This window comes from Alteromonas sp. BMJM2, assembly GCF_027257845.1.
Lineage (GTDB): Bacteria > Pseudomonadota > Gammaproteobacteria > Enterobacterales > Alteromonadaceae > Alteromonas.
In genome coordinates this window covers 1-57,671 of sequence record NZ_JAPVOT010000021.1, presented here as the reverse complement: position 1 = coordinate 57,671, position 57,671 = coordinate 1, and the positions used below count along the sequence as shown (strand labels likewise).

52 protein-coding genes (1 of these 52 running past the window's edge) are annotated in these 57,671 nt (G+C 44.8%); 30 read left to right on the top strand and 22 right to left on the bottom strand.

Translation table 11 applies throughout. The annotated features are described in order from the left end of the window. The 4 genes from O9X84_RS16835 to O9X84_RS16820 all read right to left on the bottom strand — a co-directional run. Positions 1-288, bottom strand: the 5' portion of a protein-coding gene (locus tag O9X84_RS16835) for a DUF4426 domain-containing protein (RefSeq protein ID WP_269520843.1). It extends 102 nt beyond the left edge of the window; 288 of the gene's 390 nt are visible here — the first part of the coding sequence; its start codon is at positions 286-288; its stop codon lies beyond the left edge, outside the window. Between the two features lie 177 nt (positions 289-465). Beyond that, positions 466-1,005, bottom strand: a complete 540-nt coding sequence (locus O9X84_RS16830; RefSeq protein ID WP_269520839.1) for a YggT family protein — start codon at positions 1,003-1,005, stop codon at positions 466-468. Between the two features lie 21 nt (positions 1,006-1,026). Continuing rightward, a complete protein-coding gene (proC, locus tag O9X84_RS16825) occupies positions 1,027-1,848 on the bottom strand; it encodes a pyrroline-5-carboxylate reductase (protein WP_032097431.1) in 822 nt (273 codons plus the stop codon). Positions 1,849-2,077: 229 nt separating this feature from the next. Further along, the gene (locus O9X84_RS16820) at positions 2,078-2,764 is read right to left on the bottom strand and encodes a YggS family pyridoxal phosphate-dependent enzyme (RefSeq protein WP_269520838.1); all 687 of its coding nucleotides are present in this window, start codon (positions 2,762-2,764) and stop codon (positions 2,078-2,080) included. Positions 2,765-2,791: 27 nt separating this feature from the next. On the opposite strand from O9X84_RS16820, the gene O9X84_RS16815 reads away from it, so the two are divergent. The 3 genes from O9X84_RS16815 to O9X84_RS16805 all read left to right on the top strand — a co-directional run bounded on the left by O9X84_RS16815 (position 2,792) and on the right by O9X84_RS16805 (position 5,378). Continuing rightward, positions 2,792-3,835: a type IV pilus twitching motility protein PilT gene (locus tag O9X84_RS16815; protein WP_269520837.1), complete on the top strand. Its 1,044-nt coding sequence runs from the start codon at positions 2,792-2,794 to the stop codon at positions 3,833-3,835. A 61-nt stretch (positions 3,836-3,896) separates the two neighbouring features. Continuing rightward, entirely contained in the window at positions 3,897-5,009 is a 1,113-nt protein-coding gene (locus O9X84_RS16810; RefSeq protein ID WP_269520836.1) for a PilT/PilU family type 4a pilus ATPase, read from the top strand. A gap of 33 nt (positions 5,010-5,042) precedes the next feature. Next, positions 5,043-5,378, top strand: coding sequence for a putative signal transducing protein (locus O9X84_RS16805; protein ID WP_269520835.1), 336 nt, complete (start codon positions 5,043-5,045; stop codon positions 5,376-5,378). 127 nt (positions 5,379-5,505) lie between these two features. On the opposite strand, the gene ruvX is transcribed toward O9X84_RS16805, so the two are convergent. The 5 genes from ruvX to O9X84_RS16780 form a co-directional block, all read right to left on the bottom strand. Next, positions 5,506-5,949 (bottom strand): Holliday junction resolvase RuvX, encoded by a 444-nt coding sequence (gene ruvX, locus O9X84_RS16800; RefSeq protein ID WP_269520834.1) that lies wholly within the window; start codon positions 5,947-5,949, stop codon positions 5,506-5,508. After that, the gene (locus O9X84_RS16795) at positions 5,942-6,508 is read right to left on the bottom strand and encodes a YqgE/AlgH family protein (protein WP_269520833.1); all 567 of its coding nucleotides are present in this window, start codon (positions 6,506-6,508) and stop codon (positions 5,942-5,944) included. Before O9X84_RS16795 ends, ruvX begins: the two co-directional genes overlap by 8 nt. A 96-nt stretch (positions 6,509-6,604) precedes the next feature. Next, positions 6,605-7,561, bottom strand: coding sequence for a glutathione synthase (gshB, locus tag O9X84_RS16790; RefSeq protein WP_269520832.1), 957 nt, complete (start codon positions 7,559-7,561; stop codon positions 6,605-6,607). A 122-nt stretch (positions 7,562-7,683) separates the two neighbouring features. Next, complete coding sequence (locus tag O9X84_RS16785; protein ID WP_269520831.1) at positions 7,684-8,412, bottom strand: 16S rRNA (uracil(1498)-N(3))-methyltransferase; 729 nt, start codon at positions 8,410-8,412, stop codon at positions 7,684-7,686. Between the two features lie 173 nt (positions 8,413-8,585). Further along, positions 8,586-8,777 carry a hypothetical protein gene (locus O9X84_RS16780; protein ID WP_269520830.1) on the bottom strand — a complete coding sequence of 64 codons (192 nt, stop codon included), beginning with the start codon at positions 8,775-8,777 and terminating at the stop codon, positions 8,586-8,588. 546 nt (positions 8,778-9,323) lie between these two features. On the opposite strand from O9X84_RS16780, the gene O9X84_RS16775 reads away from it, so the two are divergent. Next, the gene (locus tag O9X84_RS16775) at positions 9,324-10,166 is read left to right on the top strand and encodes a mechanosensitive ion channel family protein (protein WP_269520829.1); all 843 of its coding nucleotides are present in this window, start codon (positions 9,324-9,326) and stop codon (positions 10,164-10,166) included. 344 nt (positions 10,167-10,510) lie between these two features. Here the strand turns inward: O9X84_RS16775 and O9X84_RS16770 are convergent, their stop codons facing one another. Then, positions 10,511-11,311 carry a M48 family metallopeptidase gene (locus O9X84_RS16770; protein ID WP_269520828.1) on the bottom strand — a complete coding sequence of 267 codons (801 nt, stop codon included), beginning with the start codon at positions 11,309-11,311 and terminating at the stop codon, positions 10,511-10,513. A 440-nt stretch (positions 11,312-11,751) separates the two neighbouring features. Between O9X84_RS16770 and O9X84_RS16765 the strand changes: the two genes are divergently transcribed. The 4 genes from O9X84_RS16765 (at position 11,752) to prsR (ending at position 18,762) form a co-directional block, all read left to right on the top strand. Further along, positions 11,752-13,554 (top strand): choice-of-anchor I family protein, encoded by a 1,803-nt coding sequence (locus tag O9X84_RS16765; RefSeq protein ID WP_269520827.1) that lies wholly within the window; start codon positions 11,752-11,754, stop codon positions 13,552-13,554. Positions 13,555-13,960: 406 nt separating this feature from the next. Beyond that, the gene (locus tag O9X84_RS16760; RefSeq protein ID WP_269520826.1) at positions 13,961-15,085 is read left to right on the top strand and encodes a beta-ketoacyl-ACP synthase III; all 1,125 of its coding nucleotides are present in this window, start codon (positions 13,961-13,963) and stop codon (positions 15,083-15,085) included. 169 nt (positions 15,086-15,254) lie between these two features. Beyond that, positions 15,255-17,291: an XrtA/PEP-CTERM system histidine kinase PrsK gene (gene prsK, locus O9X84_RS16755; RefSeq protein ID WP_269520825.1), complete on the top strand. Its 2,037-nt coding sequence runs from the start codon at positions 15,255-15,257 to the stop codon at positions 17,289-17,291. A gap of 109 nt (positions 17,292-17,400) precedes the next feature. Beyond that, positions 17,401-18,762: a PEP-CTERM-box response regulator transcription factor gene (gene prsR / locus O9X84_RS16750; RefSeq protein ID WP_269520824.1), complete on the top strand. Its 1,362-nt coding sequence runs from the start codon at positions 17,401-17,403 to the stop codon at positions 18,760-18,762. A gap of 212 nt (positions 18,763-18,974) precedes the next feature. On the opposite strand, the gene O9X84_RS16745 is transcribed toward prsR, so the two are convergent. From O9X84_RS16745 to O9X84_RS16730, 4 genes are all read right to left on the bottom strand, one after another. Continuing rightward, positions 18,975-19,400 (bottom strand): hypothetical protein, encoded by a 426-nt coding sequence (locus tag O9X84_RS16745; RefSeq protein ID WP_269520823.1) that lies wholly within the window; start codon positions 19,398-19,400, stop codon positions 18,975-18,977. Between the two features lie 238 nt (positions 19,401-19,638). Next, the gene (locus O9X84_RS16740) at positions 19,639-21,768 is read right to left on the bottom strand and encodes a diguanylate cyclase (protein ID WP_269520822.1); all 2,130 of its coding nucleotides are present in this window, start codon (positions 21,766-21,768) and stop codon (positions 19,639-19,641) included. Between the two features lie 225 nt (positions 21,769-21,993). Next, a complete protein-coding gene (locus tag O9X84_RS16735) occupies positions 21,994-22,380 on the bottom strand; it encodes a replication protein RepA (protein ID WP_269520821.1) in 387 nt (128 codons plus the stop codon). Continuing rightward, the gene (locus O9X84_RS16730; protein WP_269520820.1) at positions 22,340-23,035 is read right to left on the bottom strand and encodes an AAA family ATPase; all 696 of its coding nucleotides are present in this window, start codon (positions 23,033-23,035) and stop codon (positions 22,340-22,342) included. Before O9X84_RS16730 ends, O9X84_RS16735 begins: the two co-directional genes overlap by 41 nt. Positions 23,036-23,368: 333 nt before the next feature. On the opposite strand from O9X84_RS16730, the gene O9X84_RS16725 reads away from it, so the two are divergent. Together O9X84_RS16725 and O9X84_RS16720 are read left to right on the top strand one after the other, a co-directional pair. After that, positions 23,369-24,109: a glutathione peroxidase gene (locus O9X84_RS16725; protein WP_269520819.1), complete on the top strand. Its 741-nt coding sequence runs from the start codon at positions 23,369-23,371 to the stop codon at positions 24,107-24,109. A gap of 175 nt (positions 24,110-24,284) precedes the next feature. Continuing rightward, complete coding sequence (locus tag O9X84_RS16720; protein ID WP_442864552.1) at positions 24,285-25,334, top strand: alpha/beta hydrolase; 1,050 nt, start codon at positions 24,285-24,287, stop codon at positions 25,332-25,334. A 292-nt stretch (positions 25,335-25,626) separates the two neighbouring features. Here the strand turns inward: O9X84_RS16720 and O9X84_RS16715 are convergent, their stop codons facing one another. Further along, a complete protein-coding gene (locus O9X84_RS16715) occupies positions 25,627-26,913 on the bottom strand; it encodes a dipeptidase (protein WP_442864551.1) in 1,287 nt (428 codons plus the stop codon). A gap of 497 nt (positions 26,914-27,410) precedes the next feature. Between O9X84_RS16715 and O9X84_RS16710 the strand changes: the two genes are divergently transcribed. From O9X84_RS16710 to mutT, 20 genes are all read left to right on the top strand, one after another. Continuing rightward, entirely contained in the window at positions 27,411-28,187 is a 777-nt protein-coding gene (locus tag O9X84_RS16710; protein ID WP_269520818.1) for a SapC family protein, read from the top strand. A 389-nt stretch (positions 28,188-28,576) separates the two neighbouring features. Beyond that, positions 28,577-29,035 (top strand): division/cell wall cluster transcriptional repressor MraZ, encoded by a 459-nt coding sequence (gene mraZ / locus O9X84_RS16705; RefSeq protein WP_032097455.1) that lies wholly within the window; start codon positions 28,577-28,579, stop codon positions 29,033-29,035. Then, on the top strand, positions 29,032-29,988 hold the full coding sequence (gene rsmH, locus O9X84_RS16700) for a 16S rRNA (cytosine(1402)-N(4))-methyltransferase RsmH (protein WP_269520817.1): 957 nt from the start codon (positions 29,032-29,034) through the stop codon (positions 29,986-29,988). The genes mraZ and rsmH overlap by 4 nt, the downstream gene beginning before the upstream one ends. Further along, a complete protein-coding gene (gene ftsL, locus O9X84_RS16695) occupies positions 29,985-30,314 on the top strand; it encodes a cell division protein FtsL (RefSeq protein ID WP_269520816.1) in 330 nt (109 codons plus the stop codon). Before rsmH ends, ftsL begins: the two co-directional genes overlap by 4 nt. After that, entirely contained in the window at positions 30,311-32,086 is a 1,776-nt protein-coding gene (locus O9X84_RS16690; protein ID WP_269520815.1) for a peptidoglycan D,D-transpeptidase FtsI family protein, read from the top strand. The genes ftsL and O9X84_RS16690 overlap by 4 nt, the downstream gene beginning before the upstream one ends. Then, positions 32,076-33,653 (top strand): UDP-N-acetylmuramoyl-L-alanyl-D-glutamate--2,6-diaminopimelate ligase, encoded by a 1,578-nt coding sequence (locus O9X84_RS16685; RefSeq protein ID WP_269520814.1) that lies wholly within the window; start codon positions 32,076-32,078, stop codon positions 33,651-33,653. Before O9X84_RS16690 ends, O9X84_RS16685 begins: the two co-directional genes overlap by 11 nt. Continuing rightward, positions 33,650-35,047, top strand: a complete 1,398-nt coding sequence (locus O9X84_RS16680; protein ID WP_269520813.1) for a UDP-N-acetylmuramoyl-tripeptide--D-alanyl-D-alanine ligase — start codon at positions 33,650-33,652, stop codon at positions 35,045-35,047. The genes O9X84_RS16685 and O9X84_RS16680 overlap by 4 nt, the downstream gene beginning before the upstream one ends. Further along, positions 35,041-36,123, top strand: coding sequence for a phospho-N-acetylmuramoyl-pentapeptide-transferase (gene mraY / locus O9X84_RS16675; protein WP_269520812.1), 1,083 nt, complete (start codon positions 35,041-35,043; stop codon positions 36,121-36,123). Before O9X84_RS16680 ends, mraY begins: the two co-directional genes overlap by 7 nt. A 7-nt stretch (positions 36,124-36,130) precedes the next feature. Then, a complete protein-coding gene (gene murD, locus O9X84_RS16670; RefSeq protein WP_269520811.1) occupies positions 36,131-37,525 on the top strand; it encodes a UDP-N-acetylmuramoyl-L-alanine--D-glutamate ligase in 1,395 nt (464 codons plus the stop codon). Continuing rightward, the gene (gene ftsW / locus O9X84_RS16665; RefSeq protein WP_269520810.1) at positions 37,522-38,916 is read left to right on the top strand and encodes a cell division protein FtsW; all 1,395 of its coding nucleotides are present in this window, start codon (positions 37,522-37,524) and stop codon (positions 38,914-38,916) included. Before murD ends, ftsW begins: the two co-directional genes overlap by 4 nt. Beyond that, positions 38,909-40,111 (top strand): undecaprenyldiphospho-muramoylpentapeptide beta-N-acetylglucosaminyltransferase, encoded by a 1,203-nt coding sequence (gene murG / locus O9X84_RS16660; protein WP_269520809.1) that lies wholly within the window; start codon positions 38,909-38,911, stop codon positions 40,109-40,111. Before ftsW ends, murG begins: the two co-directional genes overlap by 8 nt. Further along, positions 40,111-41,565 carry a UDP-N-acetylmuramate--L-alanine ligase gene (gene murC / locus O9X84_RS16655; RefSeq protein ID WP_269520808.1) on the top strand — a complete coding sequence of 485 codons (1,455 nt, stop codon included), beginning with the start codon at positions 40,111-40,113 and terminating at the stop codon, positions 41,563-41,565. The genes murG and murC overlap by 1 nt, the downstream gene beginning before the upstream one ends. Next, the gene (locus O9X84_RS16650; protein ID WP_269520807.1) at positions 41,558-42,532 is read left to right on the top strand and encodes a D-alanine--D-alanine ligase; all 975 of its coding nucleotides are present in this window, start codon (positions 41,558-41,560) and stop codon (positions 42,530-42,532) included. Before murC ends, O9X84_RS16650 begins: the two co-directional genes overlap by 8 nt. A gap of 61 nt (positions 42,533-42,593) precedes the next feature. Beyond that, the gene (locus O9X84_RS16645; protein WP_269520840.1) at positions 42,594-43,304 is read left to right on the top strand and encodes a cell division protein FtsQ/DivIB; all 711 of its coding nucleotides are present in this window, start codon (positions 42,594-42,596) and stop codon (positions 43,302-43,304) included. A 7-nt stretch (positions 43,305-43,311) separates the two neighbouring features. Next, positions 43,312-44,541: a cell division protein FtsA gene (gene ftsA, locus O9X84_RS16640; RefSeq protein ID WP_269520806.1), complete on the top strand. Its 1,230-nt coding sequence runs from the start codon at positions 43,312-43,314 to the stop codon at positions 44,539-44,541. Between the two features lie 105 nt (positions 44,542-44,646). Next, on the top strand, positions 44,647-45,816 hold the full coding sequence (gene ftsZ, locus O9X84_RS16635; RefSeq protein WP_269520805.1) for a cell division protein FtsZ: 1,170 nt from the start codon (positions 44,647-44,649) through the stop codon (positions 45,814-45,816). A 356-nt stretch (positions 45,817-46,172) separates the two neighbouring features. Next, on the top strand, positions 46,173-47,084 hold the full coding sequence (lpxC, locus tag O9X84_RS16630) for a UDP-3-O-acyl-N-acetylglucosamine deacetylase (RefSeq protein ID WP_269520804.1): 912 nt from the start codon (positions 46,173-46,175) through the stop codon (positions 47,082-47,084). Positions 47,085-47,260: 176 nt separating this feature from the next. Then, positions 47,261-48,139, top strand: coding sequence for a M23 family metallopeptidase (locus tag O9X84_RS16625; RefSeq protein ID WP_269520803.1), 879 nt, complete (start codon positions 47,261-47,263; stop codon positions 48,137-48,139). Positions 48,140-48,299: 160 nt separating this feature from the next. Then, on the top strand, positions 48,300-51,011 hold the full coding sequence (gene secA / locus O9X84_RS16620; RefSeq protein WP_269520802.1) for a preprotein translocase subunit SecA: 2,712 nt from the start codon (positions 48,300-48,302) through the stop codon (positions 51,009-51,011). Continuing rightward, positions 51,011-51,403 (top strand): 8-oxo-dGTP diphosphatase MutT, encoded by a 393-nt coding sequence (gene mutT / locus O9X84_RS16615; protein WP_269520801.1) that lies wholly within the window; start codon positions 51,011-51,013, stop codon positions 51,401-51,403. Before secA ends, mutT begins: the two co-directional genes overlap by 1 nt. Positions 51,404-51,625: 222 nt before the next feature. Here mutT and O9X84_RS16610 read toward each other — a convergent pair whose 3' ends face one another. The 7 genes from O9X84_RS16610 to O9X84_RS16580 all read right to left on the bottom strand — a co-directional run bounded on the left by O9X84_RS16610 (position 51,626) and on the right by O9X84_RS16580 (position 57,518). Then, positions 51,626-52,507, bottom strand: coding sequence for an aspartoacylase (locus O9X84_RS16610; protein WP_269520800.1), 882 nt, complete (start codon positions 52,505-52,507; stop codon positions 51,626-51,628). A 21-nt stretch (positions 52,508-52,528) separates the two neighbouring features. After that, positions 52,529-52,756, bottom strand: a complete 228-nt coding sequence (gene yacG, locus O9X84_RS16605) for a DNA gyrase inhibitor YacG (RefSeq protein WP_269520799.1) — start codon at positions 52,754-52,756, stop codon at positions 52,529-52,531. A gap of 320 nt (positions 52,757-53,076) precedes the next feature. After that, the gene (gene zapD, locus O9X84_RS16600; protein ID WP_269520798.1) at positions 53,077-53,829 is read right to left on the bottom strand and encodes a cell division protein ZapD; all 753 of its coding nucleotides are present in this window, start codon (positions 53,827-53,829) and stop codon (positions 53,077-53,079) included. A 255-nt stretch (positions 53,830-54,084) separates the two neighbouring features. Next, a complete protein-coding gene (gene coaE, locus O9X84_RS16595) occupies positions 54,085-54,702 on the bottom strand; it encodes a dephospho-CoA kinase (protein WP_269520797.1) in 618 nt (205 codons plus the stop codon). Between the two features lie 70 nt (positions 54,703-54,772). Then, on the bottom strand, positions 54,773-55,687 hold the full coding sequence (locus O9X84_RS16590) for a prepilin peptidase (RefSeq protein ID WP_269520796.1): 915 nt from the start codon (positions 55,685-55,687) through the stop codon (positions 54,773-54,775). Between the two features lie 186 nt (positions 55,688-55,873). Further along, a complete protein-coding gene (locus O9X84_RS16585) occupies positions 55,874-57,082 on the bottom strand; it encodes a type II secretion system F family protein (protein WP_269520795.1) in 1,209 nt (402 codons plus the stop codon). 70 nt (positions 57,083-57,152) lie between these two features. After that, a complete protein-coding gene (locus O9X84_RS16580; RefSeq protein ID WP_442864550.1) occupies positions 57,153-57,518 on the bottom strand; it encodes a pilin in 366 nt (121 codons plus the stop codon). Between the last annotated feature and the right edge of the window lie 153 nt (positions 57,519-57,671).

Here is a 57,671-nt window from a genome sequence, read left to right as displayed (position 1 = left end):
TACTGCCAAATAATAAATAGCATCACCGTCTTCCACCTTTTTAAAGGTCAGCTGCTTTTTACTACCAAGCAAGTTCGTTGCGTTGCCAGTCACTGATACTCGCTGAGCTTCGCCAGAATCCTTATCTAACACTGAAATATTCACTAGCGCATTGTATTTACTGCGAACGATACCGTAGCTAGCTGCCACCTCAGGTGTTAAAAACGGCGTATTCACTACCATGTAGTGCACATCCCATTCACCAAGCGTTTCTTTTTGCTCCGCATGAGCCTGTACGCTTAGGCACATGAGTAGTGCACCTATAAACACTGATGACACTTTTTTAACTATATTCACCGCTGTTCCTCGCATTGACATTATTGGCACCGTTTTCTTTCGATTTGGTGGACGGCGTTAGCGTTAATCCTCACCTACGTAAATCTTCGCCTACAAAGAGAGAGGATTGCCCATTCATCATTTATAAACTCATAGCACTCTGAGCGCGTCTTGGATCAGCAGCTGTAAAAACTGTAATGCAATAATGGCGATGAGCACGGACAAATCAAGGCCGCCTAAGGGAGGGATAATTCTGCGAATAGGCGCTAAAAAAGGTTCGGTAAGCTGATGAAGCACATAGTCTACAGGAGACTGACCTTGGGATACCCAGCTTAGTATTGCCCGCAGTAGCAGCACCCAGAACATAAGCGACAAGGTTTCTTTTATCACGCCCATGACTGACATAATGGCAATCCCGATAGGGTTTAGATTGCCGCCGGTTATCAATATTAAGGTAATGATTTTAAGCGCACACACGGCAAGCGCTAACACAAAGGTGGCCGTATCGAATCGACCTATGGACGGGATAATGCGTCGCAACGGTCCTACAATCGGATGTGTGGCCTTAACGATAAATTGGCTCATGGGATTGTAAAAATCTGCCTGTACCAACTGCAGCCACAACCTCAAGATGACAATCATCAGGTAAAGGTTAAATAATGTATCGACTAAAAATACCGTTGCGTTCATCTACTGTTTTTCCTAAAAACGTTAAAGCTGTTTTGCCATTTCTTCGGCTCGAGCGACGGCAGCGCGCATAGACTTGCTGACAATATCTTTTAAGCCTTCGTCAATGAACGTATTTACCGCCTGTGCGGTAGTACCGCCTTTAGAGGTAACTTGGGCACGAAGCTCACTTAATTCAAGGTCTGGGTTATTGCACACCATTTCGGCTGCACCAAGCATAGCTTGCTGTACCATAAGCCGAGACTGGTCTTTATCAAACCCCATATTCATGGCTTCTTCTTGCATGTTCTGAAGGAATAAGAAAAAGTACGCAGGACTACTGCCGGCAGCGGCAATGACACCGTTGATACCATCTTCTTCATTAACCCAAACAGTTTCACCTACGCTGTTCATTACATCGTCTACATAGGTTCTGTCTTCTTGCGTCACTGTGTCATCGGCATACATACCCGACATGCCTTTACCCAATAAACTTGGCGTATTCGGCATAATACGAACAACGGGGTAGTCACCACCTAACATTTCTTGTAAGCGAGACACCGGAAGGCCTGCTGCTATGCTCAAAAAGAGCTTACCCGCAAGGTCATTGTTTTTCTGTAAGTCGGCGCACATGTCGCCCATAATCTGTGGTTTTACTGCAAGTACAATGGCATCGGCAAACTGGCAGGCTTCATCGTTCGATTGTGTGGTCTGTATGCCAAATTCTTCTTTCAGCTTGTCTAATTTCGGTGTGGACGGGTTTGCTGCAAGTATATTTTCTTTTGCATAGCCAGACTGAATTAACCCACTAATGATGCTGCGGCTCATGTTGCCTGCGCCAATAAATGCCAATTTTTTCTGTTGCATGTAAATCCTATTCGTTGTCTATGTAATTCGTGATCCAGTACGCATAACTATAAGTGATTGAACTCACTATTGCGTATTGCGTAATAAGTCGTCATGTTGCTCTTTGATACATACATTGTTGTAGAAAGCTAACGCCTTAATGTAAACGGGACTTTTTATTTATAAACGCTGACGCGCGATGTCAAACCGCTAACGCCCAATTTTAAAACGCTAACGCTTAGGACACGACTCATCCACGCTTACCAAAAATAGCAGTGCCTATACGCACCATGGTAGAGCCATTTTTAATTGCGGCGTTCATGTCACTACTCATTCCTACGGATAGGGTATCAAAATTGGTCAGGGATTTGTGGTAATGGTCATATAATTCTTTCAGTTTACCGAGGGTATGGTGTTGCTCTTCTTCGCTTGGGTTAGCTTTTGGAATGGCCATGATCCCGCGAAGACATAACTTTTCTTGTGATTCAATAAACTGAATTAAGTCGTCAAGTTCGTTAGGTTTAACACCAGATTTACTGTCTTCATCATCGATATTGAGTTGAATACATACATTTAGAGCAGGTAAGTTATCGGGGCGTTGATCATTTAATCTTCGCGCAATCTTTTCTCTGTCTACCGACTGTACCCAGTGGAAGTGCTCGGCTACGACCTTGGTTTTATTCGATTGAATCGGGCCTATCATGTGCCATTCTATATCAGTGAGGTGTTCAAGTTCCTGAACTTTTTCAATACCTTCCTGAACATAGTTCTCCGCAAACATTCGTTGTCCTGCTTCATACGCTTCAACAATATCCGATACGGGTTTAGTTTTGCTTACTGCTAGCAATTTGACTGAATTTGGTGGACGATGTACTGAAGTAGCGGCTTGTGTAATTCCCTCTAGTGCGGAATTTATTCTTTCTGCTATTGTTTGCATTATTCACCTTGTTATGGAGAAGTGGTTGTGGATATTACCGAACTTTTAGCGTTTAGTGTTAAGAATAACGCCTCAGACTTACATTTATCAGCAGGACTACCGCCGCTTATTCGCGTAGATGGCGAAATGCGTAAACTCAATGTTCCAGCCTTGGATCACAAGCAGGTTCATAGTCTCGTTTATGAGATTATGAACGACATGCAGCGAAAGGAATACGAGGAAAACTTAGAAACCGATTTTTCTTTTGAAGTAAAAGGGCTATCGCGATTTCGTGTAAACGCCTTTGTGCAAAATAGAGGCGCCGCGGCGGTACTTCGAACCATACCAAGCGAAGTGCTTACCCTTGACGATTTAGGTGCACCAGAGATTTTTAAAGAAATCATCAACCAGCCAACTGGAATAGTATTGGTAACTGGCGCAACAGGCTCTGGTAAAAGTACAACATTGGCCGCAATGGTGGACCACATCAACACCCATAAACGAGAGCATATTCTTACTATTGAAGATCCTATAGAATTTGTGCACGAAAATAAGCTCAGCCTGATTAACCAGCGTGAAGTGCATAGAGACACACACTCGTTCAATAATGCCCTGCGCTCTGCGTTGCGTGAAGATCCCGATGTTATTCTAGTGGGTGAGTTACGTGATTTAGAAACTATACGCCTCGCTATTTCAGCAGCAGAAACGGGTCACTTAGTATTTGGTACATTGCACACCAACTCTGCACCTAAAACCATCGACCGTATCATTGACGTGTTCCCGGCAGAGGAAAAATCCATGGTGCGTTCCATGTTGTCCGAATCTTTACGAGCGGTAATATCGCAAACTCTTTTGAAAAAAATAGAAGGCGGCCGTGTTGCTGCTCATGAAATCATGGTAGGTATTCCGGCCATAAGAAATCTTATCCGAGAAGACAAAGTACCACAAATGTACTCGGTTATTCAGACTGGTCAGGCCCATGGTATGCAAACGATGGATCAGTGCTTACAGCGCTTAGTTGCAATGGGAACAATAACTAAGCAAGACGCTGCGTCCAAGTCTGTTGATAAACAGTCTATGAATAACTTCTAGACGGTTTACTGAACATTCGTGTTCAGGGCCAACTTATCAGGTTTAATATCCAGGAACCATAATGCTAGATTCGCTTTTACAAAAAATGATCGACGGCAATGCCTCCGATTTATTCGTTACAGCCAATTTTCCAATTAGTGCAAAAATTAATGGCAAACTTACGCCCATTACCGATTCAATAACCTCTGAAGAGTCGGCGTTGTCATTGGTTCATGAAGCCATGACAGAAAAGCAGCAACACGAATTTCATACGTCTAAAGAATGTAACTTTGCTATTGTTAGAGAAGGAATAGGGCGTTTTCGTTGTTCTGCTTTTTGGCAGCGGGACCAAGCAGGCATGGTTATCAGGCGCATCGTTACGCAAATTCCGAAAGCTGATGATCTAGGGCTGCCAAGAGTCTTGAAAGAAATCATTATGGCAAAGCGTGGACTCGTGCTGTTTGTTGGCGGAACAGGTACTGGTAAATCAACATCATTAGCCGCATTAATTGGCCACAGAAATGAAAACTCCCATGGTCATATTCTCACCATTGAAGATCCTATCGAATTTGTTCACGAGCATAAAAACTGCGTTATTACACAGCGTGAAGTAGGCATTGATACTCAGTCTTTCGATGATGCGCTGAAAAGTTCTCTGCGCCAAGCACCAGATGTTATCCTCATTGGTGAAATTCGCTCCATGGAGACAATGGAATATGCGATGTCATTTGCTGATACGGGGCACTTATGCGTAGCCACGTTGCACGCGAATAATGCTAACCAAGCTATTGAGCGAATAATGCACCTTGCCCCTAAAGACATGCACGACAAGCTGCGTTTCGATTTGAGCCTTAATATTCGCGCTATCGTTGCTCAGCAATTGGTGCCTACACCAGATGGGAAAGGTCGGGTTGCGGCTATAGAAGTGCTGCTGAATACACCATTTGTAAGCGACTTAATTCAAAGAAATGAGATTGGCAGTCTGAAAGAAGCAATGAAAAAAGGCAAAGAGCAGGGCATGCAAAGCTTCGATATGGCACTTTACGACCTGTATAAACAAGGGCGTATAGAGATGGATCAAGCATTACACCATGCTGATTCGCCAAACGATCTTCGCTTAATGATTAAGCTTGATGCGAGTGACAACTCAAGTTTGGGAACGTTATCGAATGTTTCCTTCGATATGGATGAATAACATCTTGATGTGGTGCGCGGCGGGAGTCACTGCTTGAAAAAACTGTTTTCCTCTGAAGATGCGTTTGAACTTCAAGCGGTGCGCAGCGAGCTCGATGCGCTTAGTATTCCTTACATGGTAAAGAATGAATTTGCTAGCGGCGCTCTTGGGGAGTTGCCATGGCAAGAAGCGCAGCAAGAGCTATGGTTGGTCGACGATACGTGGTTTAATCGTGCTTCAAAAGTGGTAGACGGAATCAAAGCTAATTTTATTTCTAGCCAGGCTGGCGAAGGTACTGAAGGGCAGGAATGGGTTTGCAAAGGTTGCGGTGAAGAAAATGGCGGTGCGTTTGAAGTCTGTTGGCAATGTGGCGAAAATTTACAGCACTAGATTTTCTATAGAAGTTGGTTAGGCGTGACTATGTTAGGCGTTACTGTGTTAGACGCTACGATTTAATGGCTGACTCTTAGCAACTAGCAACTAGCAACTAGTGCCCTAGTCTCTAGAAATGATTAGGTTATTCGTAAGCGCTTTCTATCCAACTGGTGAAGATAACGCACGCAGACACGCTATCTACTTTGTCTTTTGTCAGTTTTTTATACCCACCTAGTTCGAATAACATGGCTTTGGCGTCGGTAGTGGTGAGTCGTTCGTCGCACACTTCAACTTTAATTTTAAAGCGATTGTGCAAGCGGTTAGCAAATTTACGAGCCCGATGGGTCATCTGCTGTTCAGTACCATCCATATTGAGCGGTAGCCCAACAACAACCACATCAGGAAGCCAATCTTTATATAAGGTTTCAATAAGGTCCCAATCGGGAATACCGTCTCTGGCCTTTAAGGCGGGCAGAGGCGATGCGGTACCTGTTATTTCTTGGCCTACGGCAACGCCGATACTTTTAGTACCAAAATCGAAGGACAGTATTGTTCTGTTTCCAATTTGATTTCCCACTTTAGGCATGACCAGAGCCTGGTGCTAACTGCCACACATCTACCCCAAGCTTATTCACGGTTGCTTGCCATTTCTTATGGATGGGTGTGTGAAATAATATCTCCTCGTCAGCCTCTATAGTTAGCCATGCGTTGTCTTGCATTTCCTGCTCTAACTGCCCTTTAGACCAACCTGCAAACCCCAGAGCGATAATGGCATCATCAGGGCCTTCATCGTTACCGATAGCGGTTAAAATGTCTTTTGACGTTGTTACCATTACCCCTGGTGCTAGGGCTAAACTCGAGGCCCAGCCTTGTTGCGTCGAGTGCAATACAAATCCTCGTTCCTGACTTACTGGGCCGCCTGCGAGTACGATTTCTTCGGCTTTATCGTCTGACACCGTGAGTTCTTTATCGGTTTGTTCTAGAAGTTGCTTCACATTCATTGTAGAAGGCTGGTTCACCACAATTCCCATGGCGCCTTCTGAATCATGCTCGCAAACATAAATCAAAGAGCGAGAAAAATAGGGATCCTCTAAGCTTGGCATTGCTACCAAAAAGTGATTTTTTAAACTCGTTAACTCTGTCATATTTTTTTCACTTTAGTGTATCGCCCTCAAAATTCATTGCGTCGATTTTTCATCAAACCCGAGCTTCATCAAGCTCAGGGCATTCATTCCAAGCCATCAAGCCTTAAGAGCCAAACGCTTTTCGATAGCCTCAAATAGTTTTGCCATGATGTTTATATTGTAATGTCTTTCAATTTCACGCACGCAGGTGGGGCTAGTAATGTTGATTTCCGTTATTTTATTGCCAATCACATCAAGTCCAACAAAAAGAATGTTGTTCTCTTTCAATGTTGGTGAAATAGCTTCTGCCAATGCTCTGTCTGATTCAGATATGGGTTGTGGGCGACCGGTACCGCCCGCGGCTAGATTACCCCGAGTTTCTCCCTTGGTAGGTAAGCGAGCCAGGCAATAAGGAATAACTTCGCCGTCTACGATGAGAACGCGTTTGTCACCGTCTTTTATCTGCGGTAAATACTCTTGAACCATCATATAGCGCGTGCCAAGATGAGTTAGCGTTTCAATGATGACCCCAAGATTATTGCCGTCAGGCTTCACACGAAAGATGGATGCTCCGCCCATGCCGTCAAGAGGCTTACAAATAATATCTCGATACTTAGCGTGAAACTCGCGAATGGGCACCTGATTATTCGCCACTAACGTAGCTGGAATATGTTCAGGGAAATACGACGTAAACAGCTTTTCGTTGTAATCTCGCAACGCCTGAGGGTTATTTACCACAAGAGCGCCTGCATCTTGTGCCAAAGACAGCATCTGAGTGGCATAGAGAAATTCGCTGTCAAATGGCGGGTCTTTCCTCATAAGCAACACATCAATGTCACCAAGGTGAACTGCATTGGTATCAGTAATTTCATAGAAATCAGCGGGCTGATCTTTCACTGTTACCGTTTTCGCCAATCCCATTGGCTTACCGTTTTCTAAGTAAAGGTCTTTAAGCTCAAAATACACTACAGTTGCACCGCGGCGCTGTGCTTCTAGCATCATTGCGAGGCTGGTATCTTTGTGTGGTGTGATGGCCTCAATGGGGTCCATGATTACGCCGACAGTATATTGCATTAGGTTCTCGCTTTAAAATTAACGGTAGTCACTATGACCTTATACCCCCTTATGTTGGGGCGCTCTACCACAGTTCAAGACAGCGGCGTTATGTTCTACAATGTAAACAGGATTCAGGTTACTCAGAAATCGCCATGTTGAGCTTGCAGTATGCTTAACGACGTGAGGGCTGCAGTTTCTGTTCTTAAAATTCGCGGGCCTAGACTTACCGACAGGTATCCATTTTCATTAGCCTGATGAATTTCTGTCTCAGAAAGGCCGCCCTCCGGCCCCACTAGTAATCTGTAGCCTTGCGTATTGTAGGGTTGCTTAGCAAGAGGCTGTGACGCACCCGGTGCAAGGACTATACGAGAACTAGAAGTAGATTGAGACAACCACTGAACAAGAGAAACTGGCTCATTAAGCTCAGGCACTCTGTTCCGACCACTTTGCTCACAGGCCCCTATGATAATTTTTTGCCATTGTTGCAGCTTTTTTTCCCAACGGGATGGTTCTAGTTTTACAGCACATCGCTCAGTGATAATTGGGGTAATTTCACTGACGCCTAATTCCACACTCTTTTGTAATACCATATCCATTCTGTCACCCTTTGAAACGCCTTGACCTAAATGCAGGTGCAGAGGTGACTCATGAGAGACAGACAAGCAGGCATCAATCTCAACGATAACGTTTTTCCGCTGAACACTGATGATTATTCCACTATATTCATTGCCATCGCCGTTAAATAAAACAATTGGTCGATTAGGCTTTAGGCGTAACACCGTTGCAACGTGATGCCCTGCCTCTTGGGTAAGCTCAAATTCTTGTTCTAACGCGATAGTGTCGGGGTAATAAACTCTAGGTATACGCATGAAAGATTAGCAGTTGTTATTTTTGCTTATAATACGTGGGGAGGGGGGCGTCATGCAACGCCGACGTCAACGAAATCGACGTTTCTTAATAGTTTATCGGTCAGACTCGACGGTCTTTTTATGGTTTTTTGGGCTACGCTAGTTTTTCTACAGCAACTCAGTAAATAGCCGAGTTATGCTGCGCGAGCAGTGTCAGTTGTGCCTGAGTGTAAGGAACGAGTTTCCGGCAACGCAGTGGTTTCACTTTTTGCGACGTTGAGGTCGCTTTGCGATCGTGCGTATTTGGTATGCTTCCCAGTGTCTTTACGTAAAGAATACAGAAATATTCCAGCAACTACGGTAAATAACGAGGATAAGAGCAACATATGATAATCCTTTTTTTAAAAATTTTTACTAAAGCATCAATGTGCTGTTGTTTGGCATTACAGCGATGTTAGTGCCTTTGCATCAGGAGAAAGCTAAATCAACGTTGATATAAACAACCTATGCCAATTCCCAATGCACCATCCGTGAAAATTTAGTGTAAGCTTTTTCGATTGAAAAATCATCAGTCTTCTTCTTCTATACTTTTAAAAAAACGCTCAGTGTGGTCAATATGAAAATGTTCGCTCAAGTATTTTATTTTATACGTGGTCACAATTGGAAATTGCAATGTAGACGAGGAATGTGACAGCCAAGTGAAAAAAGATTTTATTTAAAAGAACAAAAATAGTCGGTGAGCAAAAATTAAAGCACTATCAATTTTAGATCAGTCAACATACTACTTTGGTATAGTAAAAGCGCTCTTCATGCAGTGTGCTCGTTAGACTTTAGCGTAATTTTAAAGGTTAATTAAGTTTAACTATTGGTGATGTTGGTTTTTACTGATAACGTTGGATTCATAGTAACTACACACTCAACAAGGAATAATTATGGAAGAACAACTCTCGCTCTTTTCTGCAAGTGACGTTGAAAGGTATATAAATGATTACGCAATTCCATGGGGCATTAATATCGCCATGGCAATTGCAATTTATGTTATTGGTAAAATTGTTGTAGGACTGCTGCTGTCAGTGTTCCGACGCGTAATGGCCAAATCTAAATACGACGACATGCTTGTCGACTTTTTAGAAGCAATCATTAGCGCCATATTAATGCTATTCGTTATTGTAGCATCGCTAGACCAACTTGGCGTTGACACCACATCGCTTGTTGCTATTTTAGGTGCTGCTGGCCTAGCTATTGGTTTGTCATTACAAGACTCGCTCAAGAATTTCGCAGCGGGCGTAATGCTTCTTTTATTCAAACCATTTAAAGCGGGTGACTTCGTTGAAGCGGGTGGAACTGCGGGCTCAATTAAAAAGATTGGCATTTTTACAACGACAATGACAACGCCTGACAATAAAGAAATTATTGTACCAAACGGTAATATCTACAGTGGCAATATTACCAATTACTCGGCTAAAGAAACTCGCCGTGTAGATATGGTTGTAGGTATTGGATACGACGCTGATTTATTAAAAGCGAAGCAAATACTTCAAGAGATGGTGTCAGCTGACGAGCGAATCTTAGCGGAGCCAGCTCCTACTGTCGCAGTGTCTGAGCTTGCCGACAGTAGCGTTAACTTCGTGGTTCGCCCATGGGTTAAGGCATCAGATTTCTGGGGCGTTAAGTTCGATTTTACCGAAGCGGTTAAATTGCGTTTCGACCAAGAAGGCATCTCTATTCCGTTCCCACAAATGGACGTGCATTTGCATAAAACAGATGGTGAGTAAGACTACACCATCTAGATAAACAAAAACGCCGCTTTTAAGCGGCGTTTTTTATTAGGGCGTGTTGATCTTTGCTGTACATTTTTGCAGCGGTCTGTGAGCTATTTAAACAAGGCGAATGGTTGAAGGTCTAGCGGGCTAAATCGAAACCATTCAACGCAGAGTAAATAGCTCACAGGCGCTGCCCGAAGGGGGCGTTATGGAAGCATTTTACTCTTTGGCCCCGCTTTTTATTTGGCCCTTTGACTTAGCCCACTAGGCCTACAGGACTGTTTCGCGATTAAAATGCTTCCATTTAGCCCAAAACTTGTACAGCAAAGATCAACACGCCCTTCTATTACTTTGAATTACTGCTTACAATTGGGGCGGTTGTTCGTGGCTTGATAATCAGCAAGCGCTGGACCCATATTTGCTCTTAAATCTTTAATACGCGTTTGCGGAGCCGGGTGAGTAGATAAAAACTCCATTGGGCTATTTCCTCCACTCGCTGCCTCCATGTTCTGCCAAAGGTTGACAGACTGACGAGGGTCAAAGCCAGACTTTGCCATGAGCTGTAGACCTATTTCATCGGCTTCTGATTCGTGAGTTCTGCTAAAAGGTAATTGAACACCAACCTGCATGCCTAATCCAATAGCCGCCATAATAGGGCCGGACTGAGGCACCTCATTCGCTGCAAGCACCTGGCCCGCTGCTTGAGTACCCATATTAATCAAGGTAGATTGAGACATACGCTCATTACCGTGTTCTGCGATTACGTGACCTACTTCATGCCCAATGACTGCTGCAAGCTGATGCTGGTTTTCAGCCACGCCAAGAAGGCCAGTATAAACCCCTATTTTACCGCCAGGCAAAGCAAATGCATTGACTTGCTCATCGTCAAAAACCACCACTTCCCATTTCCCGTCAAAAACAGAGGCGGGCACCTGTGCAGTAATTGCATTGGCAATACATTCCACGTAAGTGTTCTGCACTCGCTTAGTCGACACTTTGAGTTCTTCTTTCATACCTGAAAATGCCTGTGCCCCCATTTCAGACAACTGGGAGTCAGAAAAAAGCAGTACCTGATTTCTGCCAGTTGGAGAAGTGGCACAAGCTGATAGTGCGAGCGCAGCCGCTACCGCTGCTGACAAAGTGAATTTCAATTTCATTTTAAGTCCTTCGTGTCTTTAACATCTATTGGCTTTGAGCCTGATGATCTTTGGTTTGCAGTTTTTAAGCACTTCTAGGTCAACGCGGTTTAATAAAAGCGCAAAACGTGCAGACCAAAGGCCAAAAGGCTATTGCCAAGCATACATCTATTTTTGATACATCAATAGTAGCTAAATGACTTAGTCGTTCACGCGACATGTAACGGGAAAAATATCATCGCTCAATAAGTAGTTGATAGCCCTTGGTAAAGCCTTTGCCAAATTAATATTTGTGTCATAAACTGGCTTTAATTTATACATAGAAGTTACATGATATTTCTGTTGTACTGGAATAATGTTGAACAGATACCTACACCTGCTGATTGTACTAGTGCGCAGGAAGTGATACCTATTTCAACAGTCCAACACTGAATAACACACTAATAAAAAAGGAAATAAAAATGGCAGTGCGTAATAAATTCAAGTACGGATTACTCGCCCTTCTTGTGTCTGCATCGTTAACGGGTTGTGGTCTAGACGGCGACGATGGCGAGCAAGGCGAAACGGGTGCTCAAGGGCCCCAGGGTGAACAAGGAACACCTGGCGCAGATGGTTCTGACGGTACTGATGCTTCAATTGGTATTGCCTTAGATGTGGTAGGCCGTGCATTTTTAGGTAATCAAGGCGCTGCTGAAATTGTTCAATATCACGCCGATACCCAAACGATTTACGCAACTAACACCTCAACCAATACTATAGCGGTTATTCCCGCTGGCACTGTCACTACAGCGGCGTTAGGCGACCCGATAAACACAGTCAACCTCACGCCTTCAACGGTTAATTTACCTGCAGACATCAATGGTGTTGCCCTAGGCGGTGTTAACAGTATAGCGGTCAGCGGTGACCTTATGGCCGTTGCAGTATCCGCAGCAGTGAAAACTGACAACGGCTATGTACTTTTCTACAGCGGTTTAGATAGCGCAGCCCCAGCATTTTTAGATTCAGTAGAAGTGGGCGCGCTGCCCGATATGGTCACTTTTACTCCTGATGGCGGTAAAGTGCTAGTGGCTAACGAAGGCGAGCCTTCTGATGACTACACAATAGACCCGGTTGGTTCGGTATCAGTTATTAATGTACTTGCCAGTGGTGAACCAGAAGAAACGGGAACTACTGTTGGTTTTACCTCGTTTAATGGTTCACAAGCCGAATTGATGGCACAGGGCATGATGTTCCCCAATCCCTCAGGTCGCACAATTAACGGTACTGCTATTGCGACAACCGTAGCGCAAGACTTAGAGCCTGAGTACATTGCAGCAACAAATGATGTTGCCTACATTAGCTTGCAAGAAAATAACGGCTTAGCGATTCTTGATTTAGAAGAGTTAACGGTTGATGTTGTAGGGTTAGGTACTAAAGCATGGGCTGATTTGAATATCGATATTCAAGAAGACAGTTCAGTAAGCTTTGGTCAGTACGCCGGTCTGTACGGTGTGTATCAGCCTGATAGTCTTGCTACTTTTACTTGGAAAGACGCTACCTTCATTGTGACTGCAAACGAAGGTGATGCCCGTGAATACTTTTTCGATGCGGCTGATGAAGCTGCATGTACCGCTGCTGGTGGTGTTTCTTTTGATGAAGACGACGGCTGTTTAGCTTACACCGATGAAGTAAAAGTGAGTGATTTAGTTGCAGAGGCAAACTCTGAATTAGCTATGTTGCAAGCCACTGGAGAAGCTGACGATTTACGTGTTACCACAGCCATGGGCGACGCTGATAGTGACGGTGAATACGATGCTGCATATACCTATGGCGCACGTTCATTCACCATTTGGGATCAAAACGGCTTAGTGGTTTTCGATTCGGGCGATGATTTTGAGCGTATTACGGCGTCAGTACACGGTGCACAATTTAATAACGATAACGACGTAAACGCAGCCGATTCACGTTCTGAAAATAAGGGACCCGAGCCGGAAGCTATTACTGTTGGCCAAATTGGCGATCGCACCTACGCATTTATTGGTTTAGAGCGCATGGGCGGAATTTTCGTTTACGACGTGACTAATCCGTATGACGCGCAATTTACCGAATACGTCATTAACCGAGACCTAACTGAAGGCCTAACCTCTGACGATGTGATTGGCGACTTAGCGCCTGAGAGTTTAGTGTTTGTTAGTGCAGACGACAGCCCAAGCGGTGAAGCGTTATTGGTTGTCGGTAATGAAGTAAGCGGGACTGTATCGGTATGGCAAATTAGCCAGCTGTAATGTAAAAATAGCTGCAACGCAGCGTGATGAGATTACGATAAAAGCCCGCTTTAAAGCGGGTTTTTTGTTTCTAGCGATGGCGTTTACTGTATGCGAGTAGACATTGTGTAAAGCGCTCTAAATATTCCGCCTACGTTCACTGGTTGAGAATAGTTACAGAGCGACTGGATTGAGGTAAGCTATAGCAAATGCAGAGGCGTTTATATGATGCCAGCGAGCAAAGGCATTAAAGGTTTGCCTAATTCAAATACACAGACGGTGTATTATTGCCTTTAATACTGTTGCGTAGGTGATTCAGCCGTAAAATAGGGCGCAATCGATTGCTTTAGAAATAGCATTTGTGCACCTGTATTTGCCATCTAGGTTCACCAAATAATAGAAGCGTATAATTAAAAAGAGAGTAACTATGTCTCAGCAGGTCGTGATAAGTGGCGTGGGTGTCTGGCACCCTGAAGAAAGCATCACCAACGAAGAATTGGTAGCAAGTTACAATGCGTATGTAGACAGTTTTAACGAAAAAAATAAACAAGACATTGAAAACGGCGACGTTGCGCCAATGCCCTATTCAAGCGCTGAATTCATTGAAAAAGCATCGGGCATAAAAAGTCGATATATCTATCAGAAAGAAGGCGCTTTAGATATTGAGCGAATGAAACCCAAAATTTCACCTCGTAGCGATGATGTGTTGTCGCATCAGGCTGAAATAGCTGTTGAAGCTGCACGCTTAGCCCTTGATTCAGCGAACGTGAATGCACAGGAGATTGATGCTGTTATTGTTTCATGCGCTTATACACAACGAGCTTACCCAGCTATTGCTATTGAAGTACAAGAAGCGCTTAACATAGAAGGCTTTGGTTTTGACATGCTTGTGGCTTGTTCTGCAGCAACGTTCGGGATGCATCGAGCTTTTGAAATGCTAAGTGCCGGCAACGCTTCTCGAGTGTTGGTGATAAACCCCGAACTAGTATCGCCGCAAATAAACTATACCGATCGAGATAGCCACTTCATTTTTGGCGACGTAGCCACAGCAACCGTTATGGAATTAGCTGATACTGCAAAAAGCGAGCATGTTTATGATGTTCTGAGCACCAAAGCGGTAACCAAATATTCAAATAATATACGCTCAAACTTTGGTTATTTAACCAGAGCCGAAGACGTTGAGCCCTATGGTGTCGACAAGCTGTTCCATCAGGCAGGGCGTAAAGTGTTCAAAGAAGTTTGCCCCATGGCGGCCTCACACATCGAAGCGCATTTAGAAAAACACAATATTACGCCTGCCCAAGTAAAGCGATGGTGGCTACATCAGGCGAATATCAATATGAATACATTGATTTGTAAGCGTCTGCTTGGTAGAGATGCAACACAACAAGAAGCGCCCATTGTGTTAGATGAGTATGCTAATACAGCGTCGGCGGGTTCTGTCATTGCGTTTGGCTTGCATCATCAAGACCTCGTTTCTGGTGATTTGGGCGTGCTATGTTCATTTGGTGCAGGCTACTCCATTGGCTCTTTGGTAGTTAAAAAACGCTAAGCGCGTAAACAAGCGCTTAGACAAGCACCCAAAGGCCAGCATCTAAGAATGGCATTTAAAGATGAGCGCTTGAATGTAGTCGTTTGAGGCTTGTCTCAGCAATAGCTGCTTATGAGAAATAGCCAACCAAACCCAATATGAAAAGAATTACTAGGATGACAGCGAAGGAATGGTTTCAGATTTAGGTTATGGGCTAAATAGCCTTGCGCATTTAGCACTGCTACTTTTATTGCTAACGGTAAGGAAGCCCGGAGTAGCGAAGCATTTGCTCGTTCTCGCTACAGCCACTACCTTCGTTTGGTCGACAAGTTTAATTACAGTGTTGTTTGGCCCTATTTCGCTCAACTGGTTATTAACAGTTGATATAGTAAAGCAGCTGGCGTGGCTTCTTTTTCTTGCTGGCTGTATTCAAACTAACTTTCAAAACCTTCATCACGTACTTCGTCGCCCCGCGACATTGATGATCATGGCGCCTGCTATTGTAGCCCTTGCCGCGCCCTACCTATTTGCTATCGAGCCCACGTGGAGCTTTTTAACGCTCATTGTGTTGTCGTTGGAAGTGCTTGTATTACTAGAGGTTGTGTATCGTCAGGCAGGGCGAGAGCAGTGGGCGTTTAAACCCCTTATTATTTATCTTGGTGCGGCAAATGTTTTCGAGTTTGTCACCTATGCGAATGCGACCATGGTTAATCAAGTTGAGGTCGGGTACATCGCAGCGCGAGGCTATATCTATTTCCTTCTCATGCCGCTGCTGGTCATTTCTATTCGTCGTATTCATCACTGGGGTATTGATATTTTCATTTCTCGAGATGTAGTACTTCATAGCTCTTTGTTACTAGTGGCCGGTGGCTACTTATTTGTCATGGCTGTTGTTGGTTATGCGATTAATTTTATGGGGGGAAGCTGGGGGGCTACGGTACAAATTATTTTAGTGGTCATGTCTTTCGCTTTATTAGCCACTGTATTTCTGTCTAATGCATTTAGAGCAAAAATCAAAATTTTTATTACTAAGCACTTTTTTGCCAATCAATACGATTATCGCGTGGAGTGGGTAAAACTTACCAAATGGTTAACTCATTCAGGGGATAGCAGTGCTGACGTTTATCATGCGGGGTTAACCGGTCTTTTAAATGCAATTCAATATGACTCAGGCCTGTTATTTAAAGTGTCAAAAAGCGGCCTAGACTGTGTAGCCGCAGCGTCACCATCAGGGGATACTAACCCAAATGAAAAGCAGCACGCTATGCTCACGCAGCTAGTTGAATATAGCGGTGAAAAGGGATGGGTTATTGATACGGATGCATATTTAGTCAAGCCCTTTGACTACGAAGGGCTAAAGCTAGATAGAGAGGTTTTGAAACAATGGGGTTATCAGCTTTTCATTCCATTCATGCAAGATTCTCAGGTATGGGGCTTCGCGGTATTAGCTGCGAGTGACAAAGAAAAAGTTGCCTTGAATTGGGAGGTGAAAGATTACCTTAACGCTGTATCAGAACAAGTTGGGACATTTATACAGCATCATGAAGCAGCCCAAGTTGTGGCAGAGAATGCACAATTCGCAGCGTTTAATCGGATGTCAGCATTTGTATTACACGATTTAAAAAACGTGCTTGCCCAAGTAGATCTCATTCTCGCTAATGCGCAACAACACAAACACAATCCTGAATTCATTGAAGATACCTTTGAGACTCTTGAGCATACAAAAGCGCGCATGGAAAAAATGCTCAAACAATTAACGGATAAAAAAGTAGTTGAAGAGAGTGTGAATGATGACCAGTATCTTTCGCGTATTGTCGATGAGGTAGTATCACAGCGCTGCAGTTCTATTTCTCCTGTACCCAAAGTGCACTTGATGAAAGAAGAGTCGGTTATTGTGGACAAAGAGAAAGTGGCCAATGTACTTTACCACCTCATAAGTAATGCTCAGCAAGCCACCGCAGATGACGGCGAAGTTGATGTGGTTTTGACAGTTGATGGGGCGCAGCGCACGCAAATGGTCATGATCGAAGATACTGGTACAGGTATGGAAAGAAGTTTTATTGAAGAGCGTCTTTTCAAACCGTTTGATACTACCAAGGGAAATGCGGGCATGGGCATTGGCGCTTACGATGCAAAAACCTACCTAGAATCTATCGGCGGTAAACTTACCGTACAAAGTGAAGTGGGAAAAGGCAGCTGTTTTACACTGCATTTTCCCATAAAATAGGCGATGATACATGTCGCACAATGGCGCCTAGGTGCATAGGCACGCAATCAAATACGAGCGCAGTGGATTGTTCGCGGCGTATGATGAAGTAGAAAAATAGGATAACAAGATGACAGATACCATACTGGTAGTTGATGATGACCTCGGTATCCAAAAGCAGCTTAAGTGGAGTTTAACCGACTACAACGTTGTGTTTGCCGATGATCACACCTCGGCAATTGCCCAGTTGCGACGTCATGAGCCCAAAGTTGTTACTCTTGATCTAGGACTTCCCCCAGACCCCGCTAACGCCTCAGAAGGGCTGCGTATACTTCACGATATAATTTCTCTTGCGCCCCGTACCAAGGTAATTGTGGTAACGGGAAATAGCGATAAGCAAAATGCGCTTAAGGCTATAGATTTTGGTGCCTACGACTTTTATCAGAAACCCATCGATTCAGATACGATAAAGCTATTGGTAAACCGAGCCTTAAACTTAGCAAAATTGGAACATGAGAATGCTATTTTAGCCCGCACTCGCACTGGAATGTCTCGAATTGTAGGAAACAGCGAAGCCATTCAGACAGTAGTAAAACGCGCCGAGAAAATAGCAAATACAGATATAAGCACCTTGCTTCTCGGAGAAAGTGGTACGGGTAAAGAGGTGTTTGCCCGCAGTATTCACGAACACAGTCCACGAAAAGATAAGCCGTTTGTGGCGATTAACTGTGCATCAATACCAGAAAATTTACTTGAAAGTGAGCTGTTTGGGTATGAAAAAGGGGCGTTCACTGGAGCTAACAAAACCACGTTAGGTAAAATAGAAACCGCTCAGGGCGGAACACTGTTTCTTGATGAAATTGGTGATATGCCTATTGGTCTACAAGCTAAAATGCTGCGCTTTCTTCAAGAGCGTATTATTGAGCGAGTAGGTGGAAGAAGTGAGATCCCAGTAGACATACGGGTTATCTGTGCAACTCACAGAGACTTACAAGCTATGGTAGCAAATGAAACATTCAGAGAAGATTTATATTACAGGGTAGGAGAAATGCCCATTATGATCCCTCCACTGCGAGACAGGGATCAGGATGTCATTTTACTAGCGCGAACGTTTCTCAATATCTACCGAGAAGAGTTTAAAGCGAAAGCTAAAAGTTTTTCTGAATCTGCTGTTAACGCGATGCTTGCTCACAAGTGGCCTGGCAATATTCGAGAAATGCAAAATAAGCTTAAATCAGCAGTCATTATGGCAGAGGGTACAGTGATACAGCCAGATGATTTAGGGTTGTTACCGGCAGGTAGTGTTGACGAACCAACCACATTAAATTTGAGGGAAGTGAGGGAAATAGCGGAGAGCAAAGCCATTCGAAACGCTTATCAAAAAGCTGAAAAAAATATGTCTAAAACCGCTGAGTTACTTGGGGTTACAAGACCAACGCTTTATTCGCTTATCGATAAATATCACATGGAAGACATTAAAAGTAGCGACTGAGTCAAAGAACCAAGCTTGTTCATTTGCCCTAGTTAAACTGTCTAGTAAAGCTCGCCGGTAAAAACAGGTCGGTATAAAACGAGAGCTGCTGAGTTGTTTTATAAAGTAAAGTGTTGGATGGCTTACGCCAACCAACACTTCACAGGGCAACTTGCTAAATAGCTAGGTAATTCGTATTCGTTGAATTAGTCCTGCGTATCGCATTTACAAAATTAGTTTTGCGTGTCGCACTCGCTAACATCGCCGCCCATTTTCTTCTTCATTGCGATACACGCTTCACGCATTTTTTCTGACGCTGCATCTTTCAGCTCTTCAGATTTTTCAGCGCCTTTGTCCATCATATCAGATGTCATTTCTTTGCCGTCTTCGTATGCATCAGAAGCCATTTCTTTGCCGTCTTCGTACGCGTCAGATGCCATTTCTTTGCCATCTTCGTAGGCATCAGATGTTGCATCTTTGGTTTCATTCCATGAGTCAGCTGCTTTTTCTTTTGCATTTTCATAGGTATCAGCAGTTGCTTCGCCTGCCTTTTCCATTTCCGTCATTACTTCTTCTTTTGGCTCTTCTTTCTGATCAGAGCAGCCTGCTACGCCAAGCGTGGTGAGTAGTAGAGCTAACGCAATTGTTTTTGTTTTCATGGTGGAACTCCATTTGCCGGATAATTTGAGTGTTATGTACTAAGTGAATAAGCATAGAGCAAGTAATAAGGGCAGTGCCCTTAGTCTACACTTAACTTCACGAGTCTAGCTCAATTCTAAAGTAAAGTGTGAGAAGTATTTGTACTGTGAGAATAAGCAGAAAATATAATGCACTGGCGACATTACGTATTGAAGAAGACCGCTTGTGTTGCACTGACAACTTCCCCTGTACATACTTCTACCCCGTGACTTCTTCAGGCCATTGAATGCTTGCGATATTATTAAACGATGTTGCAATTCTTGAACTTGGAAAATCAAATTTGCAGTCTAAGGGCGTTCGATTGGAGCCCGTGGTGTGGTAGGTTTCAATTAAGCCTATCCACCCGTTTCTACCAGATAGTTTGGCGGCATAAAGGGCGTAATCTACCACCGCAAACGTTCGTTGCCAGGCCGCATCAAAATGTGAGATTTCATTTGGTGGAAGTAAGGAAAATCCTATGCTGCAGGTAACCTTAACGGTCTTGTCATTGCCTATATTAAACACGTTTCTTGCGACCGTCTCTCGACATCGCTCAGCTAACTCGGGAAGTTCCTCTCGCGATGAGTGTCGGCACACGACAACAAACTCTTCTCCTCCCCAGCGAATAATTAAATCTGTCTGTCGAAAGACCTCTTTAAGTACAGACGAAAAACCTTCGAGCACTTTATCACCTGCTAAATGTCCATAATCATCATTGATACTTTTAAAGTGATCTATATCTATGAGCAGACACAGCAGGTCACGGTTTGATGATGGCGCCGAAATATTATCCATTTCAATTTGACTGCGCTTAATTTCTGAAGGTAATTGAGATTCCAAATAGTGCCTATTGTATAAGCCAGTCAGTGGATCGCGTAAACTAACATGCTCCAGGGTTTTATATGCGCGTTCTAACTCGCTATTTTTCTCTTGTAAGATTTCTGTTTGTTGCCTAACCTCACGGCGTAAAATAATAGTTTGTTGGCGCTGCTTAAATCTGCTCCACATTAAAAAGAGCATGAGTAATACCGCTATAGACGCACTCCAAAAAAGGGTGTTTTTCAGTTTTTCGCGTTCTGCTTTTGCGATAACAAGCTGCTTGGACTCTGCTAATTTTTCAAGCTCTCCCGACTGCCTGACAAGCTCAATTTCCGCTTGTAACCCCTTTAATGCATTCTGATTTTCTGAATTAAGTAGACCCTCGCGAAGCTCTTGCACAACCGACTGTATATCTAGTGCTTTCTCAAAATCTCCAAGGCTAACATGGGCGCTTAACTGAATAGCTAAAAAACGCAACTGGTCTCGCATGTTCCCATGTTTACGAGCATCAATCGTGCCTGCTCGCGCGAAGGCTAGGGCTAAGTCAAATTGTCGTTCTCGTATATAGCCTTGTGCAAGCGCTAGGCGAACGTCATTCACTAAACCAATTTGTCCTGATTCTAGTGCAAAGTTCATGGCTTCTTGCAGTAAAGCAATACCTTTGACAGTGCTTCCCGTTTCTAACAGCGCTTTGCCCATCAACATTTTGGCCTCAAAAATGGCCCCTACATCATTAGTTGATAAAAGAAGGTCAAGTCCATCTGTAATTGACTGTATACCCTTTTCTTTCTCATTATTTTGTAGCTGAAGGTTGCCTATCTTGGTTTTAATTATTCCCAATAAACGCTTATTTTCTAGAGTATTGCTTAGTTCGGAAGTAGCAGAATAGGCATCGTCGTAATAAGTAAACGCGAGAGTGGTATGCCCAAGAAGACTGTAGATATCTCCAATATGAGACAAACAAAGGCTTGAATAAGTCACGTTGCCGTTTTCGCGAAAAACAGCTAAAGCGAGCTTTAAGGGCTCCAGAGCAAGCTCTAATTTATCCTGCTGTTTATAGACAACGCCCAGCTCCAAATGCACGTTTGCCTTGAGCTGACGGTCTTTTCTCATTTCAGCAATCGACAGCGATCTGCGCAAATATTCCTCTGCAGAAGCGTAATTCGATAGATGTCTTTCTGAGCTTGCAAGATGTAAAAGAGACTGTGCTATTTTAAGTAACTCACCTTCTCGCGTGTAAGCCTCAAGACCTGCATCTAATACTGCCTTAGACGCTTTAAATCGCGAGTAATCTTGCAGCAGCTTTCCAAGCGCTAGAAAATTTGATGAGGTTTTATCCTGTTGAAGCGATGTTTCTATAAAAAGCAGGGCTTGTCTTTCTGCATCTGTATATTTCTTTGCTTTTAAAAGCCCGCTAATAACGCTGAGATCCTTTGCGTCATAACTGTGGGCAAAAGAAGGTATGAAGAGGACGCTGCTAAAAAGTAAAGAAAGAACCAGCGAATGAATAAGCTTGAAGCCGTAAACCACGTTCTTCCTCCTGAGTTGCGTAATAGCTTTGTAGACGGTATGACTTGCAATTATTGAACGATTATAAGCCACATGGCATCATCAACTCCACATTACGAACGGTAAGGAGATGGTTGAACTTTAGTATAAAGGATTAAGTGAGCTGAGACTAAACAAAGCTCAGTATTTTACGCTTTTATATTTGCATACGCTTTATAGTTGAATAGCGAGCGTGATTGGCCACGCTCATTTCTTTTTACCACCCCCAGCAGTGTGACGGCGTTTGGCAAATTCTTCTGATATCCATTTTCTTATTATGGCCGATTTCGCCATACCACTGTCTTGGGATAGCAGCGAAAGCTGATTAATGCACTCAGGCGTAAGCGTAAAGGTGGCATGTCGCATTCCTTTTTGTTGCTTCTTACTGGTGCTGCATTTCACCGATTGTAAACACGGTTTTTTTCTGTTGCCGTTTTTATATCGGTGTGTGTCTGTTAACGTTTCCAATGTCGTTTCTTGCTGATGCAGTGTCTCACCTGCGGCGTAAGAAATGGCATCGTCTATAAACGAGTCAACAGAGTGAAGCGTGGCTTTAGCTGTAGGCTTCGACTTTCTGAGGCTGAGCAAACTCATATGAATCCTCCACTTTCCCCGCTAATAACTCTTCAAATAAGGTTCTAATTTCATGAGACGCTTTACCTTCCGGCTCGCTTTCTATGACTGACTGGCCTGATTCCTCCGAGTCATCATACATATTGCGGCTGAATGTCACTGCGTTAAGCACCGGTATACCAAAAGAACGGCACACTTCTTTCGCTTCTAGAATTCGCCCAGCGAGGCTAGGAAGAGAAGGGCACTGTGTAACAACAAATGCAGCATTCATCTTCGGGTTAACCATCTTACACGTCGATAGGATATCTTCCATGTGAGGAACCGTTTTAAGGTCTCTGCGTTTTGGTCGAAGTGGAATGAGGATATGGTCGGCAACCGCCATCGAAGAGCGAAGTGCAAGGTTGTCTTGTCCTCCACAGTCAATCACTACATAATCGTAATATTGACGCAGGTTGAGAAGCTCGTTGCGTATTTTTCCGTATAACTGAACACAATTTATTTCAGCAAGCCTTGGGTTGGCCTTTCGCTCTTGGATCCAATCCGACGTAGTTCGTTGAGGGTCGCAATCGACCATCAGGACATTTGCTCCTTTTTCAGTGCGCAAATACACTGCTATGTTTTGGGCTAAGCAACTTTTACCGCTACCGCCTTTCTCACCACCGACTAGAATAATCATGGTACAAACCCTCAAGTAAACTTTACATAAATCGACCTGTTACCGACACGCGCTTGGTGTTAGATGTGCGGCGTTGGTAACCTATGGCTTAGAGCATAGAAATACTTGTGCAAATGTTCAGCATCAAAAACGATATTAACGAATGTAGTTCAATACCTAACACCGATTAAGTCGCTGTTGTTTTGGCACTGTCACAACCAGCGCTAGTTTATAAAGACTATCTATTGATTTGTGATCTAACACAAACTAGTCTTGTCGATAGCTACGGCGTGTTGAACTTTAATGTACAGCTAGGGTCAACTTCCCCAAATCTTAATGAACAGTGAGAAAAATATGTCAGAGAGTCGTTTCACATCCAAAGAAGGCCAACAGGTACCAAGCGTCACGTTTCAGTGTAGAGAAGGTGAGTCGTGGGTAGCGAAAACCACAGAAGACATCTTTGCCAAAAAGAACGTTGTAGTATTTTCTTTACCGGGAGCTTTCACGCCAACGTGCTCATCAACACATTTACCTCGTTTTAACGCCCTTGCTAAAAAATTTGCGAAACACGGCATTGACGACATCGTGTGCATGTCAGTTAACGATACATTTGTTATGAATGCGTGGTCTGCTGACCAAGAGGCCGAGAATATTACCGTTATACCTGACGGAAACGGTGAGTTTACTGATGGAATGGGAATGCTGGTAGACAAAGCAGATCTTGGCTTTGGAAAACGCAGCTGGCGCTATTCTATGCTAGTGAAAGACGGTGTGGTAGATAAAATGTTTATCGAACCAGATGTGCCTGGCGACCCGTTTGAAGTATCAGACGCCGATACTATGCTGGCGTACATCGCGCCTGAAGAGGTAGCAAACGCACCAGTTGCCATTATCACTAAGCCTGGCTGTCCTTTTTGTACCAAAGCCAAAGCGCTTCTTACGGAAAAAGGGTACGACTACGAAGAGCTCGTGTTAGGAAAAGATGCTACGTTGACAAGCCTAACAGCCATTAGCGGTAGAGAAACGGTGCCTCAAGTGTTTATTGGTGGAAAGCATATTGGCGGTTCTGATGATTTGGAAGCTTACTTTAGCTAATGATGTTGTTGTAAGTTAAAGGTAAATTGAACAATAGTTAACGGGGCCGTGGTATCATGGCCCCGTTTTTTATTGTCATTTTTTCACTGCCGTTTTTTATTTGCGTTTTCCGTGGAGATTTAAAGTGTCATCAAAATTAAGTTTTAAATTACTTTCTGCGTTAACACTGTCACTAATGTCGATGTTAACTGTGGCTAATGAGGCCAATGAGCGTTTCAAAGGCTTTTACGAAAGTGAATGGGGGCAGACCCAAACCTGCCGCGAAACAGCGTTGAATAAGTTTGGCGTTTGCAGCAACATTTTGCGAAATGAAGGAAATGCCCCTTTTATTTTACATAATAAAAACAGTGAAAAGGTTGCAGTGCTCGTGCATGGTTTAAGCGACTCTCCCTTTTTCATGCGTGCAATAGCACAAGTATTGTTTGATGAAGGCTTTTCAGTTGTGGTGCCGCTATTGCCGGGTCATGGCTTACGAGAAGCCGATGACGATATGTCGGATTGGAACCTTGCAGAGCGCTGGCAATCTCACGTGGACGATGTAATTAAATTAGCGAGCAATATGGGTAGCACTCTGATCGTTGGTGGTTTTTCTACCGGTGGTGCTTTAGCAGTAGATAATTATCTTACAAAAGAAAACAACATCGATGGTCTCATGCTGTTTTCAGGTGCATTAGCGTTGTCTGATAACGCAGAAGGCATGTCGCGAATTTGGGGCATAAAACTTCTCGCCAAAATTGTTGATGGTACTTACGAAACGCATGGTCCAAACCCATATAAATACCCCAATGTGGCCGGTTTTGCTGGCTTGGAGCTAATGGATATCATTAATGATATTCGCGACGTGATGGATGCTTCCAACGGCACTAACGTTAGCCCTGATGGCAGTGCTCTTGCTAAAAACAGCGCTGATGAAAACAGCTCTGGCGCTCAGAAGCACATAGATGTCCCTGTATTTGCTGCCCACTCTCAAGCGGATGCAACAACGCCGATATACGGAGTCGAAAACCTGATAGCGCAGAGTCATGGTGTAAACACTTTCTTCGTTATTGATGAATCATACAAACTCTGCCATGCCGACTTAGTCGTCAACGCTGCGCTGCTTGCCAAAATGGATTTCAATGCGAGCATGGTCAATCAACAGGAAGAGTGCGCGATACCACGAGCAAATCCATTGTTTCCCACTATGAAGCTGATGTTAGTTGATTATCTTGCTCAGTTTAAATGAAGTATTCCCTGTTTAACGAGTACATTTGAAGCCGTTGGGACCAAAACAATTGTTTCAGGTTTGTCTATCAATATGTATTGGCTTTTTATGGCTTCATAAAAGCATAAGTCGCAAACTAAACACCAGTTGATGACACCGCAAGCAAAAACAAAAAAGGGGCATTTTCTAAATAAAGAATGCCCCTTTGAGTTATCGATACAAACTAACCCTTGATCCATTCGCCTGTCTTAAACAACACGCTAGCCGTTAACAGACTAAGTAGAAGAAGGGTTCGCGTTTTATTGCTCTTAAATTACTGTGCTTGCGCGTAGTCTTCAACTTCCTGCCAAACGCGCAGTAAATTGCCACTCAATATCTTTTCGATATCGTCTCGGCTATAGTTTCTATCCAGCAGTCCTTGTACTAGGTTCGGAAAACTAGCGACGTCCTTAAGACCTATTGGTAATGAATCGCCCACGCCGTCGTAGTCAGAGCCTATTCCCACATGCTCAACACCAATTAACTCAACCACGTGATCAATATGATCTAATACTTCATCTAACGTAGAATAGGGGTAAGGGACTTCTTTGCGATATTGTGCTTCAAAATCTTCTAGTTTCGGACTGTCTTCACCTTCGGCTTTTATTAGCGCATTCCGTGCATTAGTTAGCCCAGTGCGCCACTGACCGGCTTCTTTAGAAACAAAGCTTGAGCCAAAGTTAATCATGATCACGCCGCCATTGTCGCCAAGCTTTTTAATCATTTCATCGTTCATGTTACGTTCAAAACCGGGGGTAAAACGGCGTAGAGAAGAATGAGATGCAATGACGGGAACCTTGGTAAGTTCAACCACCTGATAGAAGGCATCATCAGACACATGAGAAATGTCTAGCATGATGCCAATGTTGTTCATTTCACCCACTAGCTGTTTCCCAAATGGGCTCAGCCCTTTCCACTGTCGACGCAGGTCATAGGATGAATCTGAAATATGGTTAGACTGGCTGTGAGCAAGCGTTATATAGCGAATGCCGCGCTCGTGAAAGTGTTTCAGATTGTCTAAGTTACCCTGAATAGGTGAGCCATTTTCCATTCCCATGGGAAGTGAAATAATACCCTTTTCAAAGTGTGCTTTGACGTCACTTGGGCTTTTAGCAATGGCAAACTTATCGGGGGCTCTTGCCACGATGGCCTCTACAGAGTCGATAAGTAGATGTGCCAGCTGGGTTGATTCGGGCGAGTTGTCTAAACTTGCTGGAACATAAATACTCATAAAGGGCGCGTTGAGCCCTCCTTTAACCGCTCGAGGGTAGTCGAAGTCACCATCGTCTGTGGCTTTAGTCACATCAACCCATTGATTTTTTACGCGGTAAGGAACATCAATATGGCCATCGACGATAATGGTGTTCTTGGCAATGTTAACCGCTTTTTCTGATGCACTGTATGATGTAGAAACCGTAGAACCATCTTCTTGTGCTTGGTCTTGAGACGATGGCGCAAAAGCAAATGCGCCAGCAGACATTACGCTGGCGGTAAAAAATGCGGTTACAGCCAATGTACACTTACTCTTTAATAGGTGTTTAGTTGAAAGACGCCCCTTCATTGTTTTTTCCTTATTTGTTATTTTCATTTTATGTGGGTCATTAGGTGTAAGTAAAAGCGCTTTTGTCAGAGACTTTAAAACAGAGACCTTGAATCAATGCTTTTAAATCAGATCTTAGCAGGTACTATGAGCCTAAAGCATATTTCGGTGAGCTACAACGACTGCTTTTCTGTCGCCTGTTATCGCATTTTTGATCTCGGTTACTGATTTTCTCCATCTCCATTTGTTTTTTTGCCTATTGAGCGAGATTTTCTCTCTAATTGCTCATTTTTAAAGCGGTCGGGCGTGTTTACGCCAAGTTTACATTGCAATAAAAATTTAAAACTTGTTATTGTGAAGGCTGCGTGACTTCATTGCGCGAATACGGGATACTCCATAGCGCTCGTCCGACGGATGATGACGACAAATCACCTGAACGGCAAAACTACATTTTTTTGTGGCTCCGCACTTATCAAAACAAAAGCAGGGGCCACCGTTAACAAGTATGAGAAATAAATATGGCTATTAATTTTGTACCGCTAGATAAAGAAAAGCATAAAGACCTGAAGGTTGCGGTAAATTCATCTTTCAGCTTCGCGAAAAATACGCACCTTGCTGCGGCAACAATTCGTGAGTTTGCACAACTTGCGGCAACTATGCCTCTAGTGTTTATCGAAGATCCAACATCAAAGCGTCACCACGTAGTCACTATGCTAGGTATGGAGCAAGGTCAAAACTTGTTTTTAACTGGCGACACGTGGAAAGGCCCTCATGTTCCAATGAACATTCTTCGTTATCCGTTTGACGTGCGTCCTGACGGCGATAAATTAGGTGTATACATCGACGAAAACAGCGACCTAGTGTCAACGGGTGAAGGTCAAGCATTGTTCACTGATGCTGGCGAGCCTAGCGAGTTTCTAGACGGTCGTCAGAAGTTCTTAGCAGACCTTGCTAACAGCGAAATGCTAACACAGCGTTTCGTGGCTAAAGTGGTTGAACTAGACCTTCTTGATCAAATCCAAATTCGCCTAACTTACCAAGATGGTAAGCAGCGTAACGTTACTGGCATGATGAGCATCAATGAGAAGAAGTTACTTGAGCTTCCAGAAGCGCAAGTACTTGAGCTACATAAAGCGGGCTTCTTAGGTGCAATCTACGCGGTAATGATGTCTGTAGGTCAGTTAAACCGCTTGGTTGAGCTTTCTAACGAGACAGAAAACCCAATTCGCAACATGCAGCTTTCAGCTGTTCAGCCTGAAGAGCAAAAAGCAAGCGAAGAAGCGCCAAGCGAATAATCGTTTCAATGCTAGGCTATACGGCCTAACATATTTAAAGCCCCGCTTTTTGCGGGGCTTTTTGTATCACACGCAAAGTCATTCGTTAGCCACACTATTTACAGCAGTTCATCGATTAATTTTACTTTGCTTAAAATCTTTTCCCGATATTTTTCTCTTTTTTACACGCCTAATCATACACTTCCTCTGACTACTGTATGTTTAAACAGTTCAAAGCCAGTAAATACGCGGGCTCGGCGTTATTTTTATACTTGACAGTGGGGATCAATGATACCTAAACTGTCACCTAGTGGGTAAATGTGGCGAAATGTGGATCAAATCATCATCACTTTGCAGATTAGTACTCAAAAAGTAAGAAAAATCAAAGCACATAACAAAAGGCTAGGGGAATGTTCCGCGGCGCTAACGCAATCAATCTGGATACAAAAGGCAGACTAGCTATACCTACGCGGTATCGTCAGTCGCTGCTGGATGATTGTGAGGGACAACTTGTCTGCACTGTCGATACACAGCAAAGCTGTTTGCTACTTTACCCACTTCCCGAATGGGAAGAAATCGAGTTAAAACTTATCAAGCTCTCTAGTATGGTTCCAGCCGAGCGCAGAATGCAGCGCTTGCTATTAGGTCATGCTTCAGAGGGGGAAATGGATAAAAGCGGTCGAATTCTTATACCTACACCTTTGCGTGCTCACGCAAAGCTATCTAAAGAAGTCATGTTAGTTGGTCAGTTAAACAAATTTGAAATTTGGGATGCCGATGTTTGGGCCCAGCAAATTGAGGTTGATATAGACACCGAACGCAAAGGCGAATTTGAACTTACCGAACGGCTACAGGATTTCTCTCTATGACATCGCAAAACACGTCATCAACAAGCGAATTTAAGCATATTTCCGTATTGCTTGATGAATGTATCGAGGCGTTATCTATTAAGCCTGATGGCACTTATATCGATGCGACCTTTGGACGTGGAGGCCACTCTGCGCATATTTTAGCGGCGTTGGGTAGTGCCGGGAAACTTATTGCGTTTGACCGCGACCCACAAGCTATCAAGGCAGCTGAACGTTTTGCTGACGACGAACGCTTTAGTATCATTCATGCGCCCTTCGGCAACATGGCTGAGGAAATTGAAGCCTTAGGTTTGACGGGCAAAATTGATGGCGTATTGATGGATTTAGGTGTGTCATCACCCCAGCTAGATGATGCAGAACGGGGCTTCAGCTTTCTACGCGACGGGCCTCTTGACATGCGTATGGATACTTCAAAAGGTCAAAGTGCAGCTGATTGGTTAGCACATGCAGAAGAGCAAGATATCACTCAGGTGATTAAAGAATTCGGAGAAGAAAAATTCGGTAAGCGAATAGCCCACGCCATTGTGAATACTCGCAAGGAAACGCCGATTACTCGAACAGCCCAATTAGCGAAAATTATCGATGAAGCCGTGCCGGTAAAAGATAAATATAAGCATCCAGCCACGCGGGCATTTCAAGGCATTAGAATTTATATCAACGCTGAGCTTGAGCAGCTTCGCGTTGGGTTAAAAGCAGCCACTCAGGTGTTGGCGAAAGAAGGTCGATTAGCGGTAATCTCTTTTCATTCATTAGAAGATCGATTGGTTAAACGGTTTATAAAAGACCAGAGTAAAGGGAAGTCAGTACCTCATAACATGCCCATTACCCAAGCCGAAATTGATGCCGACAAAGTGCTAAAAGCGCTTAGCCGAGCTATCAAGCCATCTGAGCAAGAAGTCATCAACAACGTGCGTTCTCGCAGTTCAGTTTTGCGGGTGGCCGAAAAGCTATGACAACGCCAAATAAATCCAGTACTAATTTTAACTTAATACTGATTATCGTCTCAGATTTGACCCGCAACAAGTTGCGGGTTTTGTTGTATTTGATGGTTATTACAAGTGCTATGGCCGTCATTTTAAGTAGCCACCACAATAGACAGCAAGTCATTGCACTAGAAGACCTAATGCAGGAGAAAGACGAGCTTGACGTAGAGTGGCGAAATCTCGTACTTGAGCAACGCGCTTTGACCGAGCATAACCGCATCGAAACTTTGGTTGAAAAGCAGCTTGGTATGTATCGTCCTACTGCCGATGATGAAGTGGTGGTCAGACTTAAATGAGTAATGTATCTACCACTCGTTCGCGCAAGAAGACAGGCGCCAAACAAAACGTAACGCCAAGCTTCATGCACTGGCGATTCCTCGTTGTGCTGTTAGTGATCACCTCTGTGTTTGGTGTGCTTGCGGCCCGCGCTGCGTTTATTCAAGTGATAGAGCCCGATGAGCTTATTCAACAAGGTGACAGCCGCACACTGCGTACGCGCAATATGCCCACATATCGCGGCATTATTACCGACAGAAATGGCGTTGAACTCGCGGTAAGCGTGCCGGTAAGAGCGATATATGCCGATCCAAAAGTTATCCATGAAAACAAGGGTTTTGATGAGGTGCGTCGCTGGGATGCGCTGGCAGACGTTTTACGTCAAGACGTTACAGAACTGAAAGAAAAAGTATCAAACCCTAAGCGTCGATTTGTGTACCTTCAGCGTCAGGTATCGCCAGCTATGGCAGAATACGTGGACAAGCTTGATATCCCAGGCATTTATCTCAGAAGGGAAAGTCGCCGTTACTACCCAACAGGAGAAGTATCAGCACAGCTTATTGGCATCACCGATGTTGATGATACGGGTGTTGAAGGCCTGGAGCACATGTTCGATGAGTGGCTAACGGGCACACCTGGCTCTCGAAAAATCCGTCGCGACGCAAAAGGGCGCCAGGTAGAAATTCTGGAGACCAAAGCAGGCGAAAAAGCAGGTAATTTGCAGCTTGCAATAGACCAGCGTATTCAGGCTTTGGCGTATAAAGAAATCAAAGAAGCCATGATTTATTATCAGTCCAGCTCTGCATCGGCCATGGTGGTTGATGTGAAAACGGGCGATGTATTGGCCATGGTAAACGCTCCGTCGTTTAACCCTAATGACAGAAGCGATATTGCACCGCACAGAATGCGCAACCGCGTGATTACTGACGCCTTTGAGCCAGGTTCTGCATTAAAACCATTAGCGGTGCTTACGGCACTTGAGTTTGGTGAAGTAGAACCTAATGACACTATTGACACCAGCCCAGGATGGATGCGACTTGGAGGCAGTTTAGTCAAAGACTCTCGCAATTACGGAGAGCTATCGCTAGAAGAAATTATTCAACACTCAAGCAACATGGGAACGTCTAAATTAGGGCTTTCTGTGCCTAAAAATTTCTTATTAGACACCTACTACAACCTTGGCTTAATGAGCGACACTGGGCTCAATATGGCAGGAGAAAGCAGCGGCATTTTCCATGAAAGAAGCCGATGGTCTAAATTTGAATTAGCCACGCTGTCTTTTGGCTACGGTATTTCGGTAACCACTGCTCAGTTAGCACGGCTTTACGCCACTATTGCCAATGGCGGAATTAAAACGCCACTTAATATGGTGAAGTCGCCAGAGCAGCCTGCTTGGCAAGGTCAATCCGAACGCGTGATTAGCGAGGAGAATGCAAAAGCCATTGTTCAAATGATGGAGAGCGTTACCCAGCGTGGCGGAACAGCAACTAAGGCCGCTGTGCCTGGATACCGTGTTGCGGGCAAAACGGGCACAAGCCGAAAAGCAGTGGCCGGTGGTTATGGCGAAGAGTATGTGAATATTTTCGCAGGTATTGCTCCTGTGTCCGATCCGCGATTAGTCACGGTAGTGCTTATCAATGAGCCAGGTGGTGATTTATACCACGCAGGCGACACCGCCGCCCCTGTATTTTCATCCATTATGGGCGGTGCACTTCACATATTAAACATTACTCCCGATGACAAGCAGGTTACCTTCAGTCGATTTTTGAAGGGAGGTGAAAGTGGTAGCTAGCGCCTTCACTCAAAGCATTCGAGCCTTACTCGCAAAGTTTGGCGTAGATGCCCCAGATATTCGCGTGGAAGGACTCACCCTTGATAGCCGCGAAGTTAACACGCGCTCAGCGTTTGTTGCCATAAAAGGTCATGAAAGGGACGGTCGTGAATTTATTCCCCAAGCCATCAGCTTAGGTGCGAAAGTGATTCTGGCGCAAACTGACGACAGTGATGCCCATGGCGAAATGGAGATGCGTGACCATAGCGTTATTATCTCGCTTTACCAGTTGCCCAATTTGCTATCCACATTAGCAGGCGCATTTTACGATTATCCTGCACAAAAAATGATATCGGTTGCAGTAACGGGTACGAACGGAAAAACGTCTACAGTTCAATTGCTTACACAGCTTAAAGATGCGCTAGGTACACGCAGTGCCAGTATTGGAACCTTAGGTAGCAGTGTGTTTGAAGGTGCCGATACTCAGTGGCAGACAACGTCAGCGGCAAATACCACGCCCGATGCCATTCGCATGCAGTACTTGTTGGCAGAGTTTGTGCAAAGCGATGTGCAGCACGTTGCGTTTGAGGCGAGTTCTCATGCTCTGGTTCAGGGGCGTCTGAGTCATGTTAAAACCGATATTGCGGTGTTGACTAACTTAACTCGCGACCATCTTGATTATCATGGCTCTATGGAAGAATACGCAAAGGCTAAACGTTTGTTGCTAGAACAACCGGGACTTTCGGCAATTGTATTAAATGCAGATGATGAAGAAAGTAAGCGTTGGGATAGTGCGGCAGAACAACACATTACTCGTGTGTGGACTGGTGTAACTAGTAACGAAGTTTCAGTCAGTACGTATGAAAACCAAGGCTCCGCTTTAACTACGAGTGCAGAGAACCCCGCTAGCAAATATTGTTTTGCGCTAAATGCTGAGTACCACGAAGCCGGCTGTCGTTTTGACATCCAAAGCTCTTGGGGGAATGCCGCGATAGCACTTCCGCTCTTTGGTGCATTTAATGTTGCCAATGTGCTTAGTGCCATTGCGACTTTATTGCAGCAGGGAGAGCGTTTTAACGAGGTGGTAAGCGCCGTCAACGCAATTACACCCGTTGAAGGACGCATGGAAGTATTTCCCTTTCAAGCTCACGCCAATGTGGTTGTGGATTACGCTCACACTCCCGATGCCCTTGAAAAAGTGCTTGCCAGCGCTAAGGCGCATACACAAGGAAATGTGTGGTGCGTATTTGGCTGCGGTGGAGATAGAGACAAAGGAAAGCGTCCTTTGATGGGGCGCGCGGCAGAAATGGGTGCAGATAGCATAGTGATCACCACCGACAACAGTCGAAGTGAAGCACCTGAGGATATTGCAAGGAACATTGTTGCTGGATTGCACAACCCAGATATTGCGGTGTCTATCCCCGATAGAGAAAAGGCAATTCGTTACTGTTTAGCGCAAAGCGCAGCGGGCGACATTATCATCGTGGCGGGTAAAGGCCACGAAAATTACCAAATTATTGGTGATACGAAAACAAATTACGATGAACGTGCAGTAGTGGCGCGACTACAACAGGAATACAGCAAATGATAATTACAACGCTGTCTTGGGTAGCCGAGAAAATAAACGGTACATTATTAGGAAATGATTGCGACGTTTCAAACGTTAGCACAGACACCCGGACAATTAGCGAAGGGGCAATTTATCTTGCGCTCAAAGGCCCTAATTTTAATGGTCACGATTTTGTCAAGCAAGCAGAGAGTGCAGGGGCAAAAGCGATAATCGCTAGCGAAGATATTACGACATCCTTACCCGTTATTCAGGTTTCAGACACAAAAGTAGCCTTAGGGTTATTAGGGGCGGCAGTAAAAGCCTCTGTGGCTCCAAAAACTATCGCCATAACAGGCAGCAGTGGCAAAACCACAGTAAAAGAAATGTGTGCATCTATATTAGCGCGCTGTGGAAGCGTGTTGGCCACAAAGGGTAATTTCAATAATGATATTGGCGTCCCGCTTACCTTACTTCGTCTTGAACCTCATCATGACTTTGCAGTCATGGAGCTTGGTGCAAACCACAAAGGTGAAATTGCCTATACCACTGAACTGGTAAAGCCTGATGTTGCCACCATCGTTAATGCCGCTGCATCACACCTTGAAGGGTTTGGCAGCGTAGATGGTGTGGCACGGGCTAAAAGCGAAATTTTCGATGGCTTAGGGAACAATGGCGTTGCCATAGTGAACATTGACAGTGAATTTGGTGATTTTTGGTTGGACAAGGTGAGTGGTAAGCAAACCCTGACGTTTTCACCAGATCAAAAAAGTGCAGCAGACTTCACTGCCACAGATATTGAAATAAAAGACAGCGGCTGTGCGTCTTTTACGCTTAATACACCAGACAGTCACATTGCCATTGCTCTCACTATTCCCGGTATTCACAACGTAGGCAATGCACTACTTGCGGCGGCTCTTACGCTGAATGTTGGAGCCACTCTTGCCGATGTAAGCGCAGGGCTCAGTGCAATGAATCAAGTCGATGGCCGACTTAACGTTAAGCGGCTTAACAAGCAGCTAAGAGTGCTTGACGATACTTACAATGCCAATGTTGCCTCGGTGAAAGCGGCTATTAACACCTTGGGCGAATTTTCTGGCGCCAAGGTACTCGTTTTAGGGGATATGGCAGAGCTGGGTGATGAGTCAAATTATTACCATCAGCACGTCGGCGAGTATGCAAAGCAGCAGGGCATAAATTACCTTTACACCTTGGGTTCATTAAGTCACTTGGCGAGTCACTCCTTTGGTGGTCGCCATTTTGACACCCTTGAGAGTTTAATATCCTCGTTACATAACGACGTAGTGAGAGCGCACCAAGATATTTCAATTTTGGTAAAAGGATCCCGTAGTTCAAAAATGGAGCGAGTCGTTAAGGCGATAGAAGCCTCTTCGTTCGGACAAAGCGATAGTAATGAGGAGCAAAGTAAATGTTAATGTGGCTGGCTGATTGGCTAACTCAATTCGATTCAGGCTTTAACGTATTTTCGTACCTCACGTTACGGGCTATTTTAAGTACGTTAACTGCGCTTCTGATTGCTATTCTTATTGGTCCTAAAATGATCCGCTATTTGCAAAACATGCAAATAGGCCAAACGGTGCGCGACGATGGTCCGCAAAGTCACTTATCGAAGTCTGGAACGCCTACAATGGGTGGCCTCCTTATACTCGCGGCAATTGTGATAAGCGGTTTGCTGTGGGCTGATTTATCAAATCGATACGTGCTTGTGACGCTTACTGTGGTCGTGGCTTATGGCATTATTGGTTTTGTTGATGACTACAGAAAAGTAATACGCAAAGACTCGAAGGGGCTTATTGCCAGGTGGAAGTACTTTTGGCAATCAGTGATTGCGTTGGGCGTTGCGTTTTATCTTTACAGTAGCGCTACGCTAAGTGCTGAAACATCACTATTAGTGCCTTTCTTCAAAGAAGTATTCCCGCAGTTAGGGATATTTTTCATCATTATTACTTACTTCGCTATTGTGGGCACCAGCAATGCGGTGAACTTAACTGATGGCCTTGATGGCTTGGCCATTGTGCCAACCATTTTAGTTGCCGGTGCCTTTGCCGTTTTTGCCTATGTGACAGGGAACGCGAACTTCGCGGCCTACCTAAATATTCCACACATTCCCCTTACCAGTGAACTGGTGATTGTGTGCACCGCTATGGTGGGCGCAGGGCTTGGCTTTTTATGGTTTAACACCTATCCAGCCCAAGTGTTTATGGGCGATGTAGGCTCGTTAGCCCTAGGTGGCACTCTTGGCGTGCTAGCCGTATTAGTAAGACAAGAGCTGGTACTTATTATCATGGGCGGTGTGTTTGTGATTGAGACGCTGTCGGTGATTTTACAGGTGGGCTCTTTCAAACTGCGTGGGCAACGTATTTTTAGAATGGCACCTATTCATCATCATTATGAATTGAAGGGCTGGCCTGAGCCGAGAGTTATCGTTCGGTTTTGGATCATATCCATTATTTTAGTGCTAGTAGGTCTAGCAACATTGAAGTTGAGATAAGTCGGTAATGACGTATAACGTACGCGAGCACAGCTATGTAGTAGGAGGCCTTGGAATAACAGGTCAGGCTTGCGTGCGCTTCTTACTTCAACAAGGCGCTAGCGTAAAAGCGTTCGATACACGACCTACAGCTTCATCGATAATGGCTTCAATGCCAGAAGCCATGCAAAAAATCATGCAGGCAAGCATGAAGGGCAACATAGAAACAGCACCTTTGTCTGCCGCTTTTTTCGATAATGTGGATACGCTAGTACTCAGTCCTGGCTTATCGCCGGATATAGAGCAAGTTAAGCTAGCCAAGCAATGTGGCGTTGAAGTGATTGGTGATATAGAGCTATTTGCTCGACTAAACACCAAGCCTGTTCTAGGCATTACCGGCTCAAATGGCAAGACCACAGTAACCTTATTGACTACGCATTTGCTCAACTCACTTGGCGTTAAAGCGATAGCCGCTGGTAATGTAGGGCTTCCTGCTTTGGATACGTTGGGTACTGATGCAGATGTTATTGTGCTTGAGCTTTCTAGCTTTCAGCTTGAAACCACATCAAGCCTGTCGCTCTGTGCCGCTACTATTCTTAATCTGTCCGATGACCACCTCGACCGCCACGGCTCGTTTGAACACTACGGCCTTGCAAAACATCGTATTTTTGATAATGCATCGCAGGCCATTGTGTGGCGCGATGGTCATCATGTCGCACCTCGCTCATCATCTGTTCCACAGCTGCAATATGGGTTAGGGGAAGCACAAGAGGGCTTTGGCGTTAGTGGTTCTTCAAAGGAGCAACAGCTAACGTTTAATGAAAAACCGCTTTGCAGCCTCAGCAGCATCCATCTTGCAGGCACGCATAATGTGCTTAACGTAATGGCATCCCTAGGCCTCTGCCACGCCTTAAACAAAAGCCATGCGTTAAACAAAAGCCATGCACTTGATGTAAGTATAGAGACTGCCGCAAAACATATTGGCAGCTTTACCAGTGCGCCACATCGCTGTATTGAAATTGCAAACAATGGCGTGCGCTTTATTGATGACTCAAAAGCCACAAATGTAGGTGCCACCATTGCCGCCCTTGAAGGGTTAGCGCCTGTCACACAAGGTAAGCTCATTCTAATTGCTGGTGGTGATGCAAAAGGCGGCGATATTAATGCGCTGTCGCCCTATTTGAACCAATTTGTTTCACACGTATTTGCCATCGGTAAAGATGCAGCTTTGTTTACCACTGCTTTTACCAACACCGTAATATGTAGCAGTTTAAACGAAGCAGTACAACGAGCGTATAAAGTGGCGAAAAGCGGCGATGTGGTATTGCTGTCTCCTGCCTGTGCCAGCATTGATATGTTTAACAATTACATGCACCGTGGCGATGTATTTAAGCAAGCCGTTGAAGAGGTAATAGCAGCATGATGTTAGCCTCTACTAAACTTAGTGAATTGTTTGCCACCAAGCACGATAGCCCTCAGCAGGCCAAATATCCCTATGATGCCACCTTGGTACTGATTGCCCTTGCCCTAATGAGCATCGGCGTTATTATTGTTACCTCTGCATCAATGCCGGTGGCTGACCGATTACACGGCAATCCTTTTCACTTTGCTATTCGCCACGGCATTTATATCGTCGCCGCAATCTTTGCCGCTATTGCAGTACTGCAGCTGCCCATGCAGTTTTGGCGCGTGACAAACCCTTACCTTCTTTTTGCCGCAATAGGCTTATTGCTAGCGGTACTGCTTATTGGTCGTACTGTGAACGGTAGTACCCGGTGGTTAGCACTTGGGCCTATTACTATTCAAGCGGCAGAACCCGCTAAGCTCTTCTTCTTTGCTTACCTCGCTGGTTATTTGGTTCGCCGCTACGAGGAAGTGACTGAAAATTTAAAAGGGTTTATTAAGCCCCTCGGCGTGTTCTTTTTACTTGCGCTACTACTGCTACTGCAGCCAGATTTAGGCACGGTTGTAGTGATGTTTGCCACCACTATTGGGCTGTTGTTCTTAGCGGGCGCAAGGCTGTGGCAGTTCTTCGCGCTTGTGTTTGTTGGCCTTCTGGCAGTGGTGGCGCTCATCGTATTTGAGGAATACCGCCTTAAGCGCGTGACCTCGTTTTTAGATCCGTGGGCAGACCCTTTCGGCGCAGGGTATCAGTTAACTCAATCGCTAATGGCCTACGGCAGAGGCAATTGGTTTGGCCAAGGGTTAGGCAATAGTTTACAGAAATTAGAGTTTTTGCCCGAAGCCCATACCGATTTCGTGATGGCAATATTAGCGGAAGAACTGGGCTTTGTGGGCGTTCTTGCCGTGCTAGGACTTATTTTATGGATGGTGATTAAAGCACTGCAAATTGGCAACCACGCGTTGGAGCGAGGGCGAGCCTTTGACGGCTATCTGTCTTACAGTATTGGCATTTGGTTTAGCTTTCAAACTGCGGTAAATATTGGCGCTAGCGCCGGCATTCTGCCGACTAAAGGACTTACGCTACCGCTTGTTAGCTACGGCGGCTCTTCCCTGATTATCATGTCGATTGCGGTTGCCATTTTATTGAGAATAGATTTTGAGCTTCGCGTAGATGGCGTACAGGCATTAAACCGCGGGGAAAAGAGAAAGACTAAAGGCTCTGCATCAAATGCTAAGCCCAAGACCGATGCAGACTCAAATGCTCCAGGCTCGACTAAAAGCGCTGGTGCGAATGCTGTTTCACAGGCTGCATCCGACTCTTCAAGTAACAAAGCAAAACCAGAAGACGAAGGAAAGGCCGGTATCAAAGCTATTCTCGCACGGGTAGCCGAGGAGGCCGATAATGACTAAACGCTGTCTTATTATGGCCGGCGGCACAGGCGGGCATGTTTTCCCTGGGCTCGCAGTAGCCAACGCGCTTCGCACAGAAGGCTGGGATATTCACTGGCTTGGTACTGCCGAGCGTATGGAAGCGAATGTGGTGCCAAAGCACGATATTCCTATTCACTTTATTCCGGTAAAGGGATTACGCGGCAAAGGAGTGTCAGCGCGTATTCAAGGTGGCATCGCGCTACTAAAAAGTTTGCTATCGGCAAGGCGTATTATTAAGCGTATACAACCTGATATTGTGGTCGGTTTTGGTGGTTACGCGAGTGGACCTGGCGGCATAGCGGCGAAGACGCTTGGCATTCCGGTGATTATTCACGAGCAAAATGCGGCTGCGGGAATGACTAACAAACTATTGAGCAAGGTGGCGGATCGTGTGTTGCTAGGCTTTGAGGATGCGAAAGCGCAATTTGCCAACGTACCCAACAAAGTACACGTTGTTGGCAATCCGGTTAGAGAGGATATCTGGCAAGTCTCTGGTAAGTCTCAGTCACAGAAGGCTGCCCAAAGCGACTCTCAAGCTGCCAATATTTCAGAGAATAGCTCGGCCAATATTTTAGAAAATAGCTCAGAAAAAAGCGCAGAGACAGCCTCTGGGAACGCTTCCTCATCTCTCAACATGCTAGTTGTTGGCGGCAGTTTGGGAGCGCAAGTGCTCAACGAAGTAGTGCCGCAAGTGTGCAGCGCATTAAAAGGGTTATCCATTCGGCATCAATGTGGCAAAGATAACGCCACGTCTGTAAAGCAAACCTACGATAACTTAGGCGCTAACACGGCAGATGCCGTTGATGTAACGGTAAGTGACTTCATTGATGATATGGCAGACGCTTACGAATGGGCCGATTTTATCGTCTGCAGAGCAGGGGCGCTTACGGTTAGCGAAGTTGCTGCGGCGGGAAGAGCGGCAATTTTTGTTCCGCTGCCTCATGCGGTGGACGATCATCAAACTAAAAATGCGCAATCTTTGGTTAAGCAAAGAGCTGGCGTCATGATTGTACAATCGGTATTAAAAGAGAATTTAGGGCAAGCCGTTCGTCACTGGATACAGCATCCAGAGGACTGTTTGAAAATGGGCGAGCTTGCACGTAAATGCGCAAGCCCCCATGCCACACAACAAGTAGTAAGCCACATTAAGTCAGTGGTAGGAGTAGGGGACTAATGGTTTTTAAAACCCCATTTGAAAGCCCGCAAATGCGTCGGGTTAATAATATTTTCTTTATCGGTATCGGCGGAGCCGGTATGGGTGGTATTGCAGAAGTTCTTCTTAATGAAGGGTATCAAATAGCGGGCTCAGATATTCAAGAGGGCCCAATGACCAAACGCCTAAGCGAATTGGGTGCTGACGTTAAAATTGGGCACCGAGCGGAAAACGTCGATGGCATGGACGTGATTGTTGTCTCTAGTGCGATTAACGAGGAAAACCCCGAAATTATCACCGCACGAGAGAACCGTATTCCCATTATTCGCCGTGCTGAAATGCTGGCAGAACTGATGCGTTTTCGTCATGGAATAGCGGTTGCTGGTACGCATGGTAAAACGACCACAACCAGCTTAATTTCGACCATTTTTGCTGAGGCCCACTACGACCCAACCTTTGTTATTGGAGGGTTATTAAATAGTGCTGGCACTAATGCTCGCTTAGGAAAAAGTCGTTACCTCATTGCTGAAGCTGATGAAAGCGATGCATCGTTTTTGCACTTACAACCAATGGTGTCTGTTGTTACCAATATTGAAGCCGACCACATGGATACCTATGGCGGCGATTTCTCAAAGGTAAAAGATACTTTTGTGGACTTTCTGTCTAACCTGCCGTTTTACGGCCAGGCCATTGTGTGTGGCGATGATACCAATATTCAAGAAATACGCCCGCGTATAGGTAGAAGCATTGTTACTTATGGCTTTGAGGAGCACAACGACTATCGCGCTGAGAATATTACGCTGATCTTTGGTAAAGCGAATTTTACGGTGCAGCGACCGGACGCTGAACCCCTTCAGATAACACTCAACTTAACCGGTAATCACAACGTGCTTAATGCACTCGCCGCCATAGCGGTAGCTTGTGATGAAGGTATTGACGATGAATCAATAGTAAAGGCGCTGGCGAGCTTTGGCGGCATAGGACGTCGATTTGAACAACTAGGCACGTTCAATACCAGTAAAGGTGAAGTATGTTTAGTGGATGACTACGGTCATCACCCTACTGAAGTTAAAGCCACCATTGCAGCCGCAAGAGCCAATTGGCCAGACAATCGCTTAGTGATGGTTTATCAGCCTCACCGCTACACGCGAACTCGCGATTTGTACGAAGACTTTGTTGAGGTGCTATCAAGTGTTGATGCACTGCTGTTGCTAGATGTGTATGCCGCTAGCGAGCAGCCCATTGAAGGTGCAGATAGCAAGTCATTGTGTCGCTCTATTCGACAACGAGGCCAAATAGAGCCCGTATATGTAGGTGATAAAGAGGCGTTACCCACAATATTGGCGAACATATTACAAGACGGCGATATTGTGATGACGCAGGGCGCAGGCAATATCGGTCAAATTTCAAAACGATTAGCGGCGTGTGAATTAGAGCCAGCGAAGCTTGCTAGCGAAGGAGGTGACCATGTTTAAGCCAACGGTTACTACTCATTCACCTGAGGACTACGGCAAGGTTGCGGTATTACTTGGTGGGGATTCGGCTGAGCGCGAGGTATCGCTTAATTCGGGTAATACAGTGTTAAACGCTCTGTTACGACAGGGTGTTGATGCTTTTGCCTTTGATCCTGCCCAGCGCCCGCTTACCGATTTGATTGATTTAAAGGTCGATCGCGCACTTATTATGTTGCACGGTCGCGGTGGTGAAGATGGCTCTATGCAAGGAGCACTTCAGCTGCTCAAAATTCCCTATTCTGGCAGTCGAGTTTTAGGTTCTGCATTGGCAATGGATAAGATTCACACTAAGCAGGTATGGCAAAGTCTCGGCCTGCCCACAGCGAAATATGAAATTGCTGATAAAAGGCGCTTTGATGCTGGTAAGTGCAGCGCTATAATGGAAAAGTTGGGAAATGAGGTCATGGTAAAACCGGCTCAGGAAGGGTCGAGTATTGGCATGGCAAAGGTGACAAGCGCTGAACAACTAGAAACGGCTGTTCAAGATGCCTTTCAATATGACAGTCAAGTATTGCTAGAGCAGTATATTGACGGCCCAGAGTTCACTGTTTCTGTTATTCAGGGGCAGGCTTTACCGTCAATCCGAATGTCTACGCCTCACACGTTTTACGATTATGCTGCCAAATATCAGGATAATACAACCGAATACTTTTGCCCAAGCGGCTTATCAGAAGCGCAAGAAGAGCAGCTGGCATCGCTAGCCTCTCGCGCTTTTGACGCTATTTCAGGAAGCGGCTGGGGAAGGGTAGACGTGATGCAAGACAACCAGCGTCAGTTCTATTTGCTAGAAGCGAATACAGTGCCGGGTATGACCGAGAAAAGCTTGGTACCAAAGGCTGCAAAAGTGGCAGGGCTGAGCTTCGATGAGCTGGTGTTGAGTATTTTATCAACGAGCTTTGATAGCGTTGCAAAAAATGCAAATGTCTAAAACGGCTGATGAGTCGGATACACGTTCAAACATAAAAACGCCGAAGCGCCATCGGCGCACAATGTGGGGCGGCGTAATCTTCTTGCTGCTGGTGTTAACGGGCGTGGTGTTTGGCGGCATGAAAGCCAATCAGTATTTGCACGATGAGCAACAAATGCCAGTGCAAGTTATCGATTTTTCTGGAGACTACCAGCATATCGATATCACTAAGCTGGAAAGATTGATTAGAAAGGCGCAGCCCGGCAGTTTTTTTGCTCTAGATGTTAATGACGTGTTTGAGCTAGTTGAGGCGCAGTCATGGGTATACCGCGCATCGGTGCGTAAAAAGTGGCCGAACACGCTGAAGATTTACTTAGTTGAGCAGCAACCCGTCGCAAAATGGAACGAGGACTTGCTACTTAACCCTTATGGCGACACCTTTAATGATGAAGGCGTTGAGATTGATTTACCGCGGCTGTATGGTCCCGGTGGTAGTGAAAAAACGGCGCTCCAAGGCTTTAACAGCATGCATGCGCTGATAAAGACTACCAATATTGCTATTGATGAACTGTCGCTAAGCGAGCGATTTGCGTGGCAGGTACAGTTAGAAAATGGCATTAGATTGAATTTAGGTCGTCAGGATTTCATCGATAGGCTACAGCGCTTTATCGATGTGTATCCACTGTTGGCGCAACAAGAGAAGGCTGTACGCTACGTAGACCTTCGTTATGACACTGGTGTTGCTGTTGGTTGGATTGAAAACGACAACGACACGATAAATAAAGAGAGTTAAGGAAACCATGTCAAAACCAGCGGAACGCAATTTGATTGTAGGACTAGATATCGGCACCAGCCAGGTAAAGGCCGTGGTGTGCGAAGTGCTTGATGATGATCAAATCAGTATTGTTGGTGTGGGCACCCATGCATCGAAAGGCATGGATAAAGGTGGCGTTAACGATCTGAATTTAGTCGTTAAGTCGGTGCAACGTGCCGTTAATGAAATGGAATTAATGGCAGACTGTCGCGTTTCGTCGGTGTTTATGTCTATCTCAGGACGTCATGTTAAATGCCAGAACGAAAATGGCATGGTGCCAATCAACAACCAGGAAGTGACACAAGAAGACGTTGATAATGTTATCCACGCGGCTCGCAGTGTACCCATCGCCGCCGAAAGACGTCTGCTTCACGTGTTGCCACAAGAGTTTACGATTGACGTGCAAGAGGGAATTAAAAACCCGATTGGAATGTCAGGGGTGCGTATGGAAGCAGATGCTCACATCATCACCTGTGCAGATGATATGGCTAAAAATATGGTGAAATGTGTAGAGCGCTGCGAACTTAACGCTGACCAGCTTATTTTCTCGGCACTGGCCTCAAGTTACGCTGTGCTGACCGACGATGAGCGCGAATTAGGCGTGTGCGTGGTCGATATTGGTGGCGGCACCATGGATATGGTTATTTACACTGATGGCGCAATTCGTCACACTGCAGTCATACCTGTTGCTGGCAATCAGATTACGAGCGACATAGCGAAAATATTTAGAACACCTATCAGCAATGCGGAAGAGATTAAAATTAATTACGCATGTGCACTAAAAGATATGGTGAGTATGGAAGACAGTATTGAAGTACCTAGCGTGGGTGGACGCCCAGCCAGGGTAATGTCTCGTCATACATTAGCTGAGGTGATTGAACCTCGCTACCAAGAACTTTTTGAACTGGTACATGATGAGATTCGTGCCAGTGGTCTGGAAGAGCAAATTGCTGCGGGCCTTGTGCTCACAGGGGGCACCGCCAAGATGGAAGGTGCCGTTGAATTTGCCGAAGAACTTTTTCAGATGCCCGTTCGTGTGGGCAAACCTATCAATGTAAAAGGCTTAGCTGAATATGTTGATGATGCCGGATTTGCAACTGTAGTGGGTTTACTGCAATACGGCAAAGCACAAACTGATAATAAAAATTCCAGTACGCAGAAATCAAGCGAAAGCCTGTTTCATCGAGTGCAAAGCTGGTTTAAAGGTGAATTTTAATTTTTTTAGGGGGTTCTGTAGTAAAGTCATCAAGGCTAGCAGGATGCTATTAGTCAACAAGTGACCTAGTACAGTGCTTTTAAGACGTACAACCGGAGAGTAAGTATGTTCGAATTAATGGATAGTCACGGCGAAGAAGCCGTAATCAAAGTCATCGGAGTAGGCGGTGGCGGCGGTAATGCAGTTGAGCACATGGTGTCTCAAAGCATTGAAGGCGTTGAGTTTATCGCTGTGAATACTGATGCACAGGTACTTCGTAGTTCAAATGCAGATATTACGCTGCAAATTGGCTCAAGTGTCACGAAAGGGCTAGGTGCAGGCGCCGATCCAAATATCGGTAGAGATGCAGCACAAGAAGACAGAGAAACTATTCGCCAAGCGCTAGATGGTGCCGATATGGTATTCATTACCGCTGGAATGGGTGGTGGTACCGGAACGGGTGCTGCACCAGAGGTGGCAAAGATTGCCCGTGAAATGGGTATTCTAACCGTGGCCGTAGTCACTAAACCATTTCCTTTTGAAGGTAAAAAGCGTACCTCTTTTGCTGAGCAAGGTATTGTAGAGCTAGCGAACAATGTTGACTCATTGATCACTATCCCTAACGAAAAGCTGCTAAAAGTAATGGGGCCTGGCACGCCGCTTCTTCAAGCATTTAGCGCGGCCAACGATGTACTACGCGGTGCGGTTCAAGGTATTGCAGAGCTGATTACACGCCCTGGTTTGATCAATGTGGATTTCGCCGACGTAAGAACAGTGATGTCTGAAATGGGCAAAGCCATGATGGGTAGCGGCGCAGCAAGCGGTCCAGACCGTGCTGAAGAGGCAGCTGAATCAGCGATTGCCAGTCCACTGCTTGAAGATATCGATTTATCCGGTGCACGAGGCATTCTTGTTAATATTACAGCGGGCCCAGACTTTGCTATCGACGAGTTTGAAACCGTGGGTAACGCGGTTAAAGCATTTGCATCTGAAAACGCTACCGTTGTTGTTGGTACCGTTATTGATATGGAAATGACAGACGAACTTCGCGTAACCGTTGTTGCTACAGGTATTGGAGCTGAGCGCAAGGCAGACATTTCGTTAGTGAGCACTGAAGGCTCTCGCTTAACTCAGCCTGCTAAAGAATACGGTAGTAATAACAATACAAGCGAAACACGTTCTGCTGTTGGTGGTACCGAAGGTAACCAAGCTCTTAAAGCGGAAGACAGTGCACAGCCTGATAATGATTTGGAATATTTGGATATTCCTGCATTCTTGCGTAAACAGGCAGACTAACGTACTGCCTTGTTTTCTTGAAAAGCTGCGAAGCATCTACGAGAAACGACAGGAAGCTGTAGGGAATTTTTTAGTTTTGTTGTGGTTCCAGTATTGTGGTTTGAATACTGAAGTTTGAGATTTAAGTATTGTGTTCTAAATGCTGTGGTTGAATATAAACATGCATGTTTAGAACCGCTGCGAGCAAGGTTTGAAGTGTTTTTTCCATCACTTCAACGTTAGTTCCAGCGAGTATTCAATACTTTTACTCATACAGAGTAATGAGACAGACGCCACAAACTGTGTGTTTTTTGACATGTGAGTAATAACTCACTATAATTCGCGCCCGCTTTTTTAAAAGGTAAAAGCATAAGCAAATGATTAGACAACGTACAATCAAGCATCCAGTTCAAGAAACTGGTATTGGACTTCATAAAGGGGAGAAGGTCACGATGACTCTCCGGCCAGCGCCTGCAAACACGGGGATCGTGTTTAGGCGTGTTGACCTTATCCCACATGTTGACATTCCTTCCCGCGCCGATGCGGTAGGAAATACCATGCTGTGTACGTGTTTAAATAACGAAGACGGCGTGACCATTCAAACCGTTGAACATCTTGCTTCTGCGCTTGCCGGCTTAGGCATCGACAATATTATCGTTGAAGTAGACAGTAACGAACTGCCAATCATGGATGGAAGTGCCAGTCCGTTTGTATTTCTACTTCAAACGGCGGGTATTGAAGAGCTAAACGCGCCTAAGCAGTTTATCCGTATAAAGAAACCAGTGCGCGTAGAAGACGAAGACAAATGGGCGGAGCTAGTTCCTTATGACGGTTTCCGTGTGGATTTCAAAATCGATTTTGATCACCCTGTTATTAGCGAAACCCGCCAACACATGGTGATGGATTTTGATTCGTGCTCTTACGTTAACGAAGTTAGCAGAGCGCGCACATTTGGTTTTATGCGCGACCTTGAATACATGAATGCGAATAATCTAGCATTAGGTGGCAGCATGGAAAACGCCGTGGCACTCGACGAGTTCCGCGTGCTAAATCCTGAAGGTTTACGCTACGATGATGAATTTCTGAAGCATAAAATTTTGGATGCCATTGGTGATTTATATCTTGGTGGCAACAGTTTAATTGGTGAGCTGAGAGCCTATAAAACCGGTCATGGTTTAAATAATAAGCTGCTTAACGCACTATTGGCCCAGCAAGATTGTTGGGAGTTTGTGACTTACGACTCTCAAGAGTCTGCGCCAATACGATACGCACAACCCGTATTAGCATAATTTGAAAAAGCCGCCTACCTGGCGGTTTTTTTTCACGTGGCAATCGTTGCAATAAATGATAAAGTAACCCCCATAATTTACAGAACTCCGTCTCGACATTAATAATAAAACCCTGAGCAATAAGCTTGGCGTACAAATAATAAGTTCGAGTGTGAAGTCCAATTCCGTTTCGTGGTATGAAGTTAACAATTACACTAGCAGGTAAAAATACACGCTATCGGCACAGTATTAGTGTCCGTACGCTTGTGAGCGCAACTGTGCTCACGTCTATTTTTATGCTGGTGTCGAGCCGATCAACTGAGTCTGTTCCCGAAGACGTTGCCCGTGTTCGTTTAGCTCAATCACAAGTCAATGGCGCCAGAAAAGACATCGACGCGCTGAAAAATCAAACCACAATAAAATTACAAGCACTGCTCTCACGGGTGGCCGAACTCTCGGCACAGGCCACTATTCTTGATGAGCAAGGTAAACAAATAGCAACAGAATTAGGTATGTCAGCGGCTGACCTGGACGCTTTCGTACCGGTATCGATACCAGACAACATCCAAGACGACCCCATTCTCAATGAGATAGCCAAGCTAGAGCAATCACTCGATTTGAAATCGCAACAGCTTGCTATGCTTGAAAGTTTGGTTCGGGGTCACCATATCCAAGAGCAGAGTCGATTATCTGGTCGTCCGATTGCGTCGGGATGGTTGTCATCTTATTACGGTATGCGGGCCGATCCGTTTACTGGCGAAGCAGCTATGCACAAAGGGCTGGATTTTGCTGGTGAAGCGGGTGTAGACGTAGTGACAACAGCAGCAGGTATTGTTACCTGGGCAGGTGAACGCTACGGTTATGGCCAACTAGTAGAAATTGATCATGGAGATGGATTCGTTACCCGCTATGGGCACAACGATACACTGTCTGTTTCCATTGGCGATGTGGTCACCAAAGGGCAATCCATCGCTAAAATGGGCAATACCGGTCGTTCGACTGGTGCTCATGTTCACTACGAAGTAATAAGAAACGGAAAACAAGTCGATCCTCTACCTTACGTTCGAAAAAGATAAAGGTAGCAGCCAGGTAAGTAGGGTAATTCCTGCGTCAATATAAGTCGCATTTTATGCGACAATCGCAAGACAATGCCACCCGGTGGCTTCAGTCTTATACAATTAATTTTTGCTGTACCTTTGGTATGGCGTCTCGACAAGTAGTGGAATAAAAAAGCTAATGTTTTCAAGCATCCTTAGAAAAGTATTCGGAAGTAGAAACGACCGTCTATTAAAAAAATTACGTAAAAACGTAGATGCCATCAATGCACTGGAAGCAGAGTATGAAAAGCTTTCTGATGAGGCGCTAAAAGCGAAAACCGACGAATTTAAAGCGCGTATCGAAAAAGGTGAAACCTTAGATGCGTTGTTAAATGAAGCGTTTGCGACGGTACGAGAAGCCAGTAAACGTGTATACGGCATGCGTCACTTCGACGTGCAGATGCTGGGCGGTCAGGTACTGCATCAAGGTAACATTTCAGAAATGCGTACCGGTGAGGGTAAAACACTTACCGCAACCTTACCTACTTATTTAAACGCATTGTCGGGTAAAGGTGTTCACGTTATTACCGTTAACGATTATCTTGCCAAGCGTGATGCGCAGTGGAGTAATCAACTGTTCAACTTCTTGGGCATGGAAGTCGGTTGTAACGTGCCGGGCATGTCATCAGAGGAAAAGCGCAAGGCCTACCAAGCTGATGTGACTTACGGTACGAACAACGAATTCGGTTTCGATTACCTTCGCGACAACATGGCATTTAGCCCCCAAGACAGAGTGCAGCGTCCACTTAACTACGCAGTAGTGGATGAGGTTGATTCCATTTTAATTGACGAAGCGCGCACGCCTTTGATCATCTCCGGCCAAGCTGAAGATAGTTCAGAGCTTTATCGCAGAATCAACGTGTTAATTCCTCAACTTGTACAGCAAGAAAAGGAAGACGAAGAAGGCCAAGAGGGTGATGGCGATTACACCATCGACCTTAAAGCCAAGCAGATTCACTTAACTGAGCGCGGGCAACTGCATGTGGAAGAAATTCTCCAGCAAGAAGGCGTTCTTCCAGAAGGGGAATCACTATTTGCTGCGGGCAATATTTCACTGCTGCACCATATTAATGCTGCACTGCGTGCCCACAAGCTGTTTACTAAAGACGTAGATTACATTGTTAAAGAAGATCAAATAGTTATTGTTGATGAACATACTGGTCGCACAATGGACGGGCGTCGTTGGTCTGAAGGGTTACACCAAGCCATAGAGGCGAAAGAAGGTGTACGCATTCAAAACGAAAACCAAACGCTTGCTTCAATTACTTTCCAGAACTACTTCCGCATATACAACAAACTAGCGGGTATGACAGGTACGGCAGATACAGAAGCGTTTGAATTTCAGCATATTTATGGCTTAGAAACCGTAGTTGTTCCAACCAATAAGCCAATGCAGCGCAAAGACATGGCCGACCTCATCTACTTAACCGCTGAAGAAAAATACGAAGCGATAGTAGAAGATATAAAAGACTGCGTGAAACGTGGGCAGCCTACTTTAGTAGGTACCGTGTCTATTGAAAATTCTGAGCTTATTTCGGGTATTCTTAAAAAAGCGAAAATTCCGCACAAAGTGCTTAATGCTAAATTTCACGAGCATGAAGCGGACATAGTGGCACAAGCGGGTAAAACTGGTGCCGTCACTATTGCGACTAACATGGCCGGTCGTGGTACCGATATTGTATTAGGCGGTAACTGGCAGGCCGAAATTGAAAATATTGAGAACCCTACTGACGCTCAAATAGAAAAGATTAAAGCAGAGTGGAAGAAGAGACACGACGAAGTACTTGAAGCTGGTGGCTTACACATTATTGGCACCGAGCGTCACGAATCTCGCCGTATTGATAATCAGCTTCGCGGACGTTCAGGCCGTCAGGGCGACCCTGGTTCAAGCCGTTTCTATTTATCGCTAGACGATGCGCTTATGCGCATATTTGCCTCTGAAAAAATGGGCAACATGATGAAGCGTTTAGGCATGGAGCGTGGCGAGGCTATCGAACACCCTTGGGTGACGCGCGCTATCGAAAACGCACAGCGTAAAGTGGAAGGTCGTAACTTCGATACCCGTAAACAGCTTCTTGAATACGATGACGTGGCTAACGATCAGCGTAAAGTGATTTACGAGCAGCGTAACGAACTGCTCGACGAAGGCGATATCAGCGAAACAATTTCAGCCATCCGTGAAGATGTTATTACGAGTGTTGTAGACGAATACATTCCACCGCAGTCTCTTGAAGAAATGTGGGACGTGAAGGGATTAGAAGAACGCTTGAAAGCAGACTTCGCTGTAGATTTACCTGTTCAGTCATGGTTAGAAAACGACGACAAGCTTTATGAAGAGAAGCTTCGTGAACGCATTCACGGTGAAGTGGTAGGCGCTTACACAGAGAAAGAAAAAGTAGTAGGGGCTGACGTGTTACGTCAGTTTGAAAAAGCGGTAATGCTGCAAAACCTAGACAGCCACTGGAAAGAGCATTTGGCGGCTATGGATCATCTTCGCCAGGGCATTCACTTACGTGGCTATGCTCAGAAGAATCCAAAGCAAGAGTACAAGCGAGAGTCCTTCGCGCTATTCTCACAAATGCTAGAGACCTTAAAAGTTGAAGTGATCACCATTCTTGCTCGCGTGAAAGTGCAGGCAGAAGAAGACGTGCAAAAAGTGGAAGAGCAGCGTCGCCAAGCCGATGATGTACCTAAGAACTTTGAGCATCAAGATGCTTCTGAAACGCAACCAGAAGAAGCTAGCAATACGCCGCGTACCGCAGTAAGAAATGGCCCTAAAGTAGGCCGTAACGATCCGTGCCCTTGTGGTTCGGGTAAGAAGTATAAGCAGTGCCACGGTAAATTAAGTTAATGAAAGTGGTACATGTTGCCGTGGGCGTTGTTGCCCGCGGCGATGATATCTTTACCACCCTTCGCGCAAAAGACGCTCACCAAGGCGGGAAATGGGAGTTTCCCGGTGGAAAAGTGGAAAGCGGAGAAACGGTTACTGATGCACTTAAGCGGGAGCTTGCCGAAGAGATTGGCATAGACGTGCTATCTAGCGAGCCGTTAATACTTATCGAACATGATTATGGCGATAAATGCGTAAAGCTAGATGTGCATAGCGTGACGCAATTTACCGGCGAGCCTCACGGCAAAGAAGGGCAGTCTTCACGCTGGCAGCCAATTAATGAGTTACGCGCCGAAGACTTTCCCGAAGCTAACGTTGCCATTATTCAGGCGCTCATGGAAACGAGCAAATAAAAAGTGTACGGAATACATAAGCGGTTTATGGCAAATAGTAGTGTTTTACTGCGTGATTAATCGCGTTTAGTAACACGTGGTTTCAGTGTTTCTGCGATTCTGCGGTGGTCAGATAGAGCGATAGTTATAGAAAACAGCCACTTGATGTGGCTGTTTTTGTATGTACAGTCTTAAATATAAATCGCGTTTAAATCCATTGGAAAGGTAAAACCCAAAACAGAGCTAGATTTCTATACGGCTTGAGGTGGCAAAGGCCACATCTAATTTGTGATAGGCCGCTTCATTGATAAAGTGGGGGTAGGTTGGCTCTGTACCCTCCCATACAACGTCTTTACCATCAAAGCGCCTAAACATGGGCGCGCCAGGCATTAAGGGGACAAAGTCGTTATCTTGCAACGAATGATGGATCATAGCCGTGCGGTTGCCTTCATCATTTAATGGGAAAGAGATGTTCTCACCAAGTCGAAATGCCTCGCAGGCCGCAAGGTCGTCGCACTCGCCTTTATTATAGGCGATACAAAAGGCTAACAATACTTCTGCCATTTTCTGTGTGGCTAAAAATACGTCCTCTCGCAATACGCCCTGAGGCTGGGCGCCAACCTCAATCATTACGCCGTATTTACCCGTAGTGCACAAGTAACCGTGAGAGGCATAGGCCATTTCGTCTTCAACTAAAATGTTGGCCTCTGGCATATGTTGCTTTACATATCGGGCCATTTTAACGTACACATCACTTGTATCGAGAATGATAAGTGTTGCACCCATATTGCTGGTGGTATTGTGTATATCGATTACAAGGTCGGTGGAAGCATCGCCTTTAGGGCCTAATTGTTCGTTAATCGTTTTTGCTAACTTGTGCTCTTCACTCGTGCTGGCAGCTTGAAGTGAATCGGTGTTCAGCGCCTCGGGAGTAAATTGTCGATTTAGATCTTCCTCTAAAAACCGAACGTTAGCGGCGATAGCGGCAGGGTTTGCGGTGTAAAGTGTGACGTCTAGCTCATTAAACTGAGAAGGAATACCGCTAGACTCCCAATTTTGAATAAGCTGAATACCACTCATTTCATTGCCGTGAGTACCACCTACCAGTGCAATATGGTTAATCATGTTGTTCCTTAAATAGATAAGTTAGTGCTTGAAGAAGTCGTTAGGCTGCTGCGCTAACATTGCCTCTATTTCTTCTATATCCATAGCTTGCGGCGTAGCACCTTGAGCTGGCTTACCGGCTATCTTTCTATCTTCACCGGCCCATTCTCCTAAATCAATCAGCTGGCACTTTTTACTGCAAAACGGGCGGTATTCACTTTGTGGTGACCATACAACAGGTTTGGTACAAATAGGACATTTTACTTCCATCTATCTCTCCAAAAAGATTTGAAATACGAAACTAACAATCTAATAAATAAAAAACAGAAAAACCATCGATGACCTTGTTTGATCTCTTACTATTTCGCTAACTCAATCAACAAATCAACAAATCAACAAATCAATAAATCAACAACCATAGTGGTGATATATCACAATAAGGAGCTTCTCTCTTTGCGCCTTGTCACATTGATGCTTAACGAAGATATTCAAGCACGAATTTCGACTATGGTTTATGCACGGAATCTGAAAAAAGTCTATGTAAGAAATTTGAACACGGAATTTAAAAAGACATCGTGCTTTAATTCAGGTTAGCAGGCTGCTAGTAGGAATTGAACGTTTTCTTCAACGGAACCGCTCTTACTGTCATCGCTAGAGAAAAGCATAAAGCGAAGCGCATAGCGATACTTATTACCGCTAAGGGTAGGGTAGTAACCTTCATCAGTGCGGCACTTCACTCTGATAAGTTCATTTTTGTCTTCCGCGGTGCCTTGATAAAAACCGCTTTCTGCAACAGTACTTTTAAATTGACCTCGTTCGCGAATAAACGACAAGCCAACGGTGATAGCATCATCTAATAGAGCGAGGGTATCTAGCCACTGCGCTATTTCTGTTAAACGTTGTTCAGTAGGTTGATGTAACCAAAAATGCAGATTGGGTAAATCAAAGCTGCAGGCACCACCAGGTATGGAAAAGCGTTGTCTGATAGAGCTTAGCAGTTTGTCTTCTTTAAGCGCACTGCCAAATCGCCCTCCAGTCTTAATTTTTTGACGCAATCGTAGTACCGTTTTTAACGCATGCTCAAGTGCGGTAGAATCTATTTTGGGGTGTTTTGACCAGTAAACTAGGCTCTTTTCATGAGCCTCTAAATCTTTAGTGAGATCTGAGCGGAGGTCGATACGCTCTACTAGGTCGAGTAGCTCAAAGAGTTGCTCAAAAAATACAAGTTGTAGGCTGCTTTGTTCTGCCTTGGCCGTAATGTTAAGTTGCCCCAGCAGCTGTTCTACGCGTAAATAATTACGTACTTTTTCCTTTAGGGGAAATTCGAATACAGCGTCGCTCATGGATATCCTTTAAATACAATTACGTAAGGAGAAAGCTTTAAGCCTAAAGCATAGTGACCACTAAGCCAAGTATACTTGCTAGCCAAGCCAAACTTTAGATGCCAAATGAGCAAAAAAGTTTCAAAAACAGGCAATTTGTAATCAATCGCTGCTCATGCATGATGGCCTTTAACTCATTACCTCGGCTAATTAGCAAATAAGACAATGTAAAAACGTGCAGAGAGGGAAGGCTCGCCTTAGGGAGAGCGGATTACTCTAGGTAGAAGTAGCAGTTGAGGCTTGCGTTAATAATTGATGGTGTAAATCTGCTACCTGCTGCTTAAGCGATAGTAAGCTTGTATTGTTATCTAATACATAATCAGCCGCACTTAAACGCTCTTCTCGAGTAGCTTGGGCATCCATAATGTTCTTTATTGTTTCTGCATCACTGCTATCTCTATTCACCGCACGAGTCAGTTGAGTGCTTTCGCTGCAGTCTACTACAACGACTTTGTTGCACATTGTAGTGAGATTATTTTCAACAAGCAGCGGTACAGAGAGTATGCAGTAAGCGCTTGAAGATTCGGCTATCAATTGCTGCATACGCTCCCGTATAAGGGGGTGAAGTAAGCTATTTAGCCAATTTTTCGCACTGTTATTGGTAAACACTAACTTGCGAAGTTGCGCTCTATCAAGAGTGCCATCGCTCAGCAATACACTGTCGCCAAAGCGCTCCACAATACGCTGCAACCCAATGGTGCCTGGTAACACCACATCTCGTGCTACTTCATCGGCGTCGACTACGTCAATGCCATGGGTTTTAAACAAATCGGTAGCTGCGGATTTACCGCTACCAATACCGCCAGTCAGGCCAACAACAAATGTGTTATTCAATTCTTTATTCTCCAAATACGTTAAATAAACACACTAAACCAATCAATCCACCCAATACATTAAATAATTGCTATAAAACCATATCAAGGTAGGTGGTAATAATAACGTCTTTGTATAAAAGCGTCAGCCAGCCAGCAACTGCTAAATAAGGCCCAAAAGGAATAGCCAGCGATTTACCCTTGTTTTGTATCATCATAATGGCAATACCAATAATGGCGCCCACAAAGGACGACAGTAAAATAATAACCGGCAGGCCCTGCCAGCCAGTATAAGCACCAAGGGCAGCCAGTAATTTAAAGTCGCCGTAGCCCATACCTTCCTTGCCAGTCACTAACTTAAACAGCCAATAAACAGACCATAAGCTTAAGTACCCAGCAGCAGCACCAATTATGGCGTCGGTAGTGCCAACAAAAACATCACTCGTGCTTAGCAGCAAACCAAGCCAAAGCAAAGGCAACGTCAGTTGGTCTGGCAGCAACATTTTGTCTACATCGATAAAAATAAGAGTAATAAGCACATAGGTAATTAAAATGGCCCACACGGCTTGGGAAGTTGGCCCAAAGTGATATGCAGTAAACGTACAGGCGATAGCAGTAAAAAGCTCTACCAGCGGATAGCGAGGGGAAATGCCGGTTTTACAATTGGCGCATTTGCCTTTTAAAAATAAATAACTGATTACTGGAATATTTTCCCACGCGCGAATGGTATGCCCGCACTTAGGGCAGGTGCTATCGGGCTTTACTAGGTTGAACGGGGCTGCGTTTACACTCGCAGCGGCGCCTGCGTTGGCAACACTCCCTGTCTCAGCAACATCATCTGAGTCAGCGAAATAGCTATCATATTCTGCTTGCCAGCTTCGCTCCATCATAATGGGCAGGCGATAAATAACCACATTCAAAAAACTGCCAACCATCAGGCTAACCAGAAAAACGAACACGTAAAAGAACTCTGGGTGGAGTTGGCTGAGGGTAATTATTGCATCCATTAAAGCAGTTCCATTAATATAATTCTGTTTTCAGCAACGTATTTACGCGCTACTTATACCTACCAGAATAAGAAAAAGCCCGCAAAAGTGCGAGCTAGTTATTTGTTATTATTTTGCGCAAAGAGACTTCACTCGCTGAATTAAAAAATTACAGCTAGCTCTTCGTACGAATAAAACTTGAGTAATTTATACCACGTTACCCATATCGAATATCGGTAGGTACATAGCCACAATTAGGCCGCCGATAACCACACCCAATACCGCCATAATCATAGGTTCAAGTAAGCTGGTTAAACCGTCTACCATATCATCCACTTCTGCTTCATAGATTGTGGCAATTTTACTTAGCATTTCATCTACAGCGCCAGACTCTTCACCAATAGCCACCATTTGCGTCACCATATCTGGGAATACATTGGTAGCACGCATGGCAACATGCATAGGTATACCGCCTGCCACTTCTTTGCGCATAAATAGTATTGCATCACGGTATACCGCGTTACCCGAAGCGCCAGCAGCGGATTCAAGAGAGCCTATTAATGGCACACCTGCAGCGAATGTGGTAGCAAGGGTACGTGTAAAGCGGGCAATACTGGCTTTCTTTAGAATTTCTCCTATGACAGGAATCTTTAAAACCGATTTATCGCATGAGTCGCGCAGTTTTTGACTCTTCTTGTAAGCCCGTCCAAACAAAAAACCTGCAACACCGATACCGATAGCGATAAAAATGCCATAATCTTGCACAAAACGTGAAATGCCTAGAACGAATTGAGTAAATGCGGGAAGTTCAGCGCCAAAACTACTAAATATTTCTTCAAATTGGGGAACAACAAAAACCAGAAGAATAGTGGTTACGATAAAAGCAACCACCACAACAGCGATGGGATAAAACATCGCTTTTTTAATCTTTGACTTTAACGCCTCAGCTTTTTCTTTGTAAGTAGCAATTCTGTCGTAAATTAGCTCTAGTGCACCAGACTGCTCACCTGTGTAGACCAAGTCGCAGTATAGATCATCGAAGTAGTTCGGGTGTTTTCTCAACGCTGAAGATAACGGGTTCCCCGCTTTAACTTCTTCGGTAATTTCGCCAAGCAACTTTCGCATTGACTGCTTTGCATGGCCCTGCGCTATCATCTCTAACGATTGAATAAGCGTTACGCCAGCACTGAGCATAGTAGCTATTTGGCGAGAAGTCACAGATATATCGGCAGCAGTTATCTTTGCTCCACCAGAGCCAAAAAGAGGCTTGCTTTGTTTTTTGACTTTATTCGCAGATATGCCCTGCCTGCGCAATAAGTTTTTCGCTTCAGATATTGAGGCTGCTGATATTTCGCCTTTGCGACCAGCGCCATGCCTGTCTTTTCCCTGCCACTCAAAAACGAATGCTGCTTTCACTTTTAGTTTCTCCCCAAACTAAAAAGGGAAGTGCAATGCACTTCCCTCATAAATGTCTAAAGAAATCTTCTTAACAAATTCCTTTTGATACGCACGATCCTGTTTTTGTCCATTGAATTGGAGCAACTATGCCGTTAGGCGTTAAAACATATGTTTCGCCACCTAACTCTGCAGATCCAGTGGCTGTGATAACACCGTTTTCGATTGTGACAGATGCAACACGACCAGCTGCACCCAATGCTGGTGGGAGGCCCAACGTACCAGCGTCCGCGTCAGCCAGCGCAGTAAATTCGCCTGTTTGAGCACTAACTTCGAACGCGGTTTTAAACGCAGTCGTTGCCATTACAACTTCAGTAAATTTAGATTTCTGTGTGTAAGTCTGATAAGCCGGCAATGCGATTGCAGCAAGAATACCGATGATTGCAACAACAATCATTAGTTCGATTAGGGTGAAACCCTTTTGGTTTGATAATCATTGAGCCTCCTCCCTATCAGCATAAACTAAGTTTATCCTAATAGGCGACCAAACCAAGGGAGAAAACTCAATGAACTTTTATACTAATACACATCCGTACTATTGTGGAATCGA

Coding starts and splice junctions, on each gene's coding strand:
- O9X84_RS16830 (WP_269520839.1), bottom strand. CDS start 1,005: ATGAACGCAACGGTATTTTTAGTCGATACATTATTTAACCTTTACCTG.
- proC (WP_032097431.1), bottom strand. CDS start 1,848: ATGCAACAGAAAAAATTGGCATTTATTGGCGCAGGCAACATGAGCCGC.
- O9X84_RS16820 (WP_269520838.1), bottom strand. CDS start 2,764: ATGCAAACAATAGCAGAAAGAATAAATTCCGCACTAGAGGGAATTACA.
- O9X84_RS16810 (WP_269520836.1), top strand. CDS start 3,897: ATGCTAGATTCGCTTTTACAAAAAATGATCGACGGCAATGCCTCCGAT.
- ruvX (WP_269520834.1), bottom strand. CDS start 5,949: ATGCCTAAAGTGGGAAATCAAATTGGAAACAGAACAATACTGTCCTTC.
- O9X84_RS16795 (WP_269520833.1), bottom strand. CDS start 6,508: ATGACAGAGTTAACGAGTTTAAAAAATCACTTTTTGGTAGCAATGCCA.
- gshB (WP_269520832.1), bottom strand. CDS start 7,561: ATGCAATATACTGTCGGCGTAATCATGGACCCCATTGAGGCCATCACA.
- O9X84_RS16785 (WP_269520831.1), bottom strand. CDS start 8,412: ATGCGTATACCTAGAGTTTATTACCCCGACACTATCGCGTTAGAACAA.
- O9X84_RS16780 (WP_269520830.1), bottom strand. CDS start 8,777: ATGTTGCTCTTATCCTCGTTATTTACCGTAGTTGCTGGAATATTTCTG.
- O9X84_RS16775 (WP_269520829.1), top strand. CDS start 9,324: ATGGAAGAACAACTCTCGCTCTTTTCTGCAAGTGACGTTGAAAGGTAT.
- O9X84_RS16770 (WP_269520828.1), bottom strand. CDS start 11,311: ATGAAATTGAAATTCACTTTGTCAGCAGCGGTAGCGGCTGCGCTCGCA.
- O9X84_RS16765 (WP_269520827.1), top strand. CDS start 11,752: ATGGCAGTGCGTAATAAATTCAAGTACGGATTACTCGCCCTTCTTGTG.
- O9X84_RS16760 (WP_269520826.1), top strand. CDS start 13,961: ATGTCTCAGCAGGTCGTGATAAGTGGCGTGGGTGTCTGGCACCCTGAA.
- prsK (WP_269520825.1), top strand. CDS start 15,255: ATGGTTTCAGATTTAGGTTATGGGCTAAATAGCCTTGCGCATTTAGCA.
- prsR (WP_269520824.1), top strand. CDS start 17,401: ATGACAGATACCATACTGGTAGTTGATGATGACCTCGGTATCCAAAAG.
- O9X84_RS16745 (WP_269520823.1), bottom strand. CDS start 19,400: ATGAAAACAAAAACAATTGCGTTAGCTCTACTACTCACCACGCTTGGC.
- O9X84_RS16735 (WP_269520821.1), bottom strand. CDS start 22,380: ATGAGTTTGCTCAGCCTCAGAAAGTCGAAGCCTACAGCTAAAGCCACG.
- O9X84_RS16730 (WP_269520820.1), bottom strand. CDS start 23,035: ATGATTATTCTAGTCGGTGGTGAGAAAGGCGGTAGCGGTAAAAGTTGC.
- O9X84_RS16725 (WP_269520819.1), top strand. CDS start 23,369: ATGTCAGAGAGTCGTTTCACATCCAAAGAAGGCCAACAGGTACCAAGC.
- O9X84_RS16720 (WP_442864552.1), top strand. CDS start 24,285: ATGTCGATGTTAACTGTGGCTAATGAGGCCAATGAGCGTTTCAAAGGC.
- O9X84_RS16715 (WP_442864551.1), bottom strand. CDS start 26,913: ATGAAGGGGCGTCTTTCAACTAAACACCTATTAAAGAGTAAGTGTACA.
- O9X84_RS16710 (WP_269520818.1), top strand. CDS start 27,411: ATGGCTATTAATTTTGTACCGCTAGATAAAGAAAAGCATAAAGACCTG.
- mraZ (WP_032097455.1), top strand. CDS start 28,577: ATGTTCCGCGGCGCTAACGCAATCAATCTGGATACAAAAGGCAGACTA.
- rsmH (WP_269520817.1), top strand. CDS start 29,032: ATGACATCGCAAAACACGTCATCAACAAGCGAATTTAAGCATATTTCC.
- ftsL (WP_269520816.1), top strand. CDS start 29,985: ATGACAACGCCAAATAAATCCAGTACTAATTTTAACTTAATACTGATT.
- O9X84_RS16690 (WP_269520815.1), top strand. CDS start 30,311: ATGAGTAATGTATCTACCACTCGTTCGCGCAAGAAGACAGGCGCCAAA.
- O9X84_RS16680 (WP_269520813.1), top strand. CDS start 33,650: ATGATAATTACAACGCTGTCTTGGGTAGCCGAGAAAATAAACGGTACA.
- mraY (WP_269520812.1), top strand. CDS start 35,041: ATGTTAATGTGGCTGGCTGATTGGCTAACTCAATTCGATTCAGGCTTT.
- murD (WP_269520811.1), top strand. CDS start 36,131: ATGACGTATAACGTACGCGAGCACAGCTATGTAGTAGGAGGCCTTGGA.
- ftsW (WP_269520810.1), top strand. CDS start 37,522: ATGATGTTAGCCTCTACTAAACTTAGTGAATTGTTTGCCACCAAGCAC.
- murG (WP_269520809.1), top strand. CDS start 38,909: ATGACTAAACGCTGTCTTATTATGGCCGGCGGCACAGGCGGGCATGTT.
- murC (WP_269520808.1), top strand. CDS start 40,111: ATGGTTTTTAAAACCCCATTTGAAAGCCCGCAAATGCGTCGGGTTAAT.
- O9X84_RS16650 (WP_269520807.1), top strand. CDS start 41,558: ATGTTTAAGCCAACGGTTACTACTCATTCACCTGAGGACTACGGCAAG.
- O9X84_RS16645 (WP_269520840.1), top strand. CDS start 42,594: ATGTGGGGCGGCGTAATCTTCTTGCTGCTGGTGTTAACGGGCGTGGTG.
- ftsA (WP_269520806.1), top strand. CDS start 43,312: ATGTCAAAACCAGCGGAACGCAATTTGATTGTAGGACTAGATATCGGC.
- ftsZ (WP_269520805.1), top strand. CDS start 44,647: ATGTTCGAATTAATGGATAGTCACGGCGAAGAAGCCGTAATCAAAGTC.
- lpxC (WP_269520804.1), top strand. CDS start 46,173: ATGATTAGACAACGTACAATCAAGCATCCAGTTCAAGAAACTGGTATT.
- O9X84_RS16625 (WP_269520803.1), top strand. CDS start 47,261: ATGAAGTTAACAATTACACTAGCAGGTAAAAATACACGCTATCGGCAC.
- secA (WP_269520802.1), top strand. CDS start 48,300: ATGTTTTCAAGCATCCTTAGAAAAGTATTCGGAAGTAGAAACGACCGT.
- mutT (WP_269520801.1), top strand. CDS start 51,011: ATGAAAGTGGTACATGTTGCCGTGGGCGTTGTTGCCCGCGGCGATGAT.
- O9X84_RS16610 (WP_269520800.1), bottom strand. CDS start 52,507: ATGATTAACCATATTGCACTGGTAGGTGGTACTCACGGCAATGAAATG.
- yacG (WP_269520799.1), bottom strand. CDS start 52,756: ATGGAAGTAAAATGTCCTATTTGTACCAAACCTGTTGTATGGTCACCA.
- zapD (WP_269520798.1), bottom strand. CDS start 53,829: ATGAGCGACGCTGTATTCGAATTTCCCCTAAAGGAAAAAGTACGTAAT.
- O9X84_RS16590 (WP_269520796.1), bottom strand. CDS start 55,687: ATGGATGCAATAATTACCCTCAGCCAACTCCACCCAGAGTTCTTTTAC.
- O9X84_RS16580 (WP_442864550.1), bottom strand. CDS start 57,518: ATGATTGTTGTTGCAATCATCGGTATTCTTGCTGCAATCGCATTGCCG.